A 55558-nucleotide genomic window follows, 5' to 3' on the forward strand; every position below is an offset into this window, starting at 1 on the left:
TAGCCATGATATTCGGCCAGTTTATCTAGGTAACGGGTAATCCTGCCAGCAGGTAAACTAACCGCAATATCAATGCCTAACGCCTCACGATTAAAGTCATCTATCACATTGAAGGTTCTAAAACGCTGTTGATTGCGACTGCTGTCACTCATAAAATCCATTGACCAGCATTCACCTTGTTTATTGGGTGCTGATAGCCTTTCTGGGCTTCGTGGAGGAATGCGTTGTTTACGCTTTACCCTGAGATTAAGCTTTAATTCACAATACACCCGATACACACGTTTATGATTCCATTTATAGCCGAGCTTTCTGATGCGATTAAAACATTTAGGAAAGCCCCAGCGTAAATGCTTATCGGTAATAGCACTTAGTACCGACATAATCACTGAATCATCCGGTAATTTAGGTTGATAATAGTAAGCGCAGCGACTTAAGCTAACAATAGCGCAGCTCATGGCAATAGTAACAGAATGACTTTCTTGCAGTTGTACAGCCCAAGCTTTACGTGTTTGAGTAGGCACTATAGCTTTTTTATGATTTCCTCCTGAAGCTGAGATTTTAAACTGAGCTCAGCAAACATCTGCTTAAGCTTAAGGTTTTCAGCCTCTAGCTCCTTTAAACGTTTGATATCGGACGTTTCCATACCACCGTATTTATCACGCCATTTATAAAAAGTTGAATTGCCGATGCCATATTTACGGCAGAGTTCTTTGACGGGGATACCGGCTTCGGCTTCTTTTAAAATAGCTACGATTTGATGTTCAGTCATTTTTTTCATGCTTAAATCCTCAATGGGTTAATAAAGAGAATTTTCTACTTTTATGCTGTACTATTTTAGGGGATAGTTACAAAGAGATTGATCTAAATATTAGTTCTAATTGACCTAATGGAGATTGTGATCCTAATGATTCTAATTGCAAAAGAGAATTTAAAAAAAGAATTCCTGATCAGTCAGGTAAAGAATCTGCTAAGGATACTCCTGACTGGGCTAGAGAAAAACCACTATATAAAGGAGAAAATCCTGAAGAATATGCCTATCAATTGATTAGAAAAAGATATGGTAATAAAAAATTAAAAAAAGATGAAAAAGTTTCAGGATCAGAGTTTAGTCGGATTAAAAAAGCATGGAGAGGTTACAAATAGACTTAATCTTGAAAAGAGTTATATAATTCAGACATTAAAAGTATTATTATAGATATAAATCAATTTAATTTAATAAGGATATTTATAATGACAATATTATTTCAGGTATGTTATGTAACCTATTCTTATCATGGTAATAAGGATATAGCATTAGAATCTCCTGATTCAGAAGATTTTGATACTGAAATAGGTCAAATATTAGGGTTTTATAGTACTTATGAGAAAGCTTTGGAAAGGAAAAAATTTTTTTCAAAGAGTTATTATCTAAGTAATTTGAAAAGACTAGAAATTTATGATACTACTTTAGATTCGGATTGGTGGCGTGATGGATTTGTCACTATATAATCAGATTACAGAAATTTTAAATGGTGTTAAATATGACTGAAAACAAAGTATATACTTTATTTCATGTTAAGGAAACAAAACAGAATGGCATATCAGAATTCAAAATCGGCACTTTTTCCACTTTAGAAAGAGCACTTGAGGAAAAAAAGAAACGGGAAAATGTCTCAGGTTTTAAAGATTATCCTAAAGGTTTCAGAATAGAGGTGTTTATAATCGATAAAGATTTTTGTCAAGAAATCATTTATCTATAGGCAAAAGCTGATGTTGAAAAAGTTTAGCAGGTTGACCGACTGGATTGCTTAACTCTGGTAAAACCAGAACAGGAAACCTCGGAGCAGCGTGCCAAATCTTAAAGCTATGATGTCATTGATAACCGAACCGGCAGTGCCTGACAGGCAGGAAAATGGCAATATAATCAGCAGAATCAACTGATGAAATGGGGAGTAGGACAAGAACAGACCAGCCTGACCTATACTACTAATAGCCTGCTACCAATACGACCCGTTTGGCCGGCGTATCAGCAAAACTGTAAACGGCGAGACCACCTACTATATCTACAGCAGCGAAGGCCTGCTGGCCGAACTGGATCAGAATGGCAGAATGCGCGTAGCGTATGGCTGGAAGCCAGACAGCGACTGGGGTACCAGCCCCTTATGGCAGGCCAATCTGAGCGAAGGGCAGAACCTGAAAAATGCCAGCTATCACTACCTGATAAGTGACCATCTGGGCACCCCGCAATTGGCCATAAACAGCACTGGAGAACAGAGCTGGAAAATCAACAGCGATGCGTTTGGCAACAGTGAACTGGACGCAAACAACCAGATCACCATGAACCTGCGGTTTCCGGGACAGTACTACGATGCAGAGACCGGCCTGTCATATAACTGCTTCCGTGATTACGATGCGAAGACAGGGCGGTATATCCAGAGTGATCCGATAGGGTTGGAGGGAGGAATAAATACCTATGGTTATGTAGGAGGGAATCCACTATTGTATCTGGATATATATGGTTTATCGTATTGGGATTGAGTACTAAAAAATCTAATTCTGGGTCTGTGTTAATGAGTATACGGAAGATGAAGGTTATTAAGGTGTCTTAATCTAATTTTGTAATTATTCGTTTTTTTGAAAAATTGCTAAGAAAGTAAATCTCATCAATATGCTTTTTCTAAAAAGATAAAGATGAGATTTTATTAAATGAAAAATTAAAGGTAAATCTTAAATATAAATTAATAACTATTTATAGTAAATAGTTATTAATTTATAAGAATATTTTAAGAATTAGTTTTATATAATTTGATTAATTACAAAATATATAACTTAATGTAGCCAAGCAGATTGACTATATAGTAGTATTATATAAATAATAGTTTAGAAAAAATAATTTTTATTTTTTTGTCAAATTTAATGATTTATTTTTTTATAGATTGGAATGATTGATGTGTGAAAATTTAATAGGTCATTGTCACTGGGATATATTAGGATTGTGCACAGGAGAGAATGAATTCTTTAAATCTTTTATTATTGATGTAGAGGATGGCAATCAAAAAAACAATCTGTATATCACTATTGTAGTTTTTAGGTTGGATACTTTTGAGGCTTATTCATATTTTTATATTGAAGCCGTTAATAAGAATAAAAAGGACAAAGAAGAATGGTATATTAAAACACTAGAATATCTTAAACAGTTAGGTCGACCAGTTGACTGGCAAAAACCGCATCGCTACTGCATTGCTCGACATGCATTTATAATTTTAAGAAATGAAAAATTTAAAATAGATTTAGAGAAAAATAAACTAAATAGCAATGATATTTATCGTTATACGCTAATCTCCCAATTTAAAGAGGCTGCATTAATAAAAAAATTAAATAGGTTGTCTGATGAAGAAAAAATTCAATTATTTACTTTGAAAGATTGGGAAATAAAACTAAAAGATAAAGAATTAAGTAATTACAGTAGAAAAGATATTTTATTTAGTATTCATAGGCGAACATATTTGTATAAAAGATTATTGGATAAAGAAAAATTTAAACAATACTATATAGAATACAATAAAAAAATAGATCAGCTTTATGGTGAAAATTAGATATGACAATGATTTTGATAGGCAGTCTTTATACTATGTCATACTCTTTTTAGAGGATAGTTACATAATAATTTGGATTTTTGTTTAATAAGGATATTGAAAGTTGATTATATATAATGAATAATCTGTAGCAATAATTTTTTAAACAAAGATTATATTGTGCAACTGTCGTAGTTGCAGGTGATGCGATATGTTTAATAATGGAACCACGTGTTGCTATAATTGGAGGTATTGTCACAATCGTAGTGACTGTTGGTGTGCTTTAGTAAATATTCACATCAGGAATATCCGGCTATAATCAGCGTATGGTACGCTTAATAGATAAAAGGAGTTTATTGTGAAAATTTATAGTGAAAAAAAGTTAAGTAAGCTTGAAAGTACTGCTTCAGAGGCTGAGACTGAAAAAAAATATAAAAAATCATTTTCTATCAACTATATGCTAGCCAGAAATAAGGTGGCTTCTAGTATGTGGGAAATAGGTCGTATGTGTGGTAATTCTGAGTTTCTGCGTCAAGACCTAAATAAAGCATTAATCTGGGAAGTAAATGCGAATTTAAAAGATAATAGTTATTTATCCAATATTGCAGTAACTTATCGGCAGATGGGAAATTTACAAGCTTCGAAATATATTTTATACCAAGCGTTAAAAGAGGGAGAGGATGAGGCTGCGTTGGATTTGGCCAAATTGTACAATATAAGTAAAAAAGAACATAAAAGGGTAAGAGAATTACTTAATGTGGTTTTAAATAGTGAGAATGTTTCTGAGTATGCTTTAGAAGAGTCGCGCTATATTTTAAAAAATATTGATTTAAAGAGAAATATCGCTAAAACTTATGTACGATTAGGCAAGCCAATAAAATTAAATAATAAAATTTTTGAGAAACTGGTTGGTGCAGAAATAAATTTTAATTTAGAAAATTATAAAAAAGCCTGTAAGCAATTTAGAAAATTAGCTTATGAAAATAAAAGTTATACAGCAATGGATTATTTAGGAAAAATATACCAATATGGCTTAGGTATTGAGGCAAATTATAAAATTAGTATGTTTTGGTACAAAAAAGCAATTCGTTCAGGTGGTATTGATAGTTTAATAAATTTGGCTTTTTTATATAGGGATACTCAAAAAATAGATTTATATTTCGCTTATTTAAAGCAAGCACAAAAGCATGGTAGTGATAGGGCTACTTTGTTATTAGCAAAACTATATAATATTTCTGCAAAAGAAGATCGAAGGGTAAAAAAATTACTTAAGCAAGTTCTTAAAAGTAAAACATCAACTATAGATCTTATTTATGAAGCAAAAACATTATTGAAGCAATTACAAAAAAATAGTTAGAGTTATGCTGATAATGAGCAGCAGCAAGCAGTATTGCAGAATGAAACAATTTGCGGGATTGATGGTGGAATCGACCTGTTAGCCTTATTTATTCGAATAAAATAAAGAATAACAGCAATAATGCTATCGACAACCATACCGGCAGTGTCCAGCAAGTAGGAGAATGGCAGTACAACAACCTCACCAGCTAATCAAATGGGGATAAGGCAAACAGCAGACCAGCCTGAGCTATACTGCTAACGGTACTACAGCTACAATGCAGCTGAACGCCTGAGTAAAGTCAGTAATGATATCTGTAAACTGAATAGCTACGACCGGTGTATCAGCCAAATTGTAAACGGTGAGACCACTTACCATATTTATTTACGGCAACGAAGACCTGCCAGCCAGACTATAGAATGGTGGTGATGAAGCCTGTGTAGACAAAAGCTGTAAGAGCTGCACATGTAGAACAATATACACGTAAAGCTCTTGGATTTGCTAAAAATCTCAGGAGTGCAAAAATAGTTGAAAGTGTTGATTGTATAACTAAGAGCATTTATCGGTGGGGAAAACGGTAAATATATTGATATGATTTCTGATAAAGAATGATATCTTGTGGGTTAAGACTTGAATATAAGAGAAGGGAGTTGTGTGGTTTATCTTTTGAATGCCTGTATTAAGTCAGATAATGGCTAAGTTTCTGGTAGAAGGGAATAGTTTTGAATTAGGGAAAATTTTTTGGGTTGAGATAGATTGATTTTCAAAAGAAAATTATTCTTTAGTACTAATGAAATGGAGAAATGAATAAAAGGCTTTAGAAAACACAATTGGGAATTTTATTAAGTTATTAATTCAATTCATATTTAAAGAGTTGGACTTAGACGATATATAATGTTTGGAAGAAGAATTTTTCTAATATTGTGATTAAAATTAAACTATGATTTGATAAATAATATTCGGGATATGGTATGGTTGATAATTTAAAATTAAAAAGTCCAATAGAAGCGGTTGTTGCTCAATTTATTGTATGGATGCCAGTTTTACCTTTAGGTAGGATGAAAATTACAATTACAAAAGATACGGAGGGATTTGGAATAATAGATGTTGATAAATGCAAATATATTGGTACAACCGATTTATGTATTAAACGTAAATTTGATGGATACCCAGAATCTGCGGTAGGTAGGGGAAGTACGATTGAAGAAGCTTTAGAAGATACAATAAAATATTCCTGTGAAATGTTAAAATAAGATAATATTAATAGATTAACATCTAAACAAGTTGAATATGCAGAATGGTCAGATTTTTAATACGCTAATTCTGTTAAATTAAAACAAAATTTATTGATTAATGATTTCAAATTTTATGTGATTCTATTATTAATTTAAAGAGGTAATTATATATGTGGCGTAATATTAAAATTGAGAATGTTAGAATTGAGAGGTTAGCAGGCGATTATTTTGTCTGGATGATTGACATAGTGCCTTATGCAAAAATGAAAATTAGAGTATATGAAAATGCATCAGGTCAATTTAGAGGATTGACAGATTTGTGTGTTAAACGAAAACATAATGGAAAATTCGAGAATGCATCAGGTAAGGGCAGCACTATTGAAGAAGTCATAATAAATACGATTAAAAATTTTGAAACTATTTTGGAAGAAGAAAATATCAAGAGTCTGGAACCGCAGGATATAGATTATTTGAACTGGACTGATTTTTGATATTTAAAATTTAGAATATAACTGTGTGGCCGCAAATCCCATAGAATTTGCAAATTCATTGGGCTAAAAATAGCAAGACGAAGAGTATTTGAGACAGAAGGGGGGATTTTTAAATTATTAATAGAATGTGCTGATCAGTGTGCTAATCCATGTTGCGTGATTTTTACGAGGAAGTATTAGGTATTTAATATGAGGTGGAAATGTTGGTACTAAATAAATCAGTTTCACGTATAGAAAGTGATGTGAATGTTGAGATTATCTTTCTATGGTTATAATCGTTTTCAGGAATATTTATTTTTATATACTGGAGTAGTCAAAGAGGCTGGACTATTTGGAATGGTGTAAAACCAAAGCAATTTAGCATTAAGGAAGACGGCAGAATGTATTTAAAGCCGTTTATTTCTGAGTAGTCCAAGGTTTGGTTTGCATGGATTATTTAAATTGGTAATCGAAGTTTGTCATAGGTTGTTTTTGCAATTTATGTTTTTATGGAGATGAAATATGAAGAAGATAATGTATATTTTTTTTGAGAAACTAAAAATTTATACAATAAATTTTGTAATATTTTTTTTACTGATAAAGATTTTTTTATATTTAATTTCATATTACGATATGAGATATGCTGGTAAGGAAGATCTACACGGTGATTTTACTCTAGTCGTATTTGATGATGAGACTTTTTATCCATTAAGGTTAAGTAAACTTAAGGATATTCAAAAGGAAGACTTTTCTTTTATTTCTGAAAAGAAAGCTGATCGTAAGGAATGGCATACAGGTGAAGATACGCCGACAAGTTTTTCATATAGTATAAAGAAAATCGAAAATGGTAATCAAATTGAAACTGAATTTAAAGATCCAGAGAGAACTGTCTGGTCTACTTATCAAGTTGTGGATAATAATATAATACCTATAAAATCCAGACTATATGCTTTTGATTATATACTGCTGGCGATGGTACTGGCTTTTCTGACAACCTATGGATTAAATCACATCAGGAAGTATTTTAAGATTCAATTAAAAGTTAATTTATGAAATTTAGTCATCTGGGCTTAATTTGGTTAGTAATTTAATTAATCTTTTCTTCTTATAAATAGCAGAATTTGTCATTATCATTGTTTTCTGAGATTGTACTTTTCAAAGATGCAGATACGGGGCTATTATAATAAATAACTGCTTCTGTGATTATGATGTGTAGAAAGGATGATATATCTAAGGTGTTGGATAGGATTGAATGACGGGGTAGTTATATACTCTCGCTATGTTAGGCCAATATTTGATGGAGATATGGGCTAATTAAGGAAAATATATGGATTATGCTGCTGGTGAAAAAGTTGAATTAGGTGATGTAGTCACTTTTGCAGGGGGACTTGAAGGAATCATTATATGTTGTTTTGACACAAAAGAATATTTTCCTGATTTTGAGTACGAATCATTTACTGATGTATGTAAATCGGGAGTTATGATTAGAACATATGGTGGTGGGTTAGTCCATTATTCATATCCCGATTACGACTTAATTTTATTAAGCAAAGCTGATTCTAAGTCATAAGATTGGATAAGAATGATAGAATAAAGGTGATATATGGCTTGATTTTATTATTGGTTGGATTACCAGATGGTGATGAAATAAGAGCGGGAGATAAACTTAGTTTAGAAGGAGGGATGACCGGTATAGTATTATGTTCTTTTGATTCAAAAGATTATCTTCCTGAATTTAATTATGAATCATGGATAGATATATGTAAAACTGGAATAATAGTAGATACTGATGTTGCTGGTTTAATTCATTATTCTGAACCAAATCCTGAGTTTGAATTATTAGAAAGAAAAAGGTTTTAATAGATTAAATAAAAGTTGAAAATTTAGCGACAACACAGCCGAACGCCTGAGCAAAGTCAGTAACAACACCAGCGAACTGGCCAGCTACCAATACGACTCGTTTGGCCGGCGTATCAGCAAAACTGTAAACGGCGAGACCACCTACTATATCTACAGCAGCGCAGGCCTGCTGGCCGAACTGGATCAGAATGGCAGAATGCGCGTAGCGTATGGCTGGAAGCCAGATAGCGACTGGGGTACCAGCCTCTTATGACAGGCCAACCTGAGCGAAGGGCAGAACCTGAAAAATGCCAGCTATCACTACCTGATAAGCGACCATCTGGGCACCCCGCAACAGGCAATAAACAGCACTGGAGAACAGAGCTGGAAAATCAACAGCGATGCATTTGGCAACAGCGAACTGGACGCAAACAACCAGATCACCATGAACCTGCGGTTTCCGAGACAGTACTACGATGCAGAGACCGGACTGTCATATAACTACTTCCGTACTTACTATGCGGAGACTGGCGGTATATTCAGAGTGATCCGATAGGGCTGGCGGGAGGAATAAATACCTATGGTTATGTAGGAGGGAATCCACTGGTATATAGTGATCCGACTGGGGAGATTGCTCCAGCGCTTATTCTGGCACTAGTTGCAGGAGTGAGAATTGGAATAGCAGGGATACGATTCTGTTCCTCAAACTTTAGGCGTAGAGCAGCAGTAATAGGAGCATTGCCAGAAGGTTTATTTCCTTCAAAAATTAAAGAAAGTGAATTGAATAAAAATAATGCGTCATGTTCAGATAATGTATATTTGGCTGCACCAGTAAAAGTTTCTGATGCTGGAATTGAAGAAATGGTAGGTGAAAGACAAAGTGATGAAGTTGTAAATGGTAATAAAAGACCAGATCGATGCGATGCATTAAAGATGATGGTAAATGAAGGTATAATTTCCAAATTAGAGGCTAAATCCACTGACAAAGCATGGGGATGTAGAAATTCAAGAGCCTCTAAAGATAAAAAGCGAAAAAGACAGGAGTACTATAATGGCAATATCAGTATACAGTAAAAAGAAAGAGGACATTGAGTTCCAGTATTGGGAACGATGTCGAAATTTACCTGAAGAAAAATTAATAGCTTTACTTGGGCATAATAATTTCAAATTAAGCTTAGAGGCTGCAAAAGTATTGCAGTTGAAAGGAGGAAGTAAAGTCATCAAGCTTGCTCAAATGGATTGTTTTAGTAACAGCTATAAACGCAGAGTATTGGCAGCTTTTATTTTAGGGCAAATCAGTTTAAATTCTAATGAAGAAAAGGTATCTCTAGATATACTTTATAATTTAGCTTTGACTGATAAATCTGCAATGGTACGCTCTTACGCGGTGTCGTCTTTTGGTCATCGGTGCAATAGGACTAAAAAAAAATACTTAGACTCTTTATTAGCACTTGCTAAATATACAGTACTGGATAAATCCGTAAATGTAAGAGAGAGTACAGCTATTGCATTATCTATGTTTGATAATAAGGCATCAATACCATTATTGATTAAGCTTTTAAAAGATACTAATAGCGATGTAAAGGATTGGGCTGCATTTGCAGTAAATGCTAATGGGTATGATACACCAGAAATTCGAAATTGCTTTGTTTCATTATTGAATGAAAATAATTTTGAGGTACGATATGAAGCCATAATTGGACTGTCTAAAATGAAGGATAAGCGAGTTACTCAGGCGTTAATTAAAGAATTAAGTAAAGACATAGTTTATGATGAAATGGTGCAAGCAGCTGCATACTTAGGCGATGTTGCCTTATTACCTGTACTCTATGAAATAAAAAAGAAATGGGAACCTTTTGATGAATTAAATACTTCTATAAAAGTATTGGAGCATTTGAAATCGACATTATAGTTTTCTCATATAATATAAATTAATAATAAAAATTGATTATTATTAATTATTTCTATATGTACATCAAAAGCCATATTTTATTATACTCTTTAAGTAAAATATTAGAATATCCTTATATGTACAATATTAAACAAAAAGAAAATTATATAAATTTACTTTAGAATTTTTTCTGAATTAATATTTATTTAAATATTTTAGAAGGTATAAATAATTGCATTTAACTTGAATATAATCTATGGTTATACCATGTGACTTTGCCCAGTCGATGAATGTTTTTCCGGTAAATTCCGATCCGTTATCTATTCGTATTTTGAGTGAATAGCCATGATATCCGGCCAGTTTATCCAGATAACGAGTAACCCTACCTGCTGGTAAACTGACCGCAATATCAATGCTTAATGTTTCACGACTAAACACATCGATGACATTGAAAGTTCTAAACCTGCGTTGATTGCAACTGCTGTCACTCATAAAATTCATTGACCAACATTCACCTAGCTTATTCAGTACTGATAGTTTTTCTGGGCTTCGCGGAGGAATACGTTTTACGCTTTACCCTGAGATTAAGCTTTAACTGGCAGTATATGCGATAAACACGTTTATGATTCCGTTTATAGCCGAGCTTTCTGATATGATTAAAACACTTAGGAAAGCCTCAGCGTAAACGCTTATCCGTGATAGTACTTATTATCTACACAATCACCGAATCATCCGGTAACTTAGGCTGATAATAGTAAGTACAGCGGCTCAATCCAACAATAGCTTAGCTCATGGCAATAGTAACAAAATGATTTTCTTGCAGAAGCATAGCCCAAGCTTTACGTTTTTGAGTAGGCACTATAGCTTTTTTATGATTTCCTCCTGAAACTGAGATTTTAAGCTCAGCTCAGCAAACGTCTGCTTAAACTTATGATTTTCTGCTTCTTTTAAAATAGCTATGATCTGATGTTCAGTCATTTTTTCATGTTTAAATCCTCTGTGGGTTAATACAGAGAATTTTCTACTTTTATGCGTTACTATTTTAGGGGATAGTTACATTATCCATTTTCAAATATTTTTATACATATAATATCTCCTTTTTATTTAAATTTATAGATATTACTCTCTACAATATTTAATAATCTTAAATCCCAATCCAACTAATAACCACGGAATACAACCAAAATCAATTAAAAATCCCAGATAAGGGTATTGGTTATATGGATCAGGCAAATTTGATATGCCTATATACAATAATATTCCTCCAATAAACAGTCCATATGATGAGCTTTTATTTTTTAAAATATCATTGTTAATAAATATCAACCAGTTCATACATGAAACATACAGTCCAATTACAATGATAAAAGTATTTATCAAAACCATAATCTTAACATCCACAATTATCTAAATTAGATCTGATTTCTTAGTAAGCAGCACCAGCAGAAGCACTTTTGCCTACATCTAAAATCCACCTGAAGCACTTGGGTTATACATTTTGAATTAAAGGCAAATTCTTTCCAAGCTCCAAGCAAGAAAACAGATTTGGGAGGATATCTTAATACATTAGTTGAAACAATAAAAGGCAGACGCAGCAAGTGCATTGCAATCAAGTTATCCATTGTATATAACCAAAGGGATAGGCAATACTTTTCCACTTTTCCTATCCTCTTACGTTTACCGCCCACTGTTGGATTAGCAAGATAATCGGTTATCAAGTAGTTATAGTCTGTGTTTAGAATAGGATTATTGTCCAGACCGGCTGGCAACAATGGGCTGGTTCACCACACTGTATCCGGCAACCAGCCATATGCTACCTGCATTGTATCACGCTGATTCGGCACAGCTATCAGGTTTTCATCGCTGTATGGATAATAAGTTGTTTCGCCTAGATAGTCTTACAGGTATGGCTGCCAAACTCGTTCGAAGCAAAGTGCAGTAAAAAACTTTTAATCAATAGGAACACCTTATATACTAAATATATAAAAAAATCATATAAAACTAATTATCTTCATACCTTGAGTTATAAGGTTGTATGTAAAACTACAACTAAATAATTTATTGGCTCTAATAAATTGAGATATTTAAAATAAAGAGTTTTAGCAAATTTTAAATCTTAAATTAAACGTAATTAAAAAAACACCTCATTCAAAATTGAATTTTTACCTTTATTCAAATTTTTGATAAAGAAATCCATGACACTACAATCTATCCATAGTTCACCACTATAGTCTAAATTATGATTAAATTTATTTACATTAACATTAACTCTGAATTTTATAGATGGTAAACAATCATTAAACTCTAGTTCTTCAAATATCATATCTATCGGATAATTTAGTTTAATACTCATTTAAACTCTCACTTAATTTATCGTGCAGGAGTTACCATGTATGTTCACATATATGCAGTTTACTATAAAATAAAAAAGCCCAGTATTAAACTGGGCTTTTGGTTTACCTATACATTACCTATACATTCTAGGAAAATACTCGCTAATTTTATCATTATCGAATAATCTATCTTTTGTAAAATCAACTGTATCAGATACAGCAATTGCTGGCCGCAGTTCTTTTGGAAAATCTTCGATAGAAGCATAAATTGTAGGTATTAAATATCTGAAATAATCCCCCATTTTGGTTTCACCATCATATCCAACTACAAAATCATGACCTGGCTTGCAGCCTTCTACTGCGTAATATACAAACACGCCTTTTTGAGCAGGCAATCCCTCATCAGTAATGACATTTTCACGTTTAGACTCTTCAAATACTTCTTTCTCAATTTCTTTTCTATTTGTATATGCCTTATAAGTAAGACCTGAATATAAATCCAATATAGTTTCTCCATGCTTACTATATGAATACTGACTAAATTTATCTATACCTTCGGTAATGTGTTCCATAAAAGGGTCTAATAATAATATTGAATCATAATTTGATAATAGAGCCTTAGGTAAATCCCCCCAGCAGTTATTTACCATTATCGCAATTTTTCCAAATTTATCCATTGCAGGCCAGTCAAATATTGTTCCAAAGTCGGGCCGCCAATTTGCATTTAAATCTTTATAACTCATCTAAAATTTTCCTCCGGCCATGTTGCTTTACAGTTATTACAAGTATCAACTACAGCTCTTTCATTATACGTATTTTTTCCGTATACATGTCTTGGTCTCAATGCTTCTGTGAACTTAATTCTTTCTATAGGTACTCCTTTTTCGACTAATTTATTAGCAGCATCCACTTCTGCACACACAATGACCTATTTTATTATCACATAAATTAGTTTTTCTCCAATTTTTCCTCAACACAACCCTTGGTATAACTACCCCTAAAATAGTACAGCATAAAAGTAGAAAATTCTCTTTATTAACCCACAGAGGATTTAAACATGAGAAAATGACTGAACATCAAATCGTATCTATTTAAATAAAACTAAAGCCAGCTTTCCTGTTAAAGAGCTTTACCATAGATATAGCATGGGCAATTCAAATTTTTATCAATGGCGTGATAAATATGGTGATATGGAAACCTAAGATATCAACACTTAAAGGAACTTGAAGCTGAAAATCGTAAGCTTAAGAAGTATTAAATAATATAACACCGAGTGAATATAAAACCCTAAAACAAGCAGCGTAATTTTCTACCTGAATCTTGTACTAACTTTGGGGTATTTACCATCAGGATCAGGCGGATTTGGTGTTACTCCTATATTTGCATCATCTATTTCAATATAGTAGTAATCAACAGTCCCACTTTTTTAAAAAAGTGGGACTGTTGATTTAATAATTTGTGAAATGCATATTTTTATCAGTATACATTAAAATCTATATCAGCACTGATACTTGCTATGAATTTCAATACATCGGATTTTAACCGCATTACAGGATATTCATCATTTTCCAAATGGATAACCACATCAAAAAGCATATCAATATTTAACTCAGACCTTATTCGATTTAGAATATCTTCTTTACCTTGTATTAAACCAATTTTTTTTAATTGAATATTGATATCATCTGATTTTTCATAGTCAGTTTCTATACACCATATTGTCGCTATTGCTGGCCGAGTTCTTCCTATAGGAATAATCCCCTTGATTCTTGTACTATTTGAAAGAATATTTAAAAGATCAGTTATAGCATTCGGTTGAAAATGTTCACCATAAATCAAAAAAGCAACGTTTACGGATGTTATTTCCATATTTAAATACCTTTATAAAATATAACCTGTAGTGATACCATTTTCTTTTTTCCTTAAAATCAGCATCTGTTCAGATTTTTTATCAACATCTATCATAGTGTTTAATCTCTGCTTTAGGTTCTAAAAATCCCTGTTTTATTTATTATTATCATGACTTTAGATAAATGTCCTAAAGATGATCCGGAAGATATCTAAGAACTGATTGATGCTGCTAATTAAAGCTATAAATAAACACGGATTATTTGTGGCTGTAAGAGGTCTTGCTAAGCATTCAGGAAGACCGGGCGGGACATTTGAACCTTTAAAAGATAATGTGTCTCAAAAAAATGCAGCGGCAGAGAATGTTGTAAAATATGCATTAAAAATAAAAATACTGTGAAAAACAATTTGTCTAGAGGCGGTACAGAATATCGTTTACCAAACGGTAAAGGAGTTCGCTATAATAAAGATGGTTCATTTTCTGGTGTATTAGATCCAAAATGGGAGTAATATTCTATGAAATCAAATTTTCAAATTGATTATTTTAGTGATAGTAAATACGAATATTTAACTATTGAAATTTCTTTCAAAGGACAAGTTCTATGTCATTTAAATAAAGATAAGGGGGTTAATAATATTGAAATAGAGTTCTTTTATGATTTTCGGTTACTTGAAGAAGAAGTTATATTTAAATTTCCTTTAGATGAATTTCTTGATGTGCTAAATATAGTTAAAAAAGATCTTATCTCTATAAAATAATATGTAATACAAAAATCGAGATAAAACCAAGTAGTCACGAATTTTTCAGGATATCTTATAAATTAAATATAAGATCTAAGAAAAAAGTATTATTATAGATGCAAATAAATTTAATTTAATAGGATGATTATAATGATATCAGTATTTCAGTTATGTTATGTAACTTATTCTTATCATGGTAATAAGGATATAGCATTAGAATCTCCTGATTCAGAAGATTTTGATGCTGAAATAGGCCAAGTATTAGGGGTTTATAGTACTTATGATATAGCTTTGGAAAGGAAAAAAAATTTTTCAAAAAGTTATTATCTAAGTAATTTGAAAAGACTAGAAATTTATGAAACTGTTTTAGATGAGGATTGGTGGCGTGATGGATTTGTCACTATATAATCTGGTAATAGACATTTTAAATGGTGTTAAATATGACTGAAAACAAAGTATATACTTTAGTTCATGCTAAGGAAACAAAACAGAGTGGTTTAACAGAATTCGAAATTGGAACTTTTTCCACTTTAGAAAGAGCACTTGAGGAAAAAAAGAAACGGGAAAATGTCTCAGGTTTTAAAGATTATCCTAAAGGTTTCAGAATAGAGGTGTTTATAATCGATAAAGATTTTTGTCAAGAAATCATTTATCTATAGGCAAAAGCTGATGTTGAAAAAGTTTAGCAGGTTGACCGACTGGATTGCTTAACTCTGGTAAAACCAGAACAGGAAACCCCAGAGCAGCGAGCCAAACCTTAAAGCTGTGATGTCATTGACAACCGAACCGGCAGTGCCTGACAGGCAGGAAAATGGCAATACAATCAGCAGAATCAACTGATGAAATGGGGAGCAGGACAAGAACAGACCAGCCTGACCTATACTACTAATAGCCTGCTACCAATACAACCCGTTTGGCCGGCGTATCAGCAAAACCGCAAACGGCGAGACCACCTACTATATCTACAGCAGCGCAGGCCTGCTGGCCGAACTGGATCAGAATGGCAGAATGCGCGTAGCGTATGGCTGGAAGCCAGACAGCGACTGGGGTACCAGTCCCTTATGGCAGGCCAACCTGAGCGAAGGGCAGAACCTGAAAAATGCCAGCTATCACTACCTGATAAGCGACCATCTGGGCACCCCGCAACTAGCGATAAACAGCACAGGAGAACAGAGCTGGAAAATCAATAGCGATGCATTTGGCAACAGTGAACTGGACGCAAACAACCAGATCACCATGAACCTGCGGTTTGAGGGACAGTACTACGATGCAGAGACCGGCCTGTCATATAACTGCTTCCGTGATTACGATGCGAAGACTGGGCGGTATATCCAGAGTGATCCGATAGGGTTGGCGGGAGGAATAAATACCTATGGTTATGTAGGTGGGAATCCGCTGGTATACAGTGATCCGACTGGGGAGATTGCTCAGATAATGGTACCTGTGGCAGTAGCTGCTGCATTCGTTGCAGCAGCATGTATACTGACACCTGCATGTAATAAATCATTGCCAAATGTGCAATTTCCCAATGTAGGTAGTGGAACTTTTGGAGCTGTTGATGAATTACCATATCTTAATGTAAGGCATAAAGGAGAAGATAATTTACTTGAGAGGTGTGAAAAGAATAAAGGGTTAGGGCATGACCCCTTTGACCCAAACGATCGATGTCAAAAACTAAGAAATGCAATATTTTATTTATCGATGAGGGTAAGAATAAGAGCTGGACAGTTAATGGAACATCAAGGAGGAGACTGGGGACATAATAAAAGGTATAATCGGGTTTTAAATGCCTTGAAAAAACTGGTAGCAGAGGCACAACTTTGGGGTTGTGAATATGACCCTCAGGCAGATGAAATATTAAAATCATCAAAACAAAAAATAGCAAAAGAAATGAAAGTTCCCAAAGATATTGCAAAAAAATACAATTAGATTTCGTTTTTTAAAAGGTATTGATATGTTAAACACTTGTTTGGTTAAGAATAATTACTTTAAAGCTATAGTTGCTTATATTGATGATGCAGGTGTATATATTATCATCTATAGATTAGATACATTTGAACAATATATTTCTTTTAGTATTGATGGTATAGATAAAAAATCTTGGATTTTAGAAGCGAGTAAGGTTATTAGTGAATTAGATGTACCAATTGATTGGAAAAGACCACATCGTTATTGCCTAGCTCGTTATGCTCGTCAGGTTTTAAATGATGATTCTTTTTTTGGGGAGTTATCTTGGAAGTTATCTTGTAATATGTTAAGCAATGAGGATATAAACCGTTATATGCTTATCTCCAGATTAAAAGAAACTGTATTAATTAAGAAATTAAATCAATTATTTATAGATGAGAAGATTCAATTATTTATCCTAAAGGATTGGGAAATCAGAGGTAGTATAGGAGAAGATGTTCATTATGCTATTTATGGACGTGAATATCTATATAAAAAATTATATGATAAAGAAAAATATGAGACTTATTATAAGAAATATTGGGAAAAAGTCGAAAGTGTCTTTGGAAAACTTGATGAAGATGAATAATTTTAATTTAGTAAATATTTTAAATTGAATTAATTAAAAATTAGAATTATATTAATGGAGTTTAAAGTATGAAAGACTAAAAATGTTTATTTTATAATCTTTAAGCTTCTGCGATTTGATTTCAGGTACAGAGCGAAACAATATTATCAGAGAACTAAAGAGTATATAATGCGGCTAGACAAGTCCGAAAGCTAAAAAGAATTCACCTCTTTTTTTGGGTTATCAGGTTTTAGCTGATATTTATTTCAGTGTAAATTTAGCTTCTTTTGCAAGAATGGCATATTTTACGCTATTCTTAGCGTCTATTATATTGAATTTTTATTTTAAATTAATTCAAATTATAAGTAATATATAAGAAACAAGTTTATAAACAATAAAATTATATTTCTATAGGTGACGCGTGTGAATAGATCATTATATATTAATAATAATGACACTAACCAACGAATAAATATACAGCAAAGCGAATGTACTCATAGTTATGATTAAAGAATAAAATATAAAGATATAAATAATCCAATACAGGAATAATTCGCATATAATGGATGAAGAAACATACACAATAAATACCAAAAGTTGAAGACTTCAAAAAAAAATGGTAGAAATAAACAATATTTAAAATTGGTTGACGTGCCATGAATGATAAGGTAAATGAGTTGCAAACAAAGTATCTGGCGAAAAATAATTATTTTGCTGTTTCTACCTCTGGAACAGTGTATAGAAGAGATACATGGGAATCTTATGGATTTTGTGGAAATTTTGTCAGATGGCGGGATATTGTTTCTGATGCGGATCGCAAGCAATGGCTTAAACAAGCCGAGAACTTTATTAACCAGTTAGATAAGCCGGAAGACTGGCAAAGACCGCATCGTTTTTGTCTGGCGCGTTATGCCAGAATGATTTTGGAAGATGACAATTTTCGGGAAGATTTAGTTTATAATAAGGATATTGATGATGAATATATCTATCGCTATACCATTATTTCGCAGTTAAAAGAAACTGCCTTAATCAAAAAACTAAATTTGTTACCAGATGAAGAAAAAAAACAGTTATTCATACTTCGCGATTGGGAAAGAAAAGCATACGCCTGCGAGGATGTATTTTATTCTGTTAATTGTCGTGAAATTTTTTATGATTTCTTATATGATAAAGAAATAGTAAAAAAAGATTATGAGAAATATATGAAAGAACTGGAAAATTTTGAAAAAGAATATAAATTATTATAGTTAAATATTATTTAGGATTGGTTGGTATGTCATGAACAATAAGCAAAATAAGTTTACAGGACTGTGTCTGGCGCAAAATAATTATTTCGCAGCCATTGTTTGTTATATTAATAAAGCCGGAGACAATCTTTATCTACATGTAATCGTGAAAAGGAAAGATACATGGGAGTCTTATAAATCTTTCAGTTTCCAAATTTTAGACGCCGATATAGAGCGTAAGCAATGGTTTGAGCAGGCCGAGAAATTTATTACTCAGTTAGAGAAACCAGAAGACTGGAAAAGTCCCTATCGCTTTTGTCTGGCTCGCTATGCCAGACAGGTTTTGGCTGACAATAATTTCCGTGAAAATTTAACTTATAGTAAGGAAATTGATAATGAAATAAAAAGGATATATATATGGCATTATATTACGGACACTCGTGCTCAGGAGATTATATTAATCAAAAAGCTCAATATGCTATCAGATGAAGAAAAGAAACAGTTATTTATACTTCGTGACTGGGAAAAAGAGGGATTTGCTCATAAAGATATAAATAATGCCATATATGGACGAGAATATCTTTATAAACGACTCTATGATAGAGAAAGATTTAAAGATTATTATGAAAAATATAATACAGAGCTAGAGCATTTTTGTAGCTGTCCCTTAAAATAGTACAGCATAAAAGTAGAAAATTCTTTTTATTAATCCACTGAGGATTTAAATATGAAAAAAATGACTGAACACTAGATTGTAGCTATTTTAAAAGAAAAAGTCACATGATATAAGCATGGATTATATTCAAGCAGCAGCCCATATCAAAACGGCTTTATTAAACGATTTAATCGCATCTATCACACAGAGGTACTGGATTTATATCTATTTAATAATCTGGAACAGGCAAGAAAGGTAACCGTGGAGTGGCTAACCATTTATAACACGGAAAGACCTCATGCAACATGAAATAATATGACGCTGAGTGAATATAAAACCCTAAAACAAGCAGCGTAATTTTCTACCTGAATCCTGTACTGACTTGGAGGTATTTACAAATAGGCGATAAAGAATCAAAAGAAAGATAGAAAACTACTTCCAAATAGTCCTATGGGTAACGCACATGCAGAAGTAGGTGCATTACAACAGGCTGCGAATAAAGGCTTAACTGAAGGTGCTGATGCAGTTATGAAAGTGACAGGAAAGGATATTTATGGTTATTGTCAAAAGGATATAGTTGCAATGGCTAAAGCATCGGGATTAAAGTCTTTAAAAGTGTATGCAAAAGAGGATAAAACCCACATACCAAAAATTTATGAATGGCGAGCAGGCATGGATAAATTTGCTGAGAGAAAGGTGCAATAATGAAAGTTAAATTTGAGTTTGGTGGATTTAAATTAAAAGAACATAAGCGTATTCAATTACCGTTTAAGAGTAATCCTACCATAGATGATATAAATAGTTATTTAGATCTATTTTTATTAAGTGATGGTGTTCTTGAATTAGAACAAAGGGAAGAAGAAGGTAATATTCCTTTTAGGTTAACGCTTTATGCAGAAAATCAAAAATATCTGGTTATGTTTGGAAAATCAAATCCAGAAGTTGATGATGGTGTAGAGGTAAGAACTTTTTATGATAAGACGCGTACACCAGGAGAATTATATCTCTTGGGAGATTTATGGGATAATTCAATAATCACTGAAGATTTTTCTTTGGTCAGAAAAGCTTTTAATGAGTTTTATCTGACAGGAGATATTGACCCAAATATAGTGAGTTAACCCTAAAGCTCCGGATTGCGATTCGGGGATTTTTTACATGAATAAATCAAATTCTAATCCAATGGCTTGGAGTGCTCAGTCAAAAAGGAAAGGTTATTCTGATAAATCAACTTTGATACGGGATAAAATAGGCGATAAGAAATCAAAAGATGGGAGACCACTTCCAAATAATTCTATGGGTAACGCATATACAGAAATAGGTGCATTACAACAGGCTACAAATAAAGGCTTGAAAGTGCTGATGCAGTTATGAAAGTGACAGGAATAGATGTTTGTGGTTATTGTCAAAAGGATATAGTTGCAATGGCTAAAGCATCGAAAATATTTGAAGAGACAAAAAAAACTATAAAATGTATTGAATAGGAAGCTGGTATGGCAAATTTTAAGGTGACGGAGACTCTAGAATGATAAATAGATTTAAATTCAATGGACGCCTTTATGGTGAGGTATTTTATACTGACACAGTAATTTTTAACCTTAATCCTATAATAGAAGATATAAATAATTCTCTAGATTTATTTGTATCAATTACTGGTGTTCTTTATTTAGAACAAAATAAAGAGGAAGGTAATATTCCTTTTAGGTTAACGCTTTATGCAGAAAATCAAAAATATCTGGTTATGTTTGGAAAATCAAATCCGGAAGTTGATGATGGTGTAGAAGTAAGAACCTTTGGGGATGATACACGCGCTCCTGGGTTGATAAGTTTACAAGGTGATTTATGGGATAATAGAACTATAAGCGAAGATTTTAATCTAGTCAGAAAAGCTTTTAATGAGTTTTATCTGACAGGAGATATTGACCCAAATATAGTGAGTTAACCTCAGTGCTCCGGATTGTGATTCGGGGCTTTTTTACATAAATAAATTAAATTCTAATCCAAATGGATGGGCTACATTAATTCATAAAATTTCTAAGGGTAAAATAAGTTTGAGCTAGTACACCTGAATCTTGTATTAACTTTGGAGGTATTTACAATATTCTTTTGATTCAAAACAGCATAACATGCCTATTGTCATCCCTTTCCAAATACTTAGTTTATCTTCTACCTTTGTTTTACTACCATCTAAATAATTCGTTATCACTATTTATACTAACTTAACAATATTTATAAAAAATAAATAGTTATATATTAAATTAATATTCAATTATGTTTAACCCGATTTCTTTTACTATCCTTTCGATTTTTCTTTTTAATAAAATTTTGTTTTTTTGAATCAAAAATTGGTGTGTTAAATCATATCCAGTAGTAGTGACACAACCCAATGATGGGTAAGTGAATATACATAGTTTTTTTTCTTTAAGTATATTATTTATTAAGTATATATAATTGTTAAATGATTTAATTTTCCTTGGTCTTTCATCAATTATAGCTATAACATTTCCTTTTGATAATTTAAACAAAGTTTTATATATAAAAACAAATTTTCTTTTTATTTTATTAAACAGAATTTTCTTCTCTATATTGTTTTTAGTATCTGCATAGGAGACTAAATGTGCATTAATGTATTCGTCTTCATTCAGAATATGATCAAAAATAGAGATACTAAAAATAAAATAATCTTTTAATAAGAAATCAAAATTTTCAAAATCAAATTTTATTAATTTATTAATTACATTTTCCATTCTCTTAAATATTTCCCTTCTTTACTAAGTGTACCAATTCTAATACCTCTTTTATTATACAGCTTCCAATAACTTCCATCATGCCTTCTATCTCTTGCATTGTCTGGTGAAATTTTCCATTTTGTTTTCGAGTGAGTATGTTTATTAACTCACCGAGGATTAAAAGCATTTAAAAAGAACTAATCAGAAATCTGCACCAGTATTGTGGGTGTGGATAAAAATACAGGAAGATATGCTTTGGGAGCAAACGGCGATATCACAGAAAAAGTAGCTCCCGAATTAAAACACATGGCGAACAAATTGGTTTGGGAACAAAAACTGAATGTGATAACATATTTGGTGATTGTGCCGAATTTCATGCTGCTAATGATTTAATGCTAAAAAGCTCTCGGCTTAAAGCAAAGGATATTGATATTTTAGGAGCTTGGCGCCCTAGAAGTAATAAGCCAGTGGGACGTTGTGATAATTGTACAAATATGTTTGGATCTGAACTATGAATATGGAAATTATAGGAAATTCTGATGATGGATGGCATGGATGGGATATATGGGATTTAGATTGGTATGCTGTATTTAATAACAACTATTTAGCCCATTTTACTTCAGGAGGTACATGTGCAGTTCCTAAAAAAATAAGAAAATCTAAAATTAACTATGATAAATTATTTGATTTTTTTGATAATTTAGACAATCATTGTAATGTCGATATTATAAAAAGTAATCTACCTGATTTTACTGAACCTGGTGCATTTTTATCTAGAAATTTAGAGGAGAGAAAAAAGGATTATTTGCATTCGTTTGTTGGAGCGGCAACAAAAGGTTTGTTTAGTTATAATATTGACTTTGAAACAAATACTTATTTTTTAGTAGCGAAACCAACTACTCCATTAACATTGTTAGAATTACCAATGGATGTGAGACATATAATATATAAATTGCCAGCAACAATTCAACCAGGAGCACTTACTATATCACAAATAGAATGACATCAGAGTTATTTAAAAATTAAATCTTAATACATGTCTTATGCAGTTGAAGGTTGCAGGCCTAGTCATGATTTTGTAGTTGGTTATGATGGTGAAACCAAAATGGGGGATTATTTCAGATATTTAATACCTACAATTTATGCTTCTATCGAAGATTTTACAAAAGAATTGCGACCAGCAATTGCTGTATCTGATACGGTTGATTTTACCAAAGATAGATTATTCGATAATGATAAAATCAGCGAGTATTTTCCTAGAATGTATAGTTAATGTATCGGTAAAGCAAAAGTCCAGTTTAATACTGGGCTTTTTTATTTTATAGTAAACTGAATATATGTGAATATACATGGTAATCCTGCACGATAAATTAAGTAAGCGCATAAATTAGTATCAAACTAACTTTTCCAATGGATATATTATTTGATTAATTAAAATTAAATGATTACTTATCATCAATAGATATTTATTTTGTAACTATCCCAAATTTAGTATAGAACTCACGTAAAAAAAATTAAAAGGTTATTCAGATAAATCAACTTTGATACGGGATAAAATAGGCGATGAAAATAGTTATATGGATAACGTACATGCAGAAATAGGTGCATTACAATAGGCTGTGAATAAAGACTTGACTGAAGGTGTTGATGAAATTATGAAATTGACATGGCGTTATCTTTGTGATTATTCTCAAAAGGATGTTGATGCAATGGCAAAAGCATTGAAGCTTAACTCATTGAAAATATTTGCAGAGACAAAAACAACCTATAAAATATATGAATGGGAAATTGGTATGGCAAGATTTAAGATAACGGAGACTCTAAAATGGTAAATAGATTTAAATTCAAGGTGTAACTATTTCTTAAAATAGTACAGTATAAAAGCAGAAAATTCTCTTTATTAACTCACTAAGGATTAAAAGTATTTAAAAAGAACTAATCAGAAACCTGCACCAGTATTGTGGGTGTGGATAAAAATACAGGAAGATATGCTTTGGGAGTAAACGGCGATATCACAGAAAAAGTAGCTCCCGAATTAAAACACATGGCGAACAAATTGGTTTGGGAACAAAAACAGAATGTGATAACATATTTGGTGATTGTGCTGAATTTCATGCTGCTAATGATTTAATGCTAAAAAGCTCTCGGCTTAAAGCAAAGGATATTGATATTTTAGGAGCTTGGCGCCCTAGAAGTAATAAGCCAGTGGGATGTTGTGATAATTGTACAAATATGTTTGGATCTGAACTATGAATATGGAAATTACAGGAAATTCTGATGATGGATGGCATGGATGGGATATATGGGATTTAGATTGGTATGCTGTATTTAATAACAACTATTTAGCCCATTTTACTTCAGGAGGTACATGTGCAGTTCCTAAAAAAATAAGAAAATCTAAAATTAATTATGATAAATTATTCGATTATTTCGATAATTTGGATAATCATTGTAAAGTCGATATTATAAAAAGTAATCTACCTGATTTTACTGAACCTGGTGCATTTTTATCTAGAAATTTAGAGGAGAGAAAAAAGGATTATTTGCATTCGTTTGTTGGAGCGGCAACAAAAGGTTTGTTTAGTTATAATATTGACTTTGAAACAAATACTTATTTTTTAGTAGCGAAACCAACTACTCCATTAACATTGTTAGAATTACCAATGGATGTGAGACATATAATATATAAATTGCCAGCAACAATTCAACCAGGAGCACTTACTATATCACAAATAGAATGACATCAGAGTTATTTAAAAATTAAATCTTAATACATGTCTTATGCATATACCAGTTTAAAACTGGGATTAATATGATATAGGCTATTTAAAATTATTGTCACAGAACTTTATATGAGCTTTTATCATGAACAACTCTAATGAACGATTAGTTGATGAATGTTTTTCTGGTAAATTCCGGTCTGTTATTCACTCGTATTTTGAGTGAATAGCCATGATATTCGACCCGTTTATCCAGATAATGGTAAACCCTGTCAGCCAGTAAACTGATTACAATATCAATGCCTAACACCTCACGACTAAACACATCGATGATATTGAAGGCTCTGAACCTGTGTTAATTGCGACTGCTAACACTTATAAAATTCATTGACCAACATTCACCTAGCTTATGCGGTACTGATTGTTTTTCTGGGCTTCGTGGAGGAATATGTTGTTTACGCTGTACCCTTAGATTAAGCTTTAACTGGCAATATATCCGGATATCCATTTATAGCTTATAGCCGAGCTTTCCGATGCGATTAAAACACTTAGGAAAACCCCAGCGTAAATGCCTATCCGTGATAGCACTTAGCACTGATATAATCACCGAATCATCCGATAACTTATGCACAGCGGCTTAAAACAACAATAGTGCAGCTCAAGGCAATAGTAACAGAATGATTTTATTGCAGTTGCACAGCCCAGGCTTTACGTGCTTGAGTTGGCACTATAGCTTTTTTATGATTTTCTCCTGAAGCTGAGATTTTAAACTCAGCTCAGCAAACATCTGCTTAAGCTTACGATTTTCAGCTTCCAGTTGCTTTAAGCGTTTGGGGTTAGTTACAATGGAAAACCCGTAAATGCATATCATTTATCTTAAAATTCGAGGGGGAGCAATTGCTGAAGTGTCTGGCACCATGCATAAAAACAATCACAAAGCCTTACATATAAATTATAATACTAAATAGCCAACTCGAATTGATAGAAATAAATTTGATAGTTGGAGAGAAGGGTATTGGAAAGAAAGAGCAAAAAATGATCAAAGGTAAAATGATGAAGCATATATCAAAAAATGATGTAATAAATTTAATTGAACAAAATCAGGATTTAGTTGACTTTGGAACAGCCGAAAATGCAGTTAGTGCACTGCATATTAAAAAAGCAGAAGATTTTATTGGGCTACCTTTTACTGATTCATACAAATGGTTTTTAAATCATTATGCTTACGGATTAATTTGTGGAGATGAAATATTTAGTCTTTATGAAGGTTTTGATTACTACGATTCCTATGAATTTAATACAGATATAGCATATGCTGGAGATATAGTTTATAACTATATTGTAGATTTAAAAAATAAGCTTACAACGGATAAACAATTATTTATGTTGCATTCAGATATTGATGGTGAATTTTTTTTTGATTATACAAAATATGAAAATAATGAATGTCCAATATATATTTATTGGTCAGAGGATGAGTCTATGTTTTATGCACAAAATTTCTTAGAATTTTTGTATAAGAGGATAAAGGAATGTCAATAGATGTACTTTGATTATGCTTTAAAAGCTGAACTGGATCAGAATGGCATAATGCGGGTGGCGTATGATTGGATGCCGGATACTGTATGAGGAAGCAGCTCAATATGGCAGGCCAGTCTGGCAATAACCGAGCTTTAAAAAACGCAGACTATAACTACCTGATAACCGATTATCTGGGTACGCCGCAGTAGGCAGTAAATTCAAGAGGGCAATAAACGTGGAAAGGCATTGCTGATTCTTTGGTAATACTCAACTGGACTTGGATAACCAGATTATGCTGAATCTGTGCCAGTCTGGGTAGTATTATGATCAGGAAAGCGGCCTATATTACAACTTAGCCAGACACTATAACCCGAACATAGGGCGCTATATAGAAGCTGATCCGCTGGGAGGATAGGTGAACTGAATTTGTATGGTTATGCCAATTCATTGATGTATGCCGACCCATATGGTTTATGGAGTATGGATAAGGCATGGGGATTTATTTACGATACTACTGGTTGGGTGCCCTCTCAAGGACTTGTAAATTGTCTTGCAGGATATGGGGACTACATGAGCTTTGGGGCAACCGAATGGTTGAGAGATAAAACTAATGTAGGTGGTGTTGATAAATGCTCAGATGCATATCGATATTGTACTTATATTGGTATGGCACAAGATGCAGTTACGTTGGCAAGAGCAGCTATAGATTTTGCCAAGGCATATAAAGGATACGCTGCTGCCAAATTTGCTAAGCATAAAGGTATTACAGGTGCGGTACGAGATGATATAAAAGCAGCACAGCCTGTTATGCCAAAAGCAATGGCATACAATGTTGCTAAAGATTTTCTTAAAAACCCTCGAGGTATTTGGGGAAAGACAGCCGAAAATATTGTCGATGACTTTATTAAAGCTGGTAATCAAGCTACAATCAGACCATCTGTTAAAGGATCAAAAAAAGCCGAAGTTGTAGCTGTTAAAAATCATCCAAATATTTCTCAAATACAAGTGCATCCAGGTGGGGGGCCATGTAGGAGAATATTACAAAGTATCTACTACAACTGATGGCACAATTAAAGTGGTTGATAAGGCAACATATAAACCAACATCTGGAGAAAAAGAAAAAATAATCTATAAATAAGAAAAAATTTTAAAATTAAATCATTTTAGAATTAAGATTAAATTAAAAAATATATAAAATATAAAGGTTTAATATGAAATAACTTTTGTCAGAATGGCAAAATTTTATTGGTTCAGTATTATTTTTATATTTTAATAATAATTTTTTTTCAAAGATTAAATTGAGTTCTTTATTTTATTTTATTTTTTATTTGTGGTAGTATTAATTGAAAAATATAAATAGATTTAAAATTTAAAGGATATAGTATGAAAAAATTAAAAAAACTTAAATGGCTTGCTCAAGTAATAGCTTTGCCTTATGAAGTTCAGAGAAGTTTGTTTCCCGATTTTTCTAATGTGGCTGAAGAACTAGCAGTTGATTGGGGCATTGAATATGAGATTTTAGAAGACGTGGAAGTATCTTCAAAAATAAATAATGAGCAACGTGCAGCCTTTAAAAAACTGGATGACTATATGGGGTCAATTAGCGGTCCTGAAAACATCCAATATTGGGATAATGAAGCACTTTGCAATTGTGCCGAATGGGAGATAATGAGAAAAATGGGTCTTGAAATATTAAATGTCATGAATTGGGATAATTCAATACCACATGAGTCAGATGCAATTTATATAACAAAAGATGGTGTGTTTTAATTACGTTTAATTTAACTTCCTACTAATTTTAGTAGGAAGTTAAATTAAATCCATTATTCAAGATTTGAAATTTGTTAAATAAGCTAATTTTTTAATTCAGATATTTCAATCTATTTTAATTAATAAACTTTAATTGTAATATTATACAAGTAAGTTAAAAAGTACTATTTAGTCTGCGGTTAGCTATAATTAGAAATATATCCAGTTGCAGTCTGGTAGGGGATCCATTACAGGTGAATACAAATCTTATAGATTGATGAGGACTAATTGATGATTACTTTTAATGAAGCTTTAGATTTAGCAAAAGGTTATATAGCTACAATGGATTGTTCTTTTGAAATTACTCATGTAGAAAGATTTTCTGAGGGATGGTATTTTTGTTATCAATCTCGACAATATTTGGATACAGGAAATACCTCTTATTTATTAGCAGGTAACGCTCCAGTTATAATTGACAAAGATAACGGAGCAATCATCGATACAGGGACTGCTTATCCGATAGAAAAATATCTTAATGAATATATAAATGAAAAGAAAATGAAATGTAAAAATTAAAATTTATTTAAGTTTTTATAAAAGAAAATTTCATCTATAGTAGAAAAGCTATTTGTTTGATAATGCGGTGGCGGTGGTAACTTTTAAAATTATAAAAATAGAGTTTGTTTAAGGAAAAGGATTTATGACAACCAAAAAATTGCAATAAGTCTTTGCTGCTTATGCTTATTGGTGCAAGCATAAACGGTTATATGTAGGGTTAGATGATTTGTTTTCGGTTGAATTTAAATAAACGCCAATCTTTTAATTTTGTTGTCTGAATAGGTGTTGTTGTTCTATTTTTTTCGATTTTGGTTAGGTTATATGGTAGATATTTATTTGGTGTGGTGATAGATAGTTGTATTGTGTGTAGTTTTGATAAATGTTTATGTATTAACTGATTTGCAGAAGATTATGGAAATGATTATTATTTTATTTTCTATATTTGTGATTTGTTATATTTTTCAGTGTGTGATAGATAAAAGTCATCGAAAGAAATATCTGAATAATTTAAAGGATACAAGAAAATATTTATCTGATGCGGAGATTCTGTCCTTCTATAAAGATAGTAATCTATCTGAAATAAGTATTTTGGAGTTATGGAATGAAGTTGCAACTAATTTTGATATTCCTTCTGGCTATTTGAGACCAGAAGATTGTCTGGCTGAGATGGGAATACTGCAAATTGTTGTAGACCACCCTAAATTGCAAGCTTTAACAGATATCGCAATAGAACGAGAAAAAGAATTAAATAAATCGATAGATCTGGAGAATATTTCAACGCTTGATGATTATATTAAAGCATTTGCTGTATATTTAAAATAGTTTAATAAAAAATCGGTTATTGTTTAGTTTCTTTATAATGAGGTTGGTTTATTTCCAGGGAGGAGGCGTGCCATTATATTTAGGTGTAGTAGTCTCTTTTAATCGGACATTTAGTGTATTTTAAACCATCAATGGAGTGTTATTAGTGAATCAGATTGTAAAAAATTAAACTGAAATTAGGATTTTTAGTGTAAATATTCCAAAGTCAGTACAAGATTCAGCTAGAAAATTATGCTACTTGTTTTAGGTTTTTTATATTCACTCGGTAAATCCATTGGCCAATATTCACCTAGCTTATTCGGTACTGATAGTTTTTCTGGGCTTCGCGGAGGAATATGTTGTTTACGCTTTACCTTTAGATTAAGTTTTAACTGGCAGTATATTCAATAAACACGTTTATAATTCTATTTATAGCCGAGCTTTCTGATGCGATTAAAACATTTAGGAAAGCCCCAGCGTAAATGCTTATCGGTAATAGCACTTAGTACCGACATAATCACTGAATCATCCGGTAATTTAGGTTGATAATAGTAAGCGCAGCGACTTAAGCTAACAATAGCGCAGCTCATGGCAATAGTAACAGAATGACTTTCTTGCAGTTGTACAGCCCAAGCTTTACGTGTTTGAGTAGGCACTATAGCTTTTTTATGATTTCCTCCTGAAGCTGAGATTTTAAACTGAGCTCAGCAAACATCTGCTTAAGCTTACGGTTTTCAGCCTCTAGCTCCTTTAAACGTTTGATATCGGACGTTTCTATACCACCGTATTTATCACGCCATTTATAAAAAGTTGAATTGCCCATGCTATATTTATGGTAAAGCTCTTTAACAGGAAAGCTGGCTTTAGTTTTATTTAAATAGATACGATTTGATGTTCAGTCATTTTTACATGATTAAATCCTCTGTGGGTTAATAAAGAGAATTTTCTATTTTTATGCTGTACTATTTTATGGGATAGTTACAGGGATGATTTTTAAGTTAAAAATGTTTTGTTTACTATGGTGTTGAGAGGTATTAATGGAAGCTGGTTCAGTAAGTTTTATTTTTTTGATTGTAGAAGATGGAACAAGATTGGAAGAACAGTGTGAATTTATTCTGGAAGAGGAATACTACTATTTTAAATTCAGGGATAATGATGAACTCAGGGAAAAGGTAATGGCAAAAATAGATTTTCTTAAGCAACAAAATCAAAGAACTATTATTTGGCAGCATAAGAAAGTCAGGAAGGTATTACTTGGTACTAGAAAATTTTGTTCGATAACAACTAAAGTAGATGGTGTTTTCGATGGTGTTTCAGATAGTGGTTGTGAACTGGCTTATTCATTATTTTATGCAGATAGTCTGAAAAATGCGGCAAGGTTTGCGCAGGGCGATGAGGTTGAGTTGGATTATTATGATTATGGTAATGGTTATCTGGCCAAAGCAATGGAGATGATGTAATGGGGTGGTTTGTGATTGATATGGTTAGTACTATGTTAGCTACGGAAGATAATAAACAGCAGAAGGATTTTTCTATTGATGAGGAATTTTGTTTGATTTATGCAAATAGCAGAAGACAGCTTTATCAACAGATAAAAAAGAATGTGAACTGGGCTGACGGGCTTGGATATGCATTTTTTAATTCGGAAACTCGAAGAGAAATTAGTAATGATTCTTCTGGTGCATATGAAAGATGTTGGGATGGTGATGGTCCTGGGAAATGCAAAGTATTGGGAATAAGGAAAATATTGCCTTTATCGTGGCAATCATCGCAAAGGAACGATAAGGAGAAGGTACCATTTGAGGACGGAGATTTGATAATAAGCTCTCGGTACAAAGTGAATTCATTTGATGATGTAAAAAGATTTATGAGAGGTGAAGTTGTCAGGTTTATTTACTTAAAAGATGAAAATATAAATTTAGCCAGAAATAAGAAATTTAAGTATTTGTATTTATCTAATAATGAAAATGAGGATGAGTTATGAATATATGGTTATTTTAAGATTTGCTGGCAATGATTTTTCAATTTTTAGTTATGAGCTTTAAGTTATGGCTATGTTTTGGGTTGTGATGAATATGCTTTATAAAGTTTATGTTGTTAGATAAAAATTTAGTTTGATATGTTGTGTTTATTGGTGAAGATTGGGCAAAGTTAGAAATTAAATTTTGTGCTTATGATGAAATACGGGATTAGAATGTGTTGTAAGAGTTTGGATTATTTTAATGGCAAGATCTGCTTATAGCAAGAAGAGGATATTGAGTTTCTGTATTGGGAGCGATGTTGAAATCTGCCCGAAGATAAGTTGATTGTTTTGCTGGGTTATGATGATTTTATGCAGGCTATAGAAAAGCTGCAAGAAAGTTACAGCTAGAGGGTAGGCAAGGAGATTCGCTTTTGCCGGAATGGTTTTCTTTTATACAAGAGGTTCTGGATAATTGATTGGATGATAAATGATTATATTTTAGGAGGGTAAATGTGCGGGTGCTTGATGTGTAAAACAGGTTGAGAATTTATAAATTCTCAACCTGTTTTGTGTTGTCAAGGAGATTAAGGAATCAGTACGGCTCTGCCTTTTATTTGTCCTTTAGATAGTTTGTCGTATATTTCTAAGGCTTGGGATAGGGGATAGGTGGTGTATTCGATGTCGATGAGGCCTTTTCTCTTCATGTCCAGTACTTCCATTAGTTCGACCCGCGAGCCCCAGTAAGGTGTACAGAGCGATGCTCCCCATGGCTGGTTTATGCTGTGCCAATCAAGTTTTCCACCTCCCAGCCCGACTACTGTCCAATCTCCGTTTAAGCCGACTGTTTGTGCACCTAAGGCCAGAGTTGGGGTATTACCAACAAAGTCGAGTACGGCGGCACATTTTTTTATGCCGGTAATCTGGGTAATGTCTTTAACAACGCTGTCGGTGTCTCTGTCTGTACGCACTAAATAGTCTGCACCATATTTTTTGGCTAATTCTAGTTTGTCATCGGCAATATCACCGGCAATGATGGTGGCTGAATATATTTTTTTCAGGATTTGTACGGCCATATGTCCTAAGCCTCCAATGCCAATGACAAAAACGAAGGAGGATGGTGTTATTTTGCTGGCTGAACGTTTGATCGCATGGTAAGGGGTTAGTGCTGCATCGGAAAGTGGTGCAACTTGTTCTGGTTGTAATTCATGCAGGCGAACCAGTAAACGGCTGGAAGGTACAATCATGTATTCGGCCATGCCGCCATTGGTGCCTAGACCGCCGCCAAGGATGGGTGATTCGGGCTGGTGTTCGCAGTAGTTTTCCATGGATTGCTGACAGGGTGCGCAATGACCACAGCCCCACGGTCCATAAACCATGACAGCTTCTCCGACTTGAAAATCGGTTACGCCTTCGCCCAGTTCTGCAATCCAGCCGGCGTTTTCGTGTCCAAGGGTAAATGCCGGTGCTCCGTCAGGTATGCCCATATGAATCAGGTGTAAATCGGAATGACAAACACCTGCTGCGCCGATTTTAATTAGTATTTCACCAGCTTTGGGTTTTGGTTTTTCGATTTCGTCTATCCGTATATCGTTTTTGGCATGTAGTCTGACGGCTTTCATGGTTTCTCCTTTTGAAGTATCAAATTTTGCTAATATCAAAGTTAAACAATTTATTTAAATTTAGTCAAGGTATAAATAGTTATTGATGAAGTATCCAAACATATTGTAGAAATGTGTTGTTTTTGATATTATATATGCAGCAATTACTATTATTTGTGAATAGATAATAGTAATGGGCTTACCAGAACATAGGTTCTGAGGGTTAATATTTGAATCTTAAGCGTAAAGTTTATTTCTATACAGAACATAAGGTTTAAGCCATAAGATATTATTAACATGGTTATTATATCAATTTAATTATCCGTCGCGTTCTTCGTATAGAACAGATTGCATTCAAATGAATGCAAATTTAACGTGGTGGGGGGCTGTAGATGGACGGGATCAAGCCCTCACCCCTTAATAAATATCTTTAATTTTTTTACCTTTAATATCATGTCAAAGGAAAAAATAAAAAATTTAGATTTGAATTATTCTTGGTTTAAACCTAGGCGTTATTTGCATTTTGATAAGCCATTAACTAAAGGCTTTAATAAAGAACAGAATAATGTAAATCTAAACAATCATTTTTTTCACTTGATAGGCTTGGAATCTACTATTCAATCTAAATCAGATATCTCTTCAAAAGTAGTAGCCCATCAATTTTTGCCTTTTATTCAGTTTGAGACTAAAACTCCAAGATTGCAACGATTGAATGATTGCAGAGCTGTAAAAAAACTACCTCCTAAAATTAGAAATATTTCTTATGCTTCACATAAAGATAGTTTTATCTATTCATATTACGCCTATATTTTAGGTAAAAAATACGAAGATAGATTGATTAGAGAAGAATTACAAAATAATATACTAGCTTTTCGTAAAATCCGACTTGATGGAGATAGTTCAATCGGTAAGTCGAATATTCATTTTGCTAAAGATGCCTTTGATCTTATTAAACAACAGGAAAGTTGCTTTTGTTTATGTCTTGATATAAAGAAATTTTTTGATAATCTAAATCATGATGTATTGAAAGACGCTTGGCTTAATGTTTTGGATATTTACAGTGGTAAGCTTCCAGCAGATCATTATGCGATTTACAAGAGCCTTTCTCGTTACTCATATGTGAAATTGGATGATGCATTACATGCATTAAATATTTCACGGACTATGTTGCGAAGAAGAAAACAAAAAAGGGCTGGTCGATATGTAAATGAGCCTTTAATTTCCCTTTGCAAGCATGCAACAGAATTCAGAAACCGAATTAGCAATGCTAATCTAATTCGAGTTAATTATCACAAAGGCATTCCGCAAGGTTCTCCATTGAGTGGCTTACTCGCAAATATTTATATGCTGGAGTTTGATATTGCAAGTAAAAGATATTTGGAAAATTTTAATGCAATGTACTTCAGGTATTGCGATGATATTCTTATAATTATTCCTGGTGATAATGTTCAATTATTAAAAGATATTCAAAACTACATTTCTCAATTGGTTAAAAGTCAAAAATTGCAGATTCAAGAATCTAAAACGGAAATTGTGTTTTTCAAAAAAATTGATAACCATATTAAAATTGTTATGCCTATGTTAGAAAAAGATAATATTATGGGTATGAGCATAAGTAAAAAAGGTTATCTACAATATTTAGGGATGATATTTGATGGTGAGAGAGCTATTATTAGACCAGGTTCAATATCACGATTTTATAAAAAATTGCATAAAGCAAAGAAATTAGCTATTAAATCTAAAGATAAAAATAGAGATGATATATTATATAAACATAAATTATATAGTAGATATTCTCATTTGGGACATAGAAAATTTGTATCTTATGTTAAACGTGCTTCTCAACATTTTGAAGATCATAGAATTAAACGTCAGGTTAGAAATCATTTTAAAAAAATTTAATACATCATTGAAAAAATTAAATAAGCAGAGCTATTTATATATTACTTAATAGCTCTGCTTATTTAACTATATTATTCTTAATAGTTACATAACGGCCTGATTTTCACTGGCTTTATCCCGCTGCCCTAAGATGATTTGCTGATTATGGGTGAGCGGATAGCGACCTAAGGACAGCCAGCCCAGACAGCTTGCCACGGGTCCGACAGCCGCTAGCTCGGTCGGGGGCGCGGGCAATGGGATTGGCGTTAACTTCGGTATTGAGGAATAACCATTATTTATCGCTAATAACGGATACCAGTAATAGCCGTTATCGCTCTGATATTGATAGTCGATATCAAGGGTAATATTTGCCCCATTCATCAAATACCCAACATATTCCCCTCGGGGACGCCGGCGAATATGGACGCCATGGGTCAGCGAATCTTGACCACTTACCACCTCGAACTTATCATTAATTGAATACGACGGGGCGACGTAGTCCATCTGCAATAAATGGCGAATTAAGGTAAATCCACTGGAGTAAAACGCCACTTTTTTATCCGGTTTCTCTAACCGCAAGTAGTTATCATTGAGCCGATAGGCCACCACTTCCCCTTCTGCCATGCATTTGACTGCCACCTTATCGGTCAGTTGCAACTGGTTTAGTACCTGAGCATCGACATGAATACCCCCATGCCATTGCTGATTCTTTCCCAGTAGATAATACCCTGACTGCGCCTCGGCTAAGGCGGTGAATAGTTTACTTAGGCTGTATTGCTTGTCACCCACCGGAAATTGCCAGTCGGTGGCATTGTTTAAGCTCATATTTATTCACCATTATTTTGAAAATATCCATTGCGTTTTTTTCAACGTTGTTTTTAATGCTACATTTAGTTTTTGATGTGTTATGTTTGCACTGCTGGCTAATAGGTTTTTGGTGCTCATTTTTTGCAGGCTCTGACATCTTAATATCACGTTTTTTCCTGTCCCTAATTCAATCCCTTGCTGGCTGAGTTTGATATAGCTGCCGCCACTGATTTATTCTCTGGTTCTTAGTAAACTAAATCGAATATATTGTTATGCCTTTAGTGGAAATAATTCAAACTGTCCACCAGCAAGTATGAATTGAATATATTTTTGAGAATAAAGTTGATCCGCATGTTTTTTAAAACGTTCTTGCCAATCAGGTAACCACCAAAAATAACTAATTATTCCATAATAAGGATCAGGGCTTATCACTTCTTGAAGCAAGCGTTTGTTAATAATGCCTTGCTCATAAGCCTTATTAGTAATATCCATAACACACAGATAATGCTTTACAGAAAGATATTTCATAGGAAATATGGCAGACATTTTTTGATTTTCATCATATTTGGATGAGCTAATCACTTTTAGAACATCCCCTAAATAAGTAACAGGATCTTTTCTCATTTTTTGAGTAATAGAAAATTGAAATATCTCATCCCGGTGTTCTATTGTCTCCCATAAAAGGGGATTAGTAGCATTTATAGCTTGCTGATCAATAAAATCGAAAAAATCTTTATTTATATCTGTTTTTGCTAACTGTTGTCGGCAAAAATCTACATCAACCTTAACTCTATAAATATAGTACCAGAACGTTGTTAGGCTAAAACATAGTAATAAACATAAAGAAATTATTTTTATTATTATCATTAATTTATTTTTAATTATCATTTAATGGTCCCTTTATATCGGCGAAATACGGTAAAATCATGGTCATTACTGGTTGCCGTCCTGTTTTTATGTCGAAAACCAGAATCATTTACTTCGATGCGTTCCCAACTATAACCTTAATCTAATGCTGATAGCCTTTATTGTATTTTTTCTCCAGCGATGAGAAGAACCAGCTTAGGGCTATGGTCATAATCAGGTAAATGATGGCAATTGTGTAAAGTGGGGTGTCGTAGGTAAGGTAACGTCCGGCTGCGGCTCGGGCGGCAAAGGCGAGCTCGGCAACGGCGATGGCTGAAAGCAGGGAGCTGTCTTTAAGTAGGGTGATGAATTCGTTCCCAATCGGTGGCAGCATGCGGCGGATGGCTTGAGGCAGGATGACGTAGCGCATGGCTTGTGTGTAGCTGAGACCAAGGGAGCGAGATGCTTCAAACTGGCCGCGATCAATTGATTGGATACCTGCGCGGAAGATTTCGGTGATGTAGGCACCAGAGTTAACGGAAAGTGCCAGTATACCGGCAATGAGTGCACCATAGTTGCGGCGCAGTTCGATGGCGAGATCGCCGCTGATAATCAGGCCGTCGGTGGGGTTGATAAGGAGCGGAAACCAGACGAAGTACCAGATGAAAATCTGTACGAATAAGGGGGTGCCACGAAAGATGGTGACATATAGTAGTGAGATCTGCCGCAATACCCATACTAGGGCTCGCACGGGTAAGCCGCCTTTTTCTATGCGGATTACGCGGGCAAGGGCGAATATCAGGCCGAGCAAGGTGCCCATGATTGTGGAAATCAGGGTGACGCCAAGGGTGGTTAGCGCACCGTAATAAAACATTTCGCGGTATTCGTAGATGATGTCGAAACGAAAGGCCATTGTGTTACCTAATGTAGTTTTTGAGGTGTTGCAGCTGGCTGTGGTAAGCCTTAGCGTTCAGTAGCCGCTATTTTAGCAAGAAATGCTGTTGTAACTGTATCAAATTTTGTTTGCTATTGAGAATCAAGCGGATTTGTTAGTAGATGGGGTTGAAAATGCTGATTATTTACTCTGGCTAAGGTTGGCTGAAATGTTTACAATGATATGTTTTATTATTTGATTCATTCAAGAATTGTATGCAAGTTTGGTTGGGGAGCGGGCAGCAGCCGGATTGGTCTGGCGGTACAGCGGTAACAATTGGTAATTTTGACGGGGTGCACTGTGGGCATCAGCATATTTTACTGCGTTTACGTCAGGAAGCCAGCCAGCGTGGGCTTGGTTCGGTTGTGATGATATTTGAGCCGCAACCTCAGGAGTTTTTTGCGCAGCAGTCTGGAAAGGCTTTGCCTTACCGGCTGACGCCCTTGCGTGACAAGCTGAATCTGCTCGCTGAAAGTGGCTGTGTAGATGCGGTATATGTTTTGCGTTTCAATCAGCGGTTTGCATCGATGCAACCGATGGATTTTATTAGACAGGTGCTGGAGGAACAGTTATCTGCTCGCTATTTGCTGGTGGGTGATGATTTTCGGTTTGGCGCACACCGTGGCGGCGATTTTGCTTTGTTGCAGGCTCAGACTAGTTTTGTGACGGAGCGTACACCGTCTGTATTGGTTGAGGATGTACGTGCATCCAGTACGGCGGTGCGGCTGGCACTGGCGGCTGGTAATTTGGCCTATGCGCAGTTGTTGCTGGGGCATGAGTATACGCTTAGTGGCCGGGTGAAACATGGTGCTAAACTGGGGCGCGAATTGGGCTGCCCGACAGCCAATATACATTTGCCAGCTTTGCATTATGCTTTGAATGGGGTATTTGTGGTTGATGTAGTTGGTGCTTTCGGACGTAAGCGGGGTGTGGCGAGTTTTGGTAAAAATCCGACGGTATGTGCAGGCAGTGAGCAGAAGCTTGAGGTACATATTTTTGATTGTGCTGATGATCTATATGGACAACGTTTACAGGTGCATTTTTTGCATAAGTTACGTGATGAGTTGAAGTTTGAATCGTTGTCTGCGTTGCAGGCACAGATTTTTGCTGATATGGATGCTGCGCGAATATGGCAGGCTACCTGAATTGCTGGATGGTATTCGGGTGGTCGTAAAAATTGTTGAATTGTATTGTTATTAGATTATTAGGTAATTAGATTTTTGTTAAAGAGAAGGTCATGACTGACTATAGTAAAACTGTAAATTTATTGGATACGCCGTTTCCGATGCGCGGTAATCTGGCTAAGCGTGAAGGTGGCTGGTTGAAATCATGGTATGAACAGAAGCGTTACGAGAAGCTGCGCAAGCTGGCTGCCGGTCGACCGAAGTTTATTCTGCATGATGGTCCTCCGTATGCTAATGGTGATATTCATATTGGTCATGCTGTGAATAAGGTGTTAAAGGATATTATTATTCGCAGTAAGACGCTGGCCGGATTTGATGCGCCGTATGTGCCGGGCTGGGATTGTCATGGTTTGCCGATTGAGCTGATGGTTGAGAAGAAGCATGGCAAGAATATTCCGGCAGCAAAGTTCCGTGAGTTATGCCGTGAATATGCGCACGAGCAGATTGCCCGGCAGAAACAGGATTTTATGCGTCTGGGTGTGCTGGGTGACTGGGAACACCCTTATCTGACTATGGACTATCAAACTGAGGCAGATATTGTGCGTACTCTGGGCCGTATCCAGCAGGGTGGCTATTTGTATCGTGGTGAAAAGCCGGTGCAGTTCTGTCTGGATTGTGGTTCTTCTCTGGCTGAGGCTGAAGTAGAGTATAAGGATAAGGTGTCTTTTGCGATTGATGTGGCGTATCAGTTTAAGGATAACGCTGCTTTGGCGCAGGCTTTCGGATTAAATGAGGTATTGGGTGAAGCTTATGGTGTTATCTGGACGACAACACCATGGACTTTGCCGGCCAGTCAGGCGATTTGTGTTGGGCCTGAGGTGGTTTATCAGCTGATTGATACGCCAAAAGGTATGCTGGTACTGGCTAAAGAGCTGGCAGAAGCTGCATTGGGTCGTTATGGTTTTGGTGCTGATGATACGGCGGTACTGGCTGAGGTGACTGGGCGACAACTGGAAAATCTGCATTTGAATCATCCATTTCTGGATCGGGACATTCCGGTCTTGCTGGGTGAGCATGTGACTACTGAAGCGGGTACTGGTTTGGTTCACACGGCTCCGGCTCATGGTCTGGATGATTATTTTGCCTGTCTGCGTTATGGAATCCAGTTGTATAACCCAGTGAATGCTGAAGGACGTTATATCAGTGATGTGCCACGATTAGCTGGTATGACGGTCTGGGAGGGTAATCCGGTGGTGATTGACTGGGTGGCTGAAGAGGGCAAGTTACTCTCTAACGGTAAAATTACTCATAGCTATGCTCATTGCTGGCGTCATAAAACGCCTTTGATTTATCGTGCAACTGGTCAGTGGTTTATCGGTATGGATAAGGAAGGATCAGATGGTAAGACGCTGCGCAGTAAGGCTATGGATGCGGTTGATGTAACTGAATTCTTTCCGGTCTGGGGACGTGCGCGTCTGGAGGCGATGATTGAAGGCCGTCCTGATTGGGTGGTATCACGCCAGCGTTATTGGGGCACACCGATGGCGTTTTTTGCGCATAAGGAAACCGGTCAGTTGCATCCGCGTTCGGCTGAATTGCTGGAAGAGGTAGCTAAACGGATTGAACAGCATGGGATTGAGGCATGGTTTGCTCTGGATAAGCATGAGTTATTGGGTGCAGACGCGGATGAGTATGATAAGTTATCCGATACGCTAGATGTGTGGTTTGATTCTGGCAGTACACATTATGCGGTACTGCGCCAACGTCCGGAATTGACCTGGCCGGCTGATTTGTATCTGGAGGGCTCGGATCAGCATCGTGGCTGGTTCCAGTCTTCGTTACTGACTGCCTGTGCTACGGTTGGTAGTGCTCCCTATAAACAGTTGCTGACACATGGTTTTGTGGTGGACGGTAATGGGCAGAAAATGTCTAAATCTGTGGGTAATGTGGTCGCACCGCAAAAAGTGAATGACAGTCTGGGCGCGGATATTCTGCGTTTGTGGGTAGCTTCTACGGATTATTCGGGTGAGCTGGCAATTTCTGATGAGATTTTGAAACGGGTTTCGGAAAGCTACCGTCGGTTGCGTAATACGTTGCGCTTTCTGCTGGCTAATCTGAGTGATTTTAATCCGGATACTGATGCTGTGGCTGTTGCTGATATGCTGGAAATGGATCGTTATGCTCTGGTACTGGCTCAGCAGCTACAGGAGCGTGTGGCTGGTGATTATTTTGCTCGCTATGCATTCCATTTTGCGGTTCAGGATATTGTGCATTTCTGCTCTGAAGATATGGGTGCTTTCTATCTGGATATTCTGAAAGATCGTTTGTATACGATGCAGGCTGATAGTCATGGCCGTCGCAGTGCTCAGACTGCGCTGTATCATATTACGCGTAATCTGGTGCTGTTACTGAGCCCGATTCTTTGCTTTACTGCTGAAGAAGCCTGGGCGGTATTGACGGGTAATGATGAGGATAGTGTGCTGTACCATACTGCGCATGTGTTCCCGTCTGTGTCTGAGGCCGAGGTAGCTGGGCTAACGCAGAAATGGCAGGCAATTCGTGCGGTGCGGGATACGGTGAATGTGGCAATTGAGTCGTTGCGCGCTGATAAGAGTGTTGGTTCTTCATTGCAAGCCGATGTGACTATTCAGGTGCCAGCGGAAATTCTGCCTTTTGTTAGTGCATTGGGCGATGAGTTACGTTTTGTGTTGATGGTTGCTTCGGTAACGGTGGAAGAGGGTGCTGAGCTTTCTGCTACTGTGGCTGTTGATCAGGGCTCTAAATGTGAGCGTTGCTGGCATTATACTGATGATGTGGGTACAGATCCGCAGCACCCAACTATCTGTGGCCGTTGTGCGCTTAATATTGATGGTGCTGGTGAACAACGGCTGTATGCCTGACAGGATGATGGTTCTTGTGTTGCCGGTTTTTCTGGCATGATTTGAACGATTCAGGCGTGGCAGATTTGGTCGGCCACGCCTGTTATGGTTTTAGGGAAAGTTATGCAACGAAAAAAAATGTTTTTATGTGGTGCAATTATTATTCTGGGCTTGATAGCTGACCAGTTGTCGAAATACATGGTTTTGCACCATGTGCAATATCTGGAACGAATTACGGTAATACCGGGTTTTTTTGATTTGACTCTGACGTATAACCCGGGCGCGGCGTTCAGTTTTCTTGCTGATGCGGGTGGCTGGCAAAAGTTCTTTTTTATGGGGCTGGCGCTGGTGATTTGTATTTACTTGTTGCGCGCTATTATCCGGGATGAATTCGGGAAGATGGGTAAGATTGCTGCTGCGCTGGTTATCGGTGGTGCTACTGGTAATGTGGCTGACCGGATAGTTCATGGGCATGTGGTTGATTTTCTGTTGTTTTACTACCATAATTGGTTTTATCCGGCATTTAATGTTGCTGATAGCCTGATTTGTGTCGGCGCGGTGTTGCTGGTGCTGGAAAGTATTTTTCATCAAAAGAAAAAGGCGGTCTGATTTTTTGTCTGTGGTGAAATCAGCTAGGTAACGGGACGTTTAATGAGTGACAAAAAGATTTTGCTGGCCAATCCACGTGGATTTTGTGCCGGTGTTGACCGTGCTATCAGTATTGTGGAACGGGCACTGGAAGAATATGGTGCGCCTATTTATGTGCGACATGAAGTGGTACATAATAAGTTTGTGGTTGATAATCTGCGCAATAAGGGAGCGGTATTTATTGAAAGTCTGGATGATGTGCCGCCGGATGCTACGCTGATTTATTCGGCTCATGGTGTATCGCAGGCTGTACAACAGGAAGCAATGGCACGTGGTTTTCGCATTTTTGATGCTACCTGTCCTTTGGTGACCAAGGTACACAAGGAGGTGTCACGGCTTGATGAGCAGGGCTATCAGATTGTGATGATTGGCCATAAAGGCCATCCTGAGGTTGAAGGGACGATGGGGCAATTGCCGCCAGGTGCGATGTTACTGGTGGAAACAGTTGCTGATGTGGCCGGTTTACAGGTTCGTAATGAGGAAAAGCTGGCTCATGTGAGCCAGACAACGCTCTCGGTTGATGAAACCAGTGGGATTATTGCTGCGCTGAAACAGCGTTTTCCTAATATTAAAAGTCCGCATAAAGAGGATATCTGTTATGCAACCACTAATCGTCAGGAAGCAGTGAAGAAGCTTGCTGCAATCTGCGATGTGGTAATTGTGGTGGGTTCTCCCAATAGTTCGAATAGTAATCGTTTGCGTGAGGTTGCTGCTTTACTTGGTGTTGATGCCTATATGGTTGATAACGCTGAATGTCTGCAAACGCAGTGGTTTAGCGGGAAGCAACGAGTAGGAATTACTGCCGGTGCTTCAGCACCGGAGGTACTGGTGAACGATGTTGTACAAACTATTGTTTCCTGGGGATACCCAACGGTTACTGAAGGTGCTGGTGTGGAGGAAAATATTATGTTTGTTCTGCCGAAAGAGCTGCGTGGTTCATCATGATTACGCCTGTTTTATCTGGCGACGGTGTATGTCAGCGTGCTCATGATGATGGCAGGATGTTATTAAAGGATATCGATTTTCAGCTTATGGCTGGTGCGCGGGTAGCTATCAGTGGTGCGTCAGGAGCAGGAAAATCGGTTTTTTTACGTACAATTTCTTTGCTGAATTTGCCTGCTGCGGGTACGTTGTACCGTCATGGCAAGCCTGTGCATTTGAGTTCGTCTTGTATTGCGCAGCATCGCAGCCAGATTGCTTATGTAAGACAGCAGGCTGTGCTGATTCCGGGTACTGTGCGGGATAATTTAATGTTGCCTTTTACTTTATATCATTATCGGCATGTGAAGTTTCAGCCAGATTATGTGCAACAGATATTTCAGGATTTGGGCAAAGAAGAGGATTTTCTGGAACGTGACGCAACAGATTTGTCAGGAGGTGAAGCACAACTGGTATGTTTGCTGCGTATAGTGCAATTAAACCCGCCGGTTTTGTTGCTGGATGAACCAACTGCTTCACTGGATGAAGGTTCTGCTCGTGCAGTACAAAGGTTGGTTAATCAGTGGCAACAGGCTAATCCTGAGGCTGCTTATATATGGATTTCGCATAGTGAGCAACAGGTTATGGAGGTCGGCGATGAAATCTGGTATCTGGATGCCGGTAGAATCACTCATACCAGAAAATCATCACAAGCTGGGATGCAATGATGCAAGGGACTAATTATATTAGTATTGCAGAATTAGTCTTAGCTTCGTTACTGATTCTGGTGAGTGCCGGTGTTTCATTGTGGCTGAAGCTAGGGCTGACTAAACGGATTTTGATTTCTGCTGTGCGGGCTGTGGTGCAATTATCCATTTTAGGTTTGTTACTTAAATGGATATTTGCTGCCGATCAATGGTACTGGGTACTGTTGATTATTGTTGTTATGACTGTGATAGCCGGATTTTCGGCGCGTTCGCGTGGTAGCTATGTTTACCATGGTTTGACTCAGGATGCTTTATCCTCTGTGTGGCTGGCTTCATGGCTGAGTGCGGCAGTGGGGTTATATGCGGTACTACATATCCGGCCGTGGTATTCGCCACAGTATGTGATTCCTATTTTAGGTATGGTACTGGGTAATTGTTTAACGGCTGTAGCGTTGTGTCTGGATCGGTTAACGCAGGATTTACGCCAGCAACAGGCACGGGTAGAAGTGATGCTGTCTATGGGTGCCACGGGCTGGGAAGCCTATCGAGATACTGCACGGGCAGCGGTAGTGGCTGGGATGTTGCCAACGATAAATCAGTTGAGTGTGGTAGGGCTGGTAAGCCTGCCGGGTATGATTACCGGGCAGATTCTGGCCGGTGCTCCACCGGATCAGGCGATTCGTTTTCAGTTGCTGACCATGTTTCTGATTTGTGCTGGTTCTGCTGGCGGTTGCTTGTTATGTGCAGTTTTGGTGTATCGTCGTGTGTTTGGCCGTTGCTGGGAGTTTTGTAACTGGCGTCTGCAACGCCGAAAAATAGAAAAAATTTAGATTTTAGTTTTTAATCAGTAAAATCTGTTGGTAGTCATAAATAGATGAATTTTTTATTTGTAATCTAAACTAAAGCTGATTTATCTGTACCGCATGGGGAATCACTTGGGATATTCTATCATTTCGATTTTAGCATTAATTTTTTAGGGTAGATTTCAAAGAACTAACTGTTGATTTAGTCAGCACTAATTTTTCACTTTAAAATATTATCTATGTGATTTAGATGGTTAAATTGTAGCTATAGTCTAATAAGCTTATTATTTGTTCTAAAGGTACTGACCCGTCCAGCATTATTGTTAGCCAGTGATTTTTATTCATATGATAAGCTGGATATAGTCCAGAGCTGTTTTTTATTGTGGAAATCAGTTCTGGATCGGATTTTACATTAATTATTTCCACCATATTATTGGAGTTAATGCCCAATTTATTTTTTTCAACTACCATAATTAAACCAAACCATTTGCCATTACTTTTATGTCGAAGTACTTTATAATCAGGAAATTGCTTAAACGGATGATCAATTTGTACATCATTCAAAGTATGAGTGTATTCAATTAATCTGTTTTTAAGGCTCATGATTATTTCCTTTTTTCGATTCACTAAAGCTAATGTTTACTCCGTAAAATGGTCAACCGGTTTGGTAGCAAATAGTTGAGTACTGTTGCCGAGTTTAAATTGTTTCTGGCATCTTGGTGATTTGATGTATATAGGCTCAGGCAGTTTCGTCAATCCATGCCTGTTGAACTGCTTCGAGTATGCGCTCGCCACAGTGTTCAGGCTTGTCATCAAATTCTGGTAAGGCCAGTATCAGCTCACGCAGTTGGGTAAAGCGAATGTTGACAGGGTCAATGTCTTCATGGCGGTCTGCCAGTTCTTCGGCAATGTGGTGTATATCAGTCCACTTCATAGTGTAAATCTGTATTTAATGAGGGTGATTGGCAAAAGAATATAAAAAAGCTTTAGTATGGTTGATCAGTACTGTCTGGTATTAGTGCTCTTCACGCGCGTGGTTAATGGTGTATTTGGGAATTTCGATAGTAACATCACTGTCAGCCAGTCGTGCCTGACAGCTCAGGCGTGAATCTGCTTCCAGCCCCCAAGCCTGATCAAGTAAATCTTCTTCCTGCTCGGTAGGTTCCGGCAGGCTGTCGTATCCTTCGCGAATAACAACATGACAGGTTGTACAGGCACAGGATTGTTCGCAGGCGTGTTCAATTTCAATATCATGCTCAAGTAATGCATCACAAATGCTGGTTCCTGTGGGAATATTGTCTAATACTTTTCCTTCAGGACAGAGTTGAGGATGAGGCAGTACAGTAATTTTGGGCATGGTGGTTCCGTATTTCTAAATAATGCAGGCGTGGCTGGTTTTAAGAAGTGAAATCAGCCACGCCAAGGTTGGTATTAAATCAGTCTTTGAGCTTTCAGTACCGCAGTTACGCCGGCGTCTGCTTCTACGCGCTGATAAAATGCATTCAGGTTATGGTATTGGCTCAGGTCAATTTTACATCTTTGTGCCCAGCGCATTTCTATATAAACGTAAACATCGGCAATACTGATGCTGTTACCGGTTAAGTAATCCTGTTGAGCCAGAACTGTGTCAACCGAAGCAAACATTTTTGCTACTGCGGCACAGGCATTGGTCTGAAGTTTGTTTTGTACCTCTTCGCCATCAATCATTCTGGCGGCACCAAAAATAGGCTTAAATCCTGAATGCAAATCACTATTGGCAAAAGCTAACCACTGGCGTGCTTTGGCACGGGCTTTAGGATCATTGTTAGCCGTGGCACCATAAATGCCTTTGTTGGGTGCAAGGTCGTTAATGTAATCAATAATGGCTATGTTCTGGCTAAGTGTCCAGTTACCGTCTGTAAGTAAAGGTACTTGCCCTTGTGGGTTCAAGGCCAGATATTCTGTTGATTTAACTTTGTCGCGACCTATTTCTTCAGCAGTATATTCCAGCCCGCTCCATTGCAGGGCTACATGTGGTACGAATGAACAGGCACCAGCTATGTAATATAGTTTTAACATTTTGTTATCTCCTGTGTATAGGCAAATATTTTAATGTGCCTGTGGTTGAAATTTTAAATTTCACTGACGTTTTTACCTTGTAAGGCACGCTGGATATTGCGGTTCATGCGTCGGGCAGCAAATTCATCAGTTGCGTGATTCAGGCTATGTATGGCATCGCGGATATCTTGTGCATTGCCACGCTCAATCTGGTGTTGGGTTTGTTCTAGTGCAGTCTGAATGGCATGCTGTTCATCGGTGCTGAGTAAATCCGCATCCAGTGTAAGGGCGCCGCTAACTGCTGCAATAATACTTTCTGCTTCTACTATGGCTTCGGCACGGGCACGCTGCTGGGCATCAGTCTGCGCATGGGTAAAGCTGTCTTTCAACATCTGGGTAATAACGGTGTCGTCTAATCCATATGAAGGCTTAACTTCAATATGAGCTTGCACGCCTGTGGTTTGTTCGCGGGCAGATACAGATAGCAGGCCATCAGCATCTACCTGAAATGTAACTCGTATGCGAGCTGCTCCGGCCGCCATCGGCGGAATACCACGCAAGGTAAATTGTGCCAGACTGCGACAATCTGCTACCAGCTCACGTTCTCCCTGTAACACATGAATCATCATGGCCGTTTGCCCGTCTTTGAAGGTAGTGAAGTCCTGCGCGCGCGCGGTTGGAAGGGTGCTGTTACGCGGAATCACTTTTTCTACCAGCCCGCCATAAGTTTCCAGACCCAGTGATAATGGGGTTACGTCCAGTAACAGCCATTCATCATCATTTTTGTTGCCTGCCAGCACATTAGCCTGCATGGCAGCTCCTAGTGCCACTACTTCATCAGGATTGAGGTTATTCAGTGGTGTTTGTCCAAAGAAGGTGGCTACTGCCTGCTGTACATGCAGCATGCGGGTAGCACCGCCTACCATGATTACTCCTTTAACGTCAGTTTTACTGATATTGGCATCACGCATGGCCTGTTTAACCGGTTCCAATGTTTTGGCCACCAATGGCTGGGTTAGATGATGGAAGGTATCACGACTGATGTCGGTAAGAATCTGCTGCCCATTGGAAAGGGTAGCACCAATGGTGGTTGAGGTTTCGATGGTCAGGGTTTCTTTGGCTGCTCGAGAAAGTGATTGTAATAATGCACTATCCTGCGCATTTAGCTGTGATAATTTATTCTGTTCCAGTAACCAGCAGAACAGGCGCTGATCAAAATCGTCACCACCTAAGGCGCTATTGCCGTTAGTTGCTTTAACTTCAAATAGGCCGCGGCTTAGGGTTAAAACTGAAACATCAAATGTTCCGCCGCCAAGATCATAAACTATGAATGTTCCTTCTGCGGCATTATCCAGACCATAGGCAATGGCAGCAGCAGTGGGTTCATTGAGTAAGCGCAGAACATGCAAACCTGCCAGCCGAGCGGCATCTTTGGTTGCCTGACGCTGTGCATCATCAAAATAGGCTGGTACGGTAATAACGGCACCGGCCAGTTCTCCACCAAGGCTGTTTTCTGCCCGCGTTTTCAGTACACGCAGGATATCAGCAGAAACTTCTATCGGGGTTTTATTACCGGCTCGGGTGTGAATACTGATAATGCGTTCATCATCAGTAAAATGATATGGTAAATAGCGGGCTTCAGACTGATTTCTGATATCGTCAAGGGTGCGGCCGATCAGGCGTTTAGCAGAACTGATGGTATTGGTGGGATCAATGCGCTGAGCTTTTAATGCACCTGTGCCTACTTCCGGAGGGCAATCCTGTTGATAACGTACAACTGAGGGCAGTGTAATCTGTCCCTGTTCATCTGCCAAACATTCTGCATGACCACTGCGCACGGTGGCTACCAGGCTATTGGTTGTGCCCAGATCGATACCAATGGCGCGGCGGTGTTCATGCGGGGCGGAGGATAGTCCGGGCTCGGCAATTTGCAATAAGGCCATAATCTGAATTTTGTCCTGATTTTAAAAATTACTTATCGATTTGATGGTTTCTCAAATCATGTAGCTGCTATAAAGTTTATAGTATCAGGGCAGTGCTGCCTGAATTTCTGTGTGTAATTTGTGTAAAAAACGTCCCTGACGCACTAGTTTGGCCGCTATTTCTAGCTGATTCTGCATGAAAGCTGTATTCAGTTCCTGATACAATTTGTCTTGTTCCTGCTGAATCGTAGCGTCCAGCTCCTGTAGTGTTACTGCATCGGCTTCAGTACGGGCATCTTCTAGGGTTTCGCGCCATTGCATTTGTTGCATTAAAAAATTGGCTGGAAAATGGGTGTGTTCGGGTGCATCTGCATCAATATTTTGTTGTTGCAGTAGGTATGCCGCACGATCTAATGGATTGCTTAGGATACGATAAGCTTCGTTTACTGTAGCAGCCATCATCATTGCTTGCTTTTGTTCAAAAGTACTTCTGGCGGCAAATTTATCCGGGTGGCACTGTGCTGCCAGTAAACGATAATTTTGTTCAAGCTGCTTATCATCAATATTAAACTGCTCGGGTAATTGAAAAAGTGCAAAGTATTGGTTCATGCAGTTCACCTTGTGGTGACAACAGGGTTGAAGCAGAAATGGCCAGACGATGTAAAAGGGTTTTGCCGGTATTCTGCTTTTCCAGAAAAAAATTTGGCTGCTTTACCCGTGTCTGTGGCATTTACCAGCAAATTTACTGACCTCAGGTAAAAACGGTTACTGCTTAAACATGAAAGCTTTCGCCACAGCCGCATTCGTCTTTGACATTGGGGTTGGCAAATTTAAAACCTTCCTGCAAACCTTCTTTGACAAAATCTAGTTCAGTGCCATCCAGATAGATATGGCTTTTGGGATCCACAAACACTTTGACACCATATTGCTCAAAAAGTAAATCTTCAGGTTGGATATGGTCGACAAATTCCAGAGTATAAGCCATGCCCGAGCAGCCACTGTTTTTGACACCAAGGCGGATACCTTCGCCTTTACCACGTTTGGTCAAATAGTTGCTAATGTGCTGGGCTGCTTTTTCAGTCAGAGAAATCATGTTCTCTCCTGTTGAAACTTCTCCTGAATTCAGCGCAAGGCATATTCAGGATTTGTTACGGTTAAAACGACGTTTATATGAAGAGAGAAAAAAGCGTTTGATTTCTATTTTCTCTTCACAATTAACGCAAAAACGTGTGCCAGAATACTTAAGTTGGCGCTCAGGTAATATAGGTTCACTACATTCCAGACAAAACTGTCTGGTACACATCTTGATATTATTTAGGCGTACTGCATTAACCTGCTGATTATCATTTTTTTCAGTAGTGGATTCATTATCATTTGCGCTACTACCAAAAATCTTCATGTTAATCGTGATGCTTTTTTCGATAATCAGCTATAGCAGCCTTAATGGCATCTTCAGCCAGAATAGAGCAATGGATTTTTACAGGCGGTAAGGCCAGCTCTTCTGCAATAGCACTATTTTTAATAGCCAATGCTTCATCCAGACTTTTACCCTTTACCCATTCGGTAATCAGGCTAGAGGAGGCGATGGCTGAACCACAGCCATAAGTTTTGAACTTGGCATCTTCAATAATACCGTTGTCACTTACTTTGATCTGTAATTTCATAACGTCGCCACAGGCTGGTGCCCCCACCATTCCTGTGCCCACATTTTGATCACTTTTCTCAAAAGAGCCAACGTTGCGTGGATTTTCATAATGATCAATGACTTTATCGCTGTAGGCCATGATATGTTCCTTTTACAATTATTCTGATGCACGAGAAAATAAAATCTTTTCTATCTACGCAGCAAATAACTTATTTTATATTGTGATGTACCACCCTGCTTAAACAGCAGGGCAGAAAATTTGTTTCTATATAGTTGGGTTAATGGGCTGCCCATTCTACACTGTTCAAATCGATACCTTCCTGATGCATTTCCCATAGCGGCGATAGTTCACGCAATTTACCAATTTTGGATTTAATCAGTTCTGCGGCGTAATCTACTTCGGCTTCAGTGGTGAAGCGTCCAAAGGTAATTCGCAGTGAGCTGTGAGCTAGTTCGTCATTGCGTCCTAATGCACGCAGTACGTAGCTTGGTTCCAGACTGGCTGATGTACAGGCAGAACCGCTGGAAACTGCAAGATCTTTAACAGCCATAATCAGGCTTTCACCTTCAACAAAGTTGAAGCTGATATTCAGATTCTGATAAACGCGATGTTGTAGGTCGCCATTGATGTATACTTCTTCGACATCTTGCATGGCATTTAAAAAGCGGTCGCGCAATGCTTTGGCGTGAGCATTGTCCTTATCCATTTCCAGACGCGCCAAACGAAATGCTTCGCCCATACCAACAATCTGGTGTGTGGCCAGTGTACCAGAACGGAAACCACGTTCATGTCCGCCACCATGCATCTGGGCATTCAGGCGAACACGTGGTTTACGCCGTACATATAAAGCACCTATACCTTTAGGTCCGTAAGTTTTATGTGCTGACATGCTCAATAAACCAATCTGATTGGCTTTTACATCAATATGTACTTTACCGGTAGCCTGTGCTGCATCAACATGAAAAATAATGCCTTTTTCAGCACAGATGGCACCTATGCCAGCAATATCCTGAATCACACCGATTTCATTATTTACCCACATGACGCTAACCACAGTCGTATCTGGGCGAATAGCTGCCTGTAGTTCAGCCAGATCAATCAAGCCATTTTCCTGTACGCCCAGATAGGTAACTTCAAAACCTTCGCGCTCAAGCTCACGCATGGTGTCCAGTACTGCTTTGTGTTCGGTTTTGACCGTAATCAGATGTTTACCTTTGCTGGCATAAAATTGCGCCGCACCTTTCAGAGCTAGATTGTCAGATTCAGTTGCGCCAGAAGTGAAAATGATTTCTTTTGAATCGGCTCCGATCAACGCTGCAATTTCATGACGCGCATTTTCTACAGCTTCTTCTGCCTGCCAGCCAAAACTATGGCTATTGGAAGCAGGATTGCCGAATAGCTCAGTCAGATACGGAATCATTTTTTCTGCCACGCGCGGGTCAACCGGCGTTGTAGCAGAATAATCCAGATAGATAGGAAGTTTTACGGTCATTGTCGTGTTCTCTTTAATTTAATATTCATGGCAGCGCAGGAGCTAGTGCAGATTAATCAGGGTAATTGGCTGCTCAAGGCTGCTTTTTTGTTCGTCACTGTTATTACGGTAGATTTTCTGGTTCAGAATACATTGCAAAGTAATTCCACGCAGATAACCGTCTATGGTTTTATTCAGGTTGGCCCATAAGTCATGCGTCAGACAGGGCGTGCCATCCAGACAATCAGCATGACCGCCACATAATGTGGCATCCAGAGTGTCTTCTGCAGCAGTAATAATGTCGGCAATATTGATTTGGGCCGCATCATGACTTAAAACATAGCCTCCACCCGGGCCACGAATACTTTCTACCAGCCCGGCACGGCGTAATTTCCCAAACAACTGTTCAAGATAAGACAGGGAAATACGCTGACGCTCGCTAATTGCGGTCAGGTTTACCGCACCGGATTGCGCATGCATGGCTAAATCCAGCATGGCAATAACAGCAAAGCGTCCCTTGGTGGTTAAACGCATGACAAAACCTGAGATAGATTGACAATAGGTGAATTATCTAATACCCGACAATTTTAGTCAACTTTATTTAAGGTTAAATCAAGGAATTATGCCGGAATTGACTGCATCAAAAAGGCAGATAAACTAGTTAGTAGCCATAGGCTAAATAATGATTTCCAATCCGGGCCATGCTTGGTGCCTGACAGGGGGTAACATTATCCACACAGGCATACTTTTAATAAGCGATATTGATTTCTCATTGCACTTAGATATAGATTGAATTTATGCCAAGTTGCTTAATCATAGTAGGGGAGAAATAACAGCTCATAATAAGCCTCTTTCAGATTATTATGCAGTTTCACTATTGTACTGAAGACGGATAACAACAATCAGCGAAACCACTTACGTACAACATCAAGACCACCAAAGCGCACACTGATTGAGGTAGCCGCCTGTGTTTTTGGTTTCGCATGATAAGCCACACCAAAACCGGCCTCCTGTAACATGGGAATATCATTAGCACCATCGCCCATTGCTACAACCTGCAATTTGCCCAGTCCAAGTTTATCCCTATATTCAGCCAGTAAATCAGCTTTGGCCTGTGCATCAATAATCCTGCCGGCTAGTTCGCCGGTTAACGCATCATTTTTTACTACTAATTGATTAGCAAAAGTATAGTCAAGTCCGTATTGCTGCTGTAGTCGTTCAGTAAAATAGGTAAAACCACCTGAAACCAGCATAAACTTAACGCCATACTCATGACACTGCTGTAACAGCCATTCCGCACCCGGTGACAGTTTTAGTACATTTTCGTATACATGCTGTAGTTCAGTAAGCGGTAAACCTTTCAACAGTGCTACGCGCGCACGTAAGGACTGCTCAAAATCAATTTCACCGCGCATAGAGCGTTCAGTTATAGCAGCAACCTGCGACTGCAAACCTACACCAGCAGCAATTTCATCCACACATTCAATTGTAATCAGTGTGGAATCCATATCACTGATAATCAAACCTAAATCAGCAAAACTCTGGTCTGGCACAATGGCAAAATCAATTTGCTGTCTAAGTAATTGGGTCTGCACTAATTCAGTTAATTGAAAATCTGCACTTACCGGCAGACGCAGTACAGAATCATTAAATGTATACTCTGGTGTTGGCGGGATAATCGTATGTAAAGCGGATAAATCACACTGGCGCAAAGAAGCGTTTTGTAAAACCAGAACTAAAGACATGACAAATACACAGCCTGACAAAACTATTCAGTATAGACACCAGCATGATGGTTGACAATAAACAGCCGGAAAAGAAATTTTCATCACAAATAAGAAAATCGTCTGAGTAAAATTAATTAACTTAAGACAAATTAAAGAAAAATTAATTTACATTATATTCTTAAAATCTAAAGAAAAAACACAAATCAGTTTGTACAATGCAGCTTTTTGTCCAAAATGGCGGTCATGCAAGGATAAATTAATATCCAGAAATTTTAGTATTATTGCTATCATTCTGGGTCGCAACTTTATGGAGTTATTACATGCAACACCCCTCAACCACCTCATCGGCGGTCGATCAATACCGGGAACTTACCATTCGCGGTATGATCTTAGGAGCGTTAATCACAGTAATATTTACGGCATCTAACGTCTATCTGGGGCTGAAAGTTGGCCTGACATTCGCATCATCCATACCTGCTGCCGTGATATCCATGGCTGTACTGAAATGTTTCCAAGGTTCAAATATTCTTGAAAATAACATGGTGCAAACACAGGCGTCAGCTGCCGGTACCCTGTCGTCAATAATCTTTGTTTTGCCAGGCCTGTTAATGATTGGATACTGGCAAGGATTTCCATTCTGGCAAACAACCCTTATTTGTGTTGCCGGTGGCGTTTTAGGTGTTATTTTCACCGTTCCATTACGCCATGTACTTGTAGTTAATAGTAAATTACCCTATCCAGAAGGGTTGGCGGCAGCTGAAATTCTTAAGGCAGGTGACCATAATCAGCCGCATGAAGGCGAAGGTGATACACCACAAAGCGGAGTTAAACAGATCGTTAGCGGCAGTATATTGTCGGGTATTTTCAGCTTTCTGGTTAGTGGTTTGCGTGTAGTCAGTGAAAGTGCCAGTGTCTGGTTTAAAGCAGGTAGTGCAGTATTTCAGGTGCCGATGGGATTCTCTCTGGCTTTATTAGGTGCCGGCTGGCTAGTTGGTATTACCGGTGGTATTGCCGTACTGCTGGGTATGTTTTTCTCATGGGGAATAGCTGTACCGTATTTTACCAGTACCACACCTATGCCCGAAAATACTGACATGGTAAATTTTGCTATTAATCTATGGGTTACCAAGGTTCGCTATATCGGAGCCGGTGCCATAGCTGTAGCAGCAATATGGACATTAATAACCTTGTTTAAACCCATGCTTGAAGGCATGAGATTATCTTTTCAGGCCTTTAGCTCCGGCTCAGATTCCAGCGAGTCGCGGGAGAGGGTAAATCAGGATTTATCACCCAAAACCATGTTGCTAATAATGATGGTAACCCTGATTATTCTGGTAGCTACTTTCTACAGCTTTATCGCTAGTGCACCCATTTCTTTTGGTCTGGCCTGTGCTCTGGTGGCCTGCGCCACGATTATGGCATTTATCATTGGGTTTCTCGTGGCCGCAGCCAGTGGTTATATGGCAGGTCTTATTGGTTCCTCTTCCAGCCCGATATCCAGTATTGGTATCGTGTCCATCGTAATCATCTCATTGGTATTTATGGTGATCGGTCAGTCCAGTGGTATTTTTGCCATGGCTGGTGGCAATCAGTTTATGACCGCACTGGCTCTGTTTACTGCTTCTGTTGTAATGGCTATTTCCACCATTTCCAATGATAACCTTCAGGATTTAAAAACTGGTCACCTAGTGCAGGCTACGCCGTGGCGGCAACAGGTAGCTTTGATTATTGGCAGCGTTGTAGGAGCCATTGTTATTTCCCCAGTATTGGAATTGCTCTACAACGCTTACGGCTTTACCGGAGCTTTGCCACGATCTGGTATGGATGCCTCTCAGGCACTTTCTGCTCCACAGGCAACCCTGATGACCACTATTGCCAAAGGTATCTTTTCGCATAATCTGGAATGGACATATATCATGGCTGGTGTAT

General features: G+C 37.0%; 71 protein-coding genes and 3 pseudogenes (1 of these 74 cut by a window edge). 49 read left to right on the top strand and 25 right to left on the bottom strand.

Annotated elements, in window-relative coordinates; all coding sequences use genetic code 11:
* Together BHC51_RS07910 and BHC51_RS07915 are read right to left on the bottom strand one after the other, a co-directional pair.
* The coding region (locus tag BHC51_RS07910; RefSeq protein ID WP_143558812.1) for an IS3 family transposase at positions 1 to 521 on the bottom strand (521 nt) is incomplete at its 3' end.
* Entirely contained in the window at positions 521 to 778 is a 258-nt protein-coding gene (locus BHC51_RS07915) for a transposase (RefSeq protein WP_100153752.1), read from the bottom strand. The genes BHC51_RS07915 and BHC51_RS07910, both read right to left, overlap by 1 nt.
* Before the next feature lie 452 nt (positions 779 to 1230).
* Here BHC51_RS07915 and BHC51_RS07920 point away from each other — a divergent pair, with 452 nt between their 5' ends.
* From BHC51_RS07920 to BHC51_RS07985, 14 genes and pseudogenes are all read left to right on the top strand, one after another.
* Positions 1231 to 1488, top strand: coding sequence for a hypothetical protein (locus tag BHC51_RS07920; protein WP_100123133.1), 258 nt, complete (start codon positions 1231 to 1233; stop codon positions 1486 to 1488).
* A gap of 32 nt (positions 1489 to 1520) precedes the next feature.
* Positions 1521 to 1739, top strand: a complete 219-nt coding sequence (locus tag BHC51_RS07925; RefSeq protein ID WP_143557436.1) for a serine kinase — start codon at positions 1521 to 1523, stop codon at positions 1737 to 1739.
* A 349-nt stretch (positions 1740 to 2088) separates the two neighbouring features.
* The gene (locus tag BHC51_RS07930) at positions 2089 to 2517 is read left to right on the top strand and encodes an RHS repeat-associated core domain-containing protein (RefSeq protein ID WP_100153753.1); all 429 of its coding nucleotides are present in this window, start codon (positions 2089 to 2091) and stop codon (positions 2515 to 2517) included.
* 410 nt (positions 2518 to 2927) lie between these two features.
* Positions 2928 to 3575: a hypothetical protein gene (locus BHC51_RS07935; protein ID WP_100123135.1), complete on the top strand. Its 648-nt coding sequence runs from the start codon at positions 2928 to 2930 to the stop codon at positions 3573 to 3575.
* A 337-nt stretch (positions 3576 to 3912) separates the two neighbouring features.
* Complete coding sequence (locus tag BHC51_RS07940) at positions 3913 to 4911, top strand: tetratricopeptide repeat protein (protein ID WP_100123136.1); 999 nt, start codon at positions 3913 to 3915, stop codon at positions 4909 to 4911.
* 950 nt (positions 4912 to 5861) lie between these two features.
* Entirely contained in the window at positions 5862 to 6143 is a 282-nt protein-coding gene (locus BHC51_RS07945; RefSeq protein WP_100123137.1) for a hypothetical protein, read from the top strand.
* A gap of 152 nt (positions 6144 to 6295) precedes the next feature.
* On the top strand, positions 6296 to 6616 hold the full coding sequence (locus tag BHC51_RS07950; protein WP_100123138.1) for a hypothetical protein: 321 nt from the start codon (positions 6296 to 6298) through the stop codon (positions 6614 to 6616).
* Positions 6617 to 7117: 501 nt separating this feature from the next.
* Positions 7118 to 7648: a hypothetical protein gene (locus BHC51_RS07955; RefSeq protein WP_100123139.1), complete on the top strand. Its 531-nt coding sequence runs from the start codon at positions 7118 to 7120 to the stop codon at positions 7646 to 7648.
* 274 nt (positions 7649 to 7922) lie between these two features.
* Positions 7923 to 8165, top strand: coding sequence for a hypothetical protein (locus tag BHC51_RS07960; protein WP_100123140.1), 243 nt, complete (start codon positions 7923 to 7925; stop codon positions 8163 to 8165).
* A 2-nt stretch (positions 8166 to 8167) separates the two neighbouring features.
* Positions 8168 to 8455, top strand: coding sequence for a hypothetical protein (locus BHC51_RS07965; protein WP_100123141.1), 288 nt, complete (start codon positions 8168 to 8170; stop codon positions 8453 to 8455).
* Between the two features lie 307 nt (positions 8456 to 8762).
* Positions 8763 to 8990: a hypothetical protein gene (locus BHC51_RS13330; protein WP_373885688.1), complete on the top strand. Its 228-nt coding sequence runs from the start codon at positions 8763 to 8765 to the stop codon at positions 8988 to 8990.
* Positions 8972 to 9049: pseudogene (locus BHC51_RS13335) on the top strand (hypothetical protein); the annotation flags it as partial. The gene BHC51_RS13330 and the pseudogene BHC51_RS13335, both read left to right, overlap by 19 nt.
* Before the next feature lie 51 nt (positions 9050 to 9100).
* Positions 9101 to 9508, top strand: a complete 408-nt coding sequence (locus tag BHC51_RS07980) for a polymorphic toxin type 34 domain-containing protein (protein ID WP_100153754.1) — start codon at positions 9101 to 9103, stop codon at positions 9506 to 9508.
* On the top strand, positions 9486 to 10346 hold the full coding sequence (locus BHC51_RS07985) for a HEAT repeat domain-containing protein (RefSeq protein ID WP_100153755.1): 861 nt from the start codon (positions 9486 to 9488) through the stop codon (positions 10344 to 10346). The genes BHC51_RS07980 and BHC51_RS07985 overlap by 23 nt, the downstream gene beginning before the upstream one ends.
* Before the next feature lie 174 nt (positions 10347 to 10520).
* On the opposite strand, the gene BHC51_RS07990 is transcribed toward BHC51_RS07985, so the two are convergent.
* Complete coding sequence (locus tag BHC51_RS07990; RefSeq protein ID WP_306807438.1) at positions 10521 to 10886, bottom strand: DDE-type integrase/transposase/recombinase; 366 nt, start codon at positions 10884 to 10886, stop codon at positions 10521 to 10523.
* Positions 10887 to 12096: 1210 nt separating this feature from the next.
* Here BHC51_RS07990 and BHC51_RS12780 point away from each other — a divergent pair.
* Positions 12097 to 12267, top strand: a complete 171-nt coding sequence (locus BHC51_RS12780) for a hypothetical protein (protein WP_180296465.1) — start codon at positions 12097 to 12099, stop codon at positions 12265 to 12267.
* A 525-nt stretch (positions 12268 to 12792) separates the two neighbouring features.
* Here the strand turns inward: BHC51_RS12780 and BHC51_RS08000 are convergent.
* Both BHC51_RS08000 and BHC51_RS08005 read right to left on the bottom strand, forming a co-directional pair.
* Positions 12793 to 13401, bottom strand: a complete 609-nt coding sequence (locus BHC51_RS08000) for a hypothetical protein (RefSeq protein ID WP_100123147.1) — start codon at positions 13399 to 13401, stop codon at positions 12793 to 12795.
* Between the two features lie 733 nt (positions 13402 to 14134).
* Positions 14135 to 14527, bottom strand: coding sequence for a DUF4279 domain-containing protein (locus BHC51_RS08005; RefSeq protein WP_100123148.1), 393 nt, complete (start codon positions 14525 to 14527; stop codon positions 14135 to 14137).
* Between the two features lie 205 nt (positions 14528 to 14732).
* On the opposite strand from BHC51_RS08005, the gene BHC51_RS12785 reads away from it, so the two are divergent.
* From BHC51_RS12785 to BHC51_RS08065, 14 genes and pseudogenes are all read left to right on the top strand, one after another.
* Complete coding sequence (locus BHC51_RS12785; protein ID WP_180296466.1) at positions 14733 to 14906, top strand: hypothetical protein; 174 nt, start codon at positions 14733 to 14735, stop codon at positions 14904 to 14906.
* 116 nt (positions 14907 to 15022) lie between these two features.
* Positions 15023 to 15265, top strand: coding sequence for a hypothetical protein (locus BHC51_RS08010; RefSeq protein ID WP_100123149.1), 243 nt, complete (start codon positions 15023 to 15025; stop codon positions 15263 to 15265).
* 132 nt (positions 15266 to 15397) lie between these two features.
* The gene (locus BHC51_RS08015; protein WP_100123150.1) at positions 15398 to 15655 is read left to right on the top strand and encodes a hypothetical protein; all 258 of its coding nucleotides are present in this window, start codon (positions 15398 to 15400) and stop codon (positions 15653 to 15655) included.
* Between the two features lie 32 nt (positions 15656 to 15687).
* Positions 15688 to 15906, top strand: coding sequence for a serine kinase (locus BHC51_RS08020; protein ID WP_100099377.1), 219 nt, complete (start codon positions 15688 to 15690; stop codon positions 15904 to 15906).
* A 349-nt stretch (positions 15907 to 16255) separates the two neighbouring features.
* Positions 16256 to 17176, top strand: a complete 921-nt coding sequence (locus BHC51_RS08025; protein WP_100153756.1) for an RHS repeat domain-containing protein — start codon at positions 16256 to 16258, stop codon at positions 17174 to 17176.
* Between the two features lie 25 nt (positions 17177 to 17201).
* Entirely contained in the window at positions 17202 to 17783 is a 582-nt protein-coding gene (locus BHC51_RS08030; protein WP_100153757.1) for a hypothetical protein, read from the top strand.
* A gap of 635 nt (positions 17784 to 18418) precedes the next feature.
* The gene (locus tag BHC51_RS08035) at positions 18419 to 19009 is read left to right on the top strand and encodes a hypothetical protein (RefSeq protein WP_100153758.1); all 591 of its coding nucleotides are present in this window, start codon (positions 18419 to 18421) and stop codon (positions 19007 to 19009) included.
* Positions 19010 to 19040: 31 nt separating this feature from the next.
* Entirely contained in the window at positions 19041 to 19664 is a 624-nt protein-coding gene (locus tag BHC51_RS08040) for a hypothetical protein (RefSeq protein WP_100153759.1), read from the top strand.
* Between the two features lie 144 nt (positions 19665 to 19808).
* Positions 19809 to 19952: pseudogene (locus BHC51_RS13340) on the top strand (integrase core domain-containing protein); the annotation flags it as partial.
* A gap of 96 nt (positions 19953 to 20048) precedes the next feature.
* Complete coding sequence (locus BHC51_RS08050) at positions 20049 to 20348, top strand: cytidine deaminase-like fold-containing protein (RefSeq protein WP_445081760.1); 300 nt, start codon at positions 20049 to 20051, stop codon at positions 20346 to 20348.
* On the top strand, positions 20348 to 20761 hold the full coding sequence (locus BHC51_RS08055) for a DUF6911 family protein (RefSeq protein WP_100123207.1): 414 nt from the start codon (positions 20348 to 20350) through the stop codon (positions 20759 to 20761). Before BHC51_RS08050 ends, BHC51_RS08055 begins: the two co-directional genes overlap by 1 nt.
* Positions 20762 to 20798: 37 nt before the next feature.
* Complete coding sequence (locus BHC51_RS08060) at positions 20799 to 21014, top strand: cytidine deaminase-like fold-containing protein (protein ID WP_100153760.1); 216 nt, start codon at positions 20799 to 20801, stop codon at positions 21012 to 21014.
* Entirely contained in the window at positions 21011 to 21124 is a 114-nt protein-coding gene (locus BHC51_RS13445; protein WP_445081787.1) for a cytidine deaminase-like fold-containing protein, read from the top strand. Before BHC51_RS08060 ends, BHC51_RS13445 begins: the two co-directional genes overlap by 4 nt.
* A gap of 41 nt (positions 21125 to 21165) precedes the next feature.
* Positions 21166 to 21582 (top strand): DUF6911 family protein, encoded by a 417-nt coding sequence (locus BHC51_RS08065; protein ID WP_100153761.1) that lies wholly within the window; start codon positions 21166 to 21168, stop codon positions 21580 to 21582.
* A gap of 316 nt (positions 21583 to 21898) precedes the next feature.
* Here the strand turns inward: BHC51_RS08065 and BHC51_RS08070 are convergent, their stop codons facing one another.
* Complete coding sequence (locus tag BHC51_RS08070; protein ID WP_100123392.1) at positions 21899 to 22387, bottom strand: hypothetical protein; 489 nt, start codon at positions 22385 to 22387, stop codon at positions 21899 to 21901.
* A gap of 493 nt (positions 22388 to 22880) precedes the next feature.
* On the opposite strand from BHC51_RS08070, the gene BHC51_RS08075 reads away from it, so the two are divergent.
* The 4 genes from BHC51_RS08075 to BHC51_RS08090 all read left to right on the top strand — a co-directional run bounded on the left by BHC51_RS08075 (position 22881) and on the right by BHC51_RS08090 (position 25110).
* Positions 22881 to 23372: a hypothetical protein gene (locus BHC51_RS08075; RefSeq protein ID WP_100153762.1), complete on the top strand. Its 492-nt coding sequence runs from the start codon at positions 22881 to 22883 to the stop codon at positions 23370 to 23372.
* Positions 23373 to 23405: 33 nt separating this feature from the next.
* Positions 23406 to 23642, top strand: a complete 237-nt coding sequence (locus BHC51_RS08080; protein WP_218966400.1) for a hypothetical protein — start codon at positions 23406 to 23408, stop codon at positions 23640 to 23642.
* A gap of 346 nt (positions 23643 to 23988) precedes the next feature.
* A complete protein-coding gene (locus BHC51_RS08085; RefSeq protein ID WP_100153763.1) occupies positions 23989 to 24201 on the top strand; it encodes a cytidine deaminase-like fold-containing protein in 213 nt (70 codons plus the stop codon).
* Between the two features lie 417 nt (positions 24202 to 24618).
* On the top strand, positions 24619 to 25110 hold the full coding sequence (locus BHC51_RS08090; RefSeq protein ID WP_100123393.1) for a hypothetical protein: 492 nt from the start codon (positions 24619 to 24621) through the stop codon (positions 25108 to 25110).
* Positions 25111 to 25255: 145 nt separating this feature from the next.
* Here the strand turns inward: BHC51_RS08090 and BHC51_RS12790 are convergent, their stop codons facing one another.
* Positions 25256 to 25414 (bottom strand): hypothetical protein, encoded by a 159-nt coding sequence (locus BHC51_RS12790; protein ID WP_180296467.1) that lies wholly within the window; start codon positions 25412 to 25414, stop codon positions 25256 to 25258.
* Between the two features lie 668 nt (positions 25415 to 26082).
* On the opposite strand from BHC51_RS12790, the gene BHC51_RS08095 reads away from it, so the two are divergent.
* From BHC51_RS08095 to BHC51_RS08120, 6 genes and pseudogenes are all read left to right on the top strand, one after another.
* On the top strand, positions 26083 to 26631 hold the full coding sequence (locus tag BHC51_RS08095; RefSeq protein ID WP_143558813.1) for an SMI1/KNR4 family protein: 549 nt from the start codon (positions 26083 to 26085) through the stop codon (positions 26629 to 26631).
* Positions 26632 to 26941: 310 nt separating this feature from the next.
* Positions 26942 to 27025: pseudogene (locus BHC51_RS13345) on the top strand (RHS repeat-associated core domain-containing protein); the annotation flags it as partial.
* Between the two features lie 65 nt (positions 27026 to 27090).
* Positions 27091 to 27672 carry a hypothetical protein gene (locus tag BHC51_RS08105; RefSeq protein WP_143558814.1) on the top strand — a complete coding sequence of 194 codons (582 nt, stop codon included), beginning with the start codon at positions 27091 to 27093 and terminating at the stop codon, positions 27670 to 27672.
* 321 nt (positions 27673 to 27993) lie between these two features.
* Positions 27994 to 28380, top strand: coding sequence for a hypothetical protein (locus BHC51_RS08110; protein WP_037492353.1), 387 nt, complete (start codon positions 27994 to 27996; stop codon positions 28378 to 28380).
* Between the two features lie 270 nt (positions 28381 to 28650).
* Positions 28651 to 28935 (top strand): YrhB domain-containing protein, encoded by a 285-nt coding sequence (locus BHC51_RS08115; protein WP_100099361.1) that lies wholly within the window; start codon positions 28651 to 28653, stop codon positions 28933 to 28935.
* A gap of 393 nt (positions 28936 to 29328) precedes the next feature.
* Positions 29329 to 29739: a hypothetical protein gene (locus tag BHC51_RS08120; RefSeq protein WP_100099360.1), complete on the top strand. Its 411-nt coding sequence runs from the start codon at positions 29329 to 29331 to the stop codon at positions 29737 to 29739.
* Between the two features lie 404 nt (positions 29740 to 30143).
* Here the strand turns inward: BHC51_RS08120 and BHC51_RS08125 are convergent, their stop codons facing one another.
* Both BHC51_RS08125 and BHC51_RS13350 read right to left on the bottom strand, forming a co-directional pair.
* Complete coding sequence (locus tag BHC51_RS08125) at positions 30144 to 30374, bottom strand: hypothetical protein (protein WP_100153766.1); 231 nt, start codon at positions 30372 to 30374, stop codon at positions 30144 to 30146.
* The gene (locus tag BHC51_RS13350; RefSeq protein WP_373885689.1) at positions 30374 to 30601 is read right to left on the bottom strand and encodes a transposase; all 228 of its coding nucleotides are present in this window, start codon (positions 30599 to 30601) and stop codon (positions 30374 to 30376) included. The genes BHC51_RS08125 and BHC51_RS13350 overlap by 1 nt, the downstream gene beginning before the upstream one ends.
* Before the next feature lie 154 nt (positions 30602 to 30755).
* On the opposite strand from BHC51_RS13350, the gene BHC51_RS08135 reads away from it, so the two are divergent.
* Both BHC51_RS08135 and BHC51_RS08140 read left to right on the top strand, forming a co-directional pair.
* Entirely contained in the window at positions 30756 to 31178 is a 423-nt protein-coding gene (locus BHC51_RS08135; RefSeq protein ID WP_100099357.1) for a hypothetical protein, read from the top strand.
* Entirely contained in the window at positions 31178 to 31702 is a 525-nt protein-coding gene (locus tag BHC51_RS08140) for a hypothetical protein (RefSeq protein ID WP_100099356.1), read from the top strand. The genes BHC51_RS08135 and BHC51_RS08140 overlap by 1 nt, the downstream gene beginning before the upstream one ends.
* A 563-nt stretch (positions 31703 to 32265) precedes the next feature.
* Here BHC51_RS08140 and BHC51_RS08145 read toward each other — a convergent pair.
* Positions 32266 to 33300, bottom strand: coding sequence for an NAD(P)-dependent alcohol dehydrogenase (locus tag BHC51_RS08145; RefSeq protein ID WP_100153767.1), 1035 nt, complete (start codon positions 33298 to 33300; stop codon positions 32266 to 32268).
* 432 nt (positions 33301 to 33732) lie between these two features.
* On the opposite strand from BHC51_RS08145, the gene drt2 reads away from it, so the two are divergent.
* Positions 33733 to 35181: an antiviral reverse transcriptase Drt2 gene (drt2, locus tag BHC51_RS08150; RefSeq protein ID WP_143558815.1), complete on the top strand. Its 1449-nt coding sequence runs from the start codon at positions 33733 to 33735 to the stop codon at positions 35179 to 35181.
* A gap of 84 nt (positions 35182 to 35265) precedes the next feature.
* On the opposite strand, the gene BHC51_RS08155 is transcribed toward drt2, so the two are convergent.
* From BHC51_RS08155 to BHC51_RS08165, 3 genes are all read right to left on the bottom strand, one after another.
* Positions 35266 to 35985 carry a hypothetical protein gene (locus BHC51_RS08155; protein WP_100153769.1) on the bottom strand — a complete coding sequence of 240 codons (720 nt, stop codon included), beginning with the start codon at positions 35983 to 35985 and terminating at the stop codon, positions 35266 to 35268.
* Positions 35986 to 36237: 252 nt separating this feature from the next.
* Entirely contained in the window at positions 36238 to 36855 is a 618-nt protein-coding gene (locus BHC51_RS08160; protein WP_100123399.1) for a hypothetical protein, read from the bottom strand.
* Positions 36856 to 36976: 121 nt separating this feature from the next.
* Positions 36977 to 37726 carry an amino acid ABC transporter permease gene (locus tag BHC51_RS08165; protein WP_100123400.1) on the bottom strand — a complete coding sequence of 250 codons (750 nt, stop codon included), beginning with the start codon at positions 37724 to 37726 and terminating at the stop codon, positions 36977 to 36979.
* Between the two features lie 236 nt (positions 37727 to 37962).
* On the opposite strand from BHC51_RS08165, the gene ribF reads away from it, so the two are divergent.
* The 6 genes from ribF (at position 37963) to BHC51_RS08195 (ending at position 44853) form a co-directional block, all read left to right on the top strand.
* Complete coding sequence (ribF, locus tag BHC51_RS08170; protein ID WP_100099353.1) at positions 37963 to 38892, top strand: bifunctional riboflavin kinase/FAD synthetase; 930 nt, start codon at positions 37963 to 37965, stop codon at positions 38890 to 38892.
* A gap of 92 nt (positions 38893 to 38984) precedes the next feature.
* The gene (gene ileS / locus BHC51_RS08175; RefSeq protein ID WP_100153770.1) at positions 38985 to 41771 is read left to right on the top strand and encodes an isoleucine--tRNA ligase; all 2787 of its coding nucleotides are present in this window, start codon (positions 38985 to 38987) and stop codon (positions 41769 to 41771) included.
* Between the two features lie 102 nt (positions 41772 to 41873).
* On the top strand, positions 41874 to 42359 hold the full coding sequence (lspA, locus tag BHC51_RS08180; protein ID WP_100153788.1) for a signal peptidase II: 486 nt from the start codon (positions 41874 to 41876) through the stop codon (positions 42357 to 42359).
* A gap of 42 nt (positions 42360 to 42401) precedes the next feature.
* Positions 42402 to 43343, top strand: coding sequence for a 4-hydroxy-3-methylbut-2-enyl diphosphate reductase (gene ispH / locus BHC51_RS08185; RefSeq protein ID WP_100099350.1), 942 nt, complete (start codon positions 42402 to 42404; stop codon positions 43341 to 43343).
* Positions 43340 to 44044: an ABC transporter ATP-binding protein gene (locus tag BHC51_RS08190; protein ID WP_100153771.1), complete on the top strand. Its 705-nt coding sequence runs from the start codon at positions 43340 to 43342 to the stop codon at positions 44042 to 44044. The genes ispH and BHC51_RS08190 overlap by 4 nt, the downstream gene beginning before the upstream one ends.
* The gene (locus tag BHC51_RS08195; RefSeq protein WP_218966401.1) at positions 44041 to 44853 is read left to right on the top strand and encodes an ABC transporter permease; all 813 of its coding nucleotides are present in this window, start codon (positions 44041 to 44043) and stop codon (positions 44851 to 44853) included. The genes BHC51_RS08190 and BHC51_RS08195 overlap by 4 nt, the downstream gene beginning before the upstream one ends.
* A gap of 219 nt (positions 44854 to 45072) precedes the next feature.
* On the opposite strand, the gene BHC51_RS08200 is transcribed toward BHC51_RS08195, so the two are convergent.
* From BHC51_RS08200 to serB, 12 genes are all read right to left on the bottom strand, one after another.
* Positions 45073 to 45429, bottom strand: coding sequence for an MmcQ/YjbR family DNA-binding protein (locus tag BHC51_RS08200; RefSeq protein ID WP_100123404.1), 357 nt, complete (start codon positions 45427 to 45429; stop codon positions 45073 to 45075).
* A 136-nt stretch (positions 45430 to 45565) separates the two neighbouring features.
* Positions 45566 to 45760 carry a Fe-S cluster assembly protein IscX gene (gene iscX / locus BHC51_RS08205; RefSeq protein ID WP_100099347.1) on the bottom strand — a complete coding sequence of 65 codons (195 nt, stop codon included), beginning with the start codon at positions 45758 to 45760 and terminating at the stop codon, positions 45566 to 45568.
* Between the two features lie 81 nt (positions 45761 to 45841).
* Entirely contained in the window at positions 45842 to 46183 is a 342-nt protein-coding gene (gene fdx / locus BHC51_RS08210) for an ISC system 2Fe-2S type ferredoxin (protein WP_100153772.1), read from the bottom strand.
* A 74-nt stretch (positions 46184 to 46257) separates the two neighbouring features.
* Complete coding sequence (locus tag BHC51_RS08215; protein ID WP_100153773.1) at positions 46258 to 46884, bottom strand: glutathione S-transferase family protein; 627 nt, start codon at positions 46882 to 46884, stop codon at positions 46258 to 46260.
* A gap of 53 nt (positions 46885 to 46937) precedes the next feature.
* Entirely contained in the window at positions 46938 to 48806 is a 1869-nt protein-coding gene (gene hscA / locus BHC51_RS08220) for a Fe-S protein assembly chaperone HscA (RefSeq protein WP_100153774.1), read from the bottom strand.
* Between the two features lie 84 nt (positions 48807 to 48890).
* Entirely contained in the window at positions 48891 to 49394 is a 504-nt protein-coding gene (hscB, locus tag BHC51_RS08225) for a Fe-S protein assembly co-chaperone HscB (RefSeq protein WP_100153775.1), read from the bottom strand.
* 163 nt (positions 49395 to 49557) lie between these two features.
* The gene (gene iscA / locus BHC51_RS08230; protein WP_100099342.1) at positions 49558 to 49878 is read right to left on the bottom strand and encodes an iron-sulfur cluster assembly protein IscA; all 321 of its coding nucleotides are present in this window, start codon (positions 49876 to 49878) and stop codon (positions 49558 to 49560) included.
* Positions 49879 to 49923: 45 nt separating this feature from the next.
* Positions 49924 to 50184 (bottom strand): TraR/DksA C4-type zinc finger protein, encoded by a 261-nt coding sequence (locus BHC51_RS08235; RefSeq protein WP_100099341.1) that lies wholly within the window; start codon positions 50182 to 50184, stop codon positions 49924 to 49926.
* A gap of 1 nt (position 50185) precedes the next feature.
* Positions 50186 to 50569, bottom strand: coding sequence for a Fe-S cluster assembly scaffold IscU (gene iscU / locus BHC51_RS08240; RefSeq protein ID WP_100153776.1), 384 nt, complete (start codon positions 50567 to 50569; stop codon positions 50186 to 50188).
* A gap of 139 nt (positions 50570 to 50708) precedes the next feature.
* Positions 50709 to 51923: an IscS subfamily cysteine desulfurase gene (locus tag BHC51_RS08245; protein WP_100135704.1), complete on the bottom strand. Its 1215-nt coding sequence runs from the start codon at positions 51921 to 51923 to the stop codon at positions 50709 to 50711.
* 42 nt (positions 51924 to 51965) lie between these two features.
* Positions 51966 to 52436 (bottom strand): Rrf2 family transcriptional regulator, encoded by a 471-nt coding sequence (locus BHC51_RS08250; RefSeq protein WP_100099338.1) that lies wholly within the window; start codon positions 52434 to 52436, stop codon positions 51966 to 51968.
* A gap of 368 nt (positions 52437 to 52804) precedes the next feature.
* Positions 52805 to 53647 carry a phosphoserine phosphatase SerB gene (serB, locus tag BHC51_RS08255; RefSeq protein WP_100153777.1) on the bottom strand — a complete coding sequence of 281 codons (843 nt, stop codon included), beginning with the start codon at positions 53645 to 53647 and terminating at the stop codon, positions 52805 to 52807.
* A gap of 302 nt (positions 53648 to 53949) precedes the next feature.
* Here serB and BHC51_RS08260 point away from each other — a divergent pair, with 302 nt between their 5' ends.
* Positions 53950 to 55558 carry the 5' portion of an OPT family oligopeptide transporter gene (locus tag BHC51_RS08260; protein ID WP_100153778.1) on the top strand. 434 nt of this gene lie beyond the right edge of the window, so 1609 of the gene's 2043 nt are visible here — the first part of the coding sequence; the start codon lies at positions 53950 to 53952; its stop codon lies beyond the right edge, outside the window.

The sequence above is a fragment of the Snodgrassella alvi genome, assembly GCF_002777745.1.
Taxonomy (GTDB): domain Bacteria; phylum Pseudomonadota; class Gammaproteobacteria; order Burkholderiales; family Neisseriaceae; genus Snodgrassella; species Snodgrassella alvi_D.

Excerpts from the sequence above, each read along its gene's own strand:
- BHC51_RS07915 (WP_100153752.1), bottom strand. The coding sequence starts at position 778 with ATGAAAAAAATGACTGAACATCAAATCGTAGCTATTTTAAAAGAAGCC.
- BHC51_RS07920 (WP_100123133.1), top strand. The coding sequence starts at position 1,231 with ATGACAATATTATTTCAGGTATGTTATGTAACCTATTCTTATCATGGT.
- BHC51_RS07925 (WP_143557436.1), top strand. The coding sequence starts at position 1,521 with ATGACTGAAAACAAAGTATATACTTTATTTCATGTTAAGGAAACAAAA.
- BHC51_RS07930 (WP_100153753.1), top strand. The coding sequence starts at position 2,089 with ATGCGCGTAGCGTATGGCTGGAAGCCAGACAGCGACTGGGGTACCAGC.
- BHC51_RS07935 (WP_100123135.1), top strand. The coding sequence starts at position 2,928 with ATGTGTGAAAATTTAATAGGTCATTGTCACTGGGATATATTAGGATTG.
- BHC51_RS07945 (WP_100123137.1), top strand. The coding sequence starts at position 5,862 with ATGGTTGATAATTTAAAATTAAAAAGTCCAATAGAAGCGGTTGTTGCT.
- BHC51_RS07950 (WP_100123138.1), top strand. The coding sequence starts at position 6,296 with ATGTGGCGTAATATTAAAATTGAGAATGTTAGAATTGAGAGGTTAGCA.
- BHC51_RS07955 (WP_100123139.1), top strand. The coding sequence starts at position 7,118 with ATGAAGAAGATAATGTATATTTTTTTTGAGAAACTAAAAATTTATACA.
- BHC51_RS07960 (WP_100123140.1), top strand. The coding sequence starts at position 7,923 with ATGGATTATGCTGCTGGTGAAAAAGTTGAATTAGGTGATGTAGTCACT.
- BHC51_RS07985 (WP_100153755.1), top strand. The coding sequence starts at position 9,486 with ATGGCAATATCAGTATACAGTAAAAAGAAAGAGGACATTGAGTTCCAG.
- BHC51_RS12780 (WP_180296465.1), top strand. The coding sequence starts at position 12,097 with ATGGGCTGGTTCACCACACTGTATCCGGCAACCAGCCATATGCTACCT.
- BHC51_RS08000 (WP_100123147.1), bottom strand. The coding sequence starts at position 13,401 with ATGAGTTATAAAGATTTAAATGCAAATTGGCGGCCCGACTTTGGAACA.
- BHC51_RS08005 (WP_100123148.1), bottom strand. The coding sequence starts at position 14,527 with ATGGAAATAACATCCGTAAACGTTGCTTTTTTGATTTATGGTGAACAT.
- BHC51_RS12785 (WP_180296466.1), top strand. The coding sequence starts at position 14,733 with ATGCTGCTAATTAAAGCTATAAATAAACACGGATTATTTGTGGCTGTA.
- BHC51_RS08010 (WP_100123149.1), top strand. The coding sequence starts at position 15,023 with ATGAAATCAAATTTTCAAATTGATTATTTTAGTGATAGTAAATACGAA.
- BHC51_RS08015 (WP_100123150.1), top strand. The coding sequence starts at position 15,398 with ATGATATCAGTATTTCAGTTATGTTATGTAACTTATTCTTATCATGGT.
- BHC51_RS08020 (WP_100099377.1), top strand. The coding sequence starts at position 15,688 with ATGACTGAAAACAAAGTATATACTTTAGTTCATGCTAAGGAAACAAAA.
- BHC51_RS08025 (WP_100153756.1), top strand. The coding sequence starts at position 16,256 with ATGCGCGTAGCGTATGGCTGGAAGCCAGACAGCGACTGGGGTACCAGT.
- BHC51_RS08030 (WP_100153757.1), top strand. The coding sequence starts at position 17,202 with ATGTTAAACACTTGTTTGGTTAAGAATAATTACTTTAAAGCTATAGTT.
- BHC51_RS08035 (WP_100153758.1), top strand. The coding sequence starts at position 18,419 with ATGAATGATAAGGTAAATGAGTTGCAAACAAAGTATCTGGCGAAAAAT.
- BHC51_RS08040 (WP_100153759.1), top strand. The coding sequence starts at position 19,041 with ATGAACAATAAGCAAAATAAGTTTACAGGACTGTGTCTGGCGCAAAAT.
- BHC51_RS08055 (WP_100123207.1), top strand. The coding sequence starts at position 20,348 with ATGAAAGTTAAATTTGAGTTTGGTGGATTTAAATTAAAAGAACATAAG.
- BHC51_RS08060 (WP_100153760.1), top strand. The coding sequence starts at position 20,799 with ATGAATAAATCAAATTCTAATCCAATGGCTTGGAGTGCTCAGTCAAAA.
- BHC51_RS13445 (WP_445081787.1), top strand. The coding sequence starts at position 21,011 with ATGAAAGTGACAGGAATAGATGTTTGTGGTTATTGTCAAAAGGATATA.
- BHC51_RS08065 (WP_100153761.1), top strand. The coding sequence starts at position 21,166 with ATGATAAATAGATTTAAATTCAATGGACGCCTTTATGGTGAGGTATTT.
- BHC51_RS08070 (WP_100123392.1), bottom strand. The coding sequence starts at position 22,387 with ATGGAAAATGTAATTAATAAATTAATAAAATTTGATTTTGAAAATTTT.
- BHC51_RS08075 (WP_100153762.1), top strand. The coding sequence starts at position 22,881 with ATGAATATGGAAATTATAGGAAATTCTGATGATGGATGGCATGGATGG.
- BHC51_RS08080 (WP_218966400.1), top strand. The coding sequence starts at position 23,406 with ATGTCTTATGCAGTTGAAGGTTGCAGGCCTAGTCATGATTTTGTAGTT.
- BHC51_RS08090 (WP_100123393.1), top strand. The coding sequence starts at position 24,619 with ATGAATATGGAAATTACAGGAAATTCTGATGATGGATGGCATGGATGG.
- BHC51_RS08105 (WP_143558814.1), top strand. The coding sequence starts at position 27,091 with ATGGATAAGGCATGGGGATTTATTTACGATACTACTGGTTGGGTGCCC.
- BHC51_RS08110 (WP_037492353.1), top strand. The coding sequence starts at position 27,994 with ATGAAAAAATTAAAAAAACTTAAATGGCTTGCTCAAGTAATAGCTTTG.
- BHC51_RS08115 (WP_100099361.1), top strand. The coding sequence starts at position 28,651 with ATGATTACTTTTAATGAAGCTTTAGATTTAGCAAAAGGTTATATAGCT.
- BHC51_RS08120 (WP_100099360.1), top strand. The coding sequence starts at position 29,329 with ATGGAAATGATTATTATTTTATTTTCTATATTTGTGATTTGTTATATT.
- BHC51_RS08135 (WP_100099357.1), top strand. The coding sequence starts at position 30,756 with ATGGAAGCTGGTTCAGTAAGTTTTATTTTTTTGATTGTAGAAGATGGA.
- BHC51_RS08140 (WP_100099356.1), top strand. The coding sequence starts at position 31,178 with ATGGGGTGGTTTGTGATTGATATGGTTAGTACTATGTTAGCTACGGAA.
- BHC51_RS08145 (WP_100153767.1), bottom strand. The coding sequence starts at position 33,300 with ATGAAAGCCGTCAGACTACATGCCAAAAACGATATACGGATAGACGAA.
- drt2 (WP_143558815.1), top strand. The coding sequence starts at position 33,733 with ATGTCAAAGGAAAAAATAAAAAATTTAGATTTGAATTATTCTTGGTTT.
- BHC51_RS08155 (WP_100153769.1), bottom strand. The coding sequence starts at position 35,985 with ATGAGCTTAAACAATGCCACCGACTGGCAATTTCCGGTGGGTGACAAG.
- BHC51_RS08160 (WP_100123399.1), bottom strand. The coding sequence starts at position 36,855 with ATGATAATTAAAAATAAATTAATGATAATAATAAAAATAATTTCTTTA.
- BHC51_RS08165 (WP_100123400.1), bottom strand. The coding sequence starts at position 37,726 with ATGGCCTTTCGTTTCGACATCATCTACGAATACCGCGAAATGTTTTAT.
- ribF (WP_100099353.1), top strand. The coding sequence starts at position 37,963 with ATGCAAGTTTGGTTGGGGAGCGGGCAGCAGCCGGATTGGTCTGGCGGT.
- ileS (WP_100153770.1), top strand. The coding sequence starts at position 38,985 with ATGACTGACTATAGTAAAACTGTAAATTTATTGGATACGCCGTTTCCG.
- lspA (WP_100153788.1), top strand. The coding sequence starts at position 41,874 with ATGCAACGAAAAAAAATGTTTTTATGTGGTGCAATTATTATTCTGGGC.
- ispH (WP_100099350.1), top strand. The coding sequence starts at position 42,402 with ATGAGTGACAAAAAGATTTTGCTGGCCAATCCACGTGGATTTTGTGCC.
- BHC51_RS08190 (WP_100153771.1), top strand. The coding sequence starts at position 43,340 with ATGATTACGCCTGTTTTATCTGGCGACGGTGTATGTCAGCGTGCTCAT.
- BHC51_RS08195 (WP_218966401.1), top strand. The coding sequence starts at position 44,041 with ATGATGCAAGGGACTAATTATATTAGTATTGCAGAATTAGTCTTAGCT.
- BHC51_RS08200 (WP_100123404.1), bottom strand. The coding sequence starts at position 45,429 with ATGAGCCTTAAAAACAGATTAATTGAATACACTCATACTTTGAATGAT.
- iscX (WP_100099347.1), bottom strand. The coding sequence starts at position 45,760 with ATGAAGTGGACTGATATACACCACATTGCCGAAGAACTGGCAGACCGC.
- fdx (WP_100153772.1), bottom strand. The coding sequence starts at position 46,183 with ATGCCCAAAATTACTGTACTGCCTCATCCTCAACTCTGTCCTGAAGGA.
- BHC51_RS08215 (WP_100153773.1), bottom strand. The coding sequence starts at position 46,884 with ATGTTAAAACTATATTACATAGCTGGTGCCTGTTCATTCGTACCACAT.
- hscA (WP_100153774.1), bottom strand. The coding sequence starts at position 48,806 with ATGGCCTTATTGCAAATTGCCGAGCCCGGACTATCCTCCGCCCCGCAT.
- hscB (WP_100153775.1), bottom strand. The coding sequence starts at position 49,394 with ATGAACCAATACTTTGCACTTTTTCAATTACCCGAGCAGTTTAATATT.
- iscA (WP_100099342.1), bottom strand. The coding sequence starts at position 49,878 with ATGATTTCTCTGACTGAAAAAGCAGCCCAGCACATTAGCAACTATTTG.
- BHC51_RS08235 (WP_100099341.1), bottom strand. The coding sequence starts at position 50,184 with ATGAAGATTTTTGGTAGTAGCGCAAATGATAATGAATCCACTACTGAA.
- iscU (WP_100153776.1), bottom strand. The coding sequence starts at position 50,569 with ATGGCCTACAGCGATAAAGTCATTGATCATTATGAAAATCCACGCAAC.
- BHC51_RS08245 (WP_100135704.1), bottom strand. The coding sequence starts at position 51,923 with ATGACCGTAAAACTTCCTATCTATCTGGATTATTCTGCTACAACGCCG.
- BHC51_RS08250 (WP_100099338.1), bottom strand. The coding sequence starts at position 52,436 with ATGCGTTTAACCACCAAGGGACGCTTTGCTGTTATTGCCATGCTGGAT.
- serB (WP_100153777.1), bottom strand. The coding sequence starts at position 53,647 with ATGTCTTTAGTTCTGGTTTTACAAAACGCTTCTTTGCGCCAGTGTGAT.